This window comes from Paraburkholderia domus (genome assembly GCF_905220705.1).
In the GTDB taxonomy this organism is placed as follows: domain Bacteria; phylum Pseudomonadota; class Gammaproteobacteria; order Burkholderiales; family Burkholderiaceae; genus Paraburkholderia; species Paraburkholderia domus.
Genome location: NZ_CAJNAT010000010.1, coordinates 169671 through 226990 on the forward strand (window position 1 = coordinate 169671; position 57320 = coordinate 226990).

At 61.8% G+C, this 57320-nt stretch carries 50 protein-coding genes (2 of these 50 cut by a window edge); 30 read left to right on the forward strand and 20 right to left on the reverse strand.

Annotation, left to right across the window (positions count from 1 at the left end; all coding sequences use genetic code 11):
* From KHO31_RS19440 to kdsD, 6 genes are all read right to left on the reverse strand, one after another.
* Positions 1–556: the 5' end (the start) of an RNA polymerase factor sigma-54 gene (locus tag KHO31_RS19440; RefSeq protein WP_201072332.1), read on the reverse strand. It extends 959 nt beyond the left edge of the window; only the first 556 of its 1515 coding nucleotides appear in the window; the start codon lies at positions 554–556; its stop codon lies beyond the left edge, outside the window.
* A gap of 185 nt (positions 557–741) precedes the next feature.
* Positions 742–1527, reverse strand: a complete 786-nt coding sequence (gene lptB, locus KHO31_RS19445; RefSeq protein ID WP_201072333.1) for an LPS export ABC transporter ATP-binding protein — start codon at positions 1525–1527, stop codon at positions 742–744.
* The gene (gene lptA, locus KHO31_RS19450) at positions 1524–2195 is read right to left on the reverse strand and encodes a lipopolysaccharide transport periplasmic protein LptA (protein ID WP_201107879.1); all 672 of its coding nucleotides are present in this window, start codon (positions 2193–2195) and stop codon (positions 1524–1526) included. The genes lptB and lptA overlap by 4 nt, the downstream gene beginning before the upstream one ends.
* Before the next feature lie 20 nt (positions 2196–2215).
* Positions 2216–2824, reverse strand: a complete 609-nt coding sequence (gene lptC, locus KHO31_RS19455) for an LPS export ABC transporter periplasmic protein LptC (protein WP_201107878.1) — start codon at positions 2822–2824, stop codon at positions 2216–2218.
* A complete protein-coding gene (locus tag KHO31_RS19460; RefSeq protein WP_120302395.1) occupies positions 2821–3381 on the reverse strand; it encodes a KdsC family phosphatase in 561 nt (186 codons plus the stop codon). Before KHO31_RS19460 ends, lptC begins: the two co-directional genes overlap by 4 nt.
* Positions 3381–4364: an arabinose 5-phosphate isomerase KdsD gene (gene kdsD / locus KHO31_RS19465; protein ID WP_201072336.1), complete on the reverse strand. Its 984-nt coding sequence runs from the start codon at positions 4362–4364 to the stop codon at positions 3381–3383. Before kdsD ends, KHO31_RS19460 begins: the two co-directional genes overlap by 1 nt.
* A 161-nt stretch (positions 4365–4525) precedes the next feature.
* Between kdsD and KHO31_RS19470 the strand changes: the two genes are divergently transcribed.
* The 5 genes from KHO31_RS19470 to purU all read left to right on the forward strand — a co-directional run bounded on the left by KHO31_RS19470 (position 4526) and on the right by purU (position 9770).
* Positions 4526–6529, forward strand: coding sequence for a monovalent cation:proton antiporter family protein (locus tag KHO31_RS19470; protein WP_201072446.1), 2004 nt, complete (start codon positions 4526–4528; stop codon positions 6527–6529).
* A 100-nt stretch (positions 6530–6629) separates the two neighbouring features.
* Entirely contained in the window at positions 6630–7196 is a 567-nt protein-coding gene (locus KHO31_RS19475) for an adenine phosphoribosyltransferase (protein ID WP_201072338.1), read from the forward strand.
* A 46-nt stretch (positions 7197–7242) separates the two neighbouring features.
* Complete coding sequence (locus KHO31_RS19480; protein WP_201122898.1) at positions 7243–7857, forward strand: LysE family translocator; 615 nt, start codon at positions 7243–7245, stop codon at positions 7855–7857.
* An 84-nt stretch (positions 7858–7941) separates the two neighbouring features.
* The gene (locus KHO31_RS19485; protein WP_211623977.1) at positions 7942–8790 is read left to right on the forward strand and encodes an NUDIX hydrolase; all 849 of its coding nucleotides are present in this window, start codon (positions 7942–7944) and stop codon (positions 8788–8790) included.
* A gap of 110 nt (positions 8791–8900) precedes the next feature.
* Entirely contained in the window at positions 8901–9770 is an 870-nt protein-coding gene (gene purU / locus KHO31_RS19490) for a formyltetrahydrofolate deformylase (protein ID WP_201072344.1), read from the forward strand.
* A gap of 97 nt (positions 9771–9867) precedes the next feature.
* Here the strand turns inward: purU and KHO31_RS19495 are convergent, their stop codons facing one another.
* The 3 genes from KHO31_RS19495 to uvrA form a co-directional block, all read right to left on the reverse strand.
* The gene (locus KHO31_RS19495; RefSeq protein ID WP_211623979.1) at positions 9868–11094 is read right to left on the reverse strand and encodes a PepSY-associated TM helix domain-containing protein; all 1227 of its coding nucleotides are present in this window, start codon (positions 11092–11094) and stop codon (positions 9868–9870) included.
* A gap of 254 nt (positions 11095–11348) precedes the next feature.
* Positions 11349–12434, reverse strand: a complete 1086-nt coding sequence (locus tag KHO31_RS19500) for an AI-2E family transporter (RefSeq protein ID WP_201072348.1) — start codon at positions 12432–12434, stop codon at positions 11349–11351.
* A gap of 34 nt (positions 12435–12468) precedes the next feature.
* Positions 12469–15342: an excinuclease ABC subunit UvrA gene (uvrA, locus tag KHO31_RS19505; protein ID WP_201085869.1), complete on the reverse strand. Its 2874-nt coding sequence runs from the start codon at positions 15340–15342 to the stop codon at positions 12469–12471.
* 355 nt (positions 15343–15697) lie between these two features.
* Between uvrA and KHO31_RS19510 the strand changes: the two genes are divergently transcribed.
* From KHO31_RS19510 to KHO31_RS19550, 9 genes are all read left to right on the forward strand, one after another.
* On the forward strand, positions 15698–16888 hold the full coding sequence (locus tag KHO31_RS19510) for an MFS transporter (RefSeq protein ID WP_201072351.1): 1191 nt from the start codon (positions 15698–15700) through the stop codon (positions 16886–16888).
* 112 nt (positions 16889–17000) lie between these two features.
* Positions 17001–17543: a single-stranded DNA-binding protein gene (locus KHO31_RS19515; protein ID WP_172174237.1), complete on the forward strand. Its 543-nt coding sequence runs from the start codon at positions 17001–17003 to the stop codon at positions 17541–17543.
* A gap of 358 nt (positions 17544–17901) precedes the next feature.
* Positions 17902–18402, forward strand: coding sequence for a MaoC family dehydratase (locus tag KHO31_RS19520; protein ID WP_211623981.1), 501 nt, complete (start codon positions 17902–17904; stop codon positions 18400–18402).
* 165 nt (positions 18403–18567) lie between these two features.
* A complete protein-coding gene (locus tag KHO31_RS19525; protein ID WP_201072353.1) occupies positions 18568–19974 on the forward strand; it encodes an MFS transporter in 1407 nt (468 codons plus the stop codon).
* A gap of 6 nt (positions 19975–19980) precedes the next feature.
* Positions 19981–21408, forward strand: coding sequence for an MmgE/PrpD family protein (locus KHO31_RS19530; RefSeq protein ID WP_201085868.1), 1428 nt, complete (start codon positions 19981–19983; stop codon positions 21406–21408).
* On the forward strand, positions 21405–22568 hold the full coding sequence (locus tag KHO31_RS19535) for an acyl-CoA dehydrogenase family protein (protein WP_211623982.1): 1164 nt from the start codon (positions 21405–21407) through the stop codon (positions 22566–22568). The genes KHO31_RS19530 and KHO31_RS19535 overlap by 4 nt, the downstream gene beginning before the upstream one ends.
* Complete coding sequence (locus tag KHO31_RS19540; RefSeq protein WP_201072356.1) at positions 22565–23755, forward strand: CaiB/BaiF CoA transferase family protein; 1191 nt, start codon at positions 22565–22567, stop codon at positions 23753–23755. Before KHO31_RS19535 ends, KHO31_RS19540 begins: the two co-directional genes overlap by 4 nt.
* A 48-nt stretch (positions 23756–23803) precedes the next feature.
* Positions 23804–24559 (forward strand): GntR family transcriptional regulator, encoded by a 756-nt coding sequence (locus KHO31_RS19545; RefSeq protein ID WP_211623984.1) that lies wholly within the window; start codon positions 23804–23806, stop codon positions 24557–24559.
* Between the two features lie 36 nt (positions 24560–24595).
* Positions 24596–25408 (forward strand): HpcH/HpaI aldolase/citrate lyase family protein, encoded by an 813-nt coding sequence (locus KHO31_RS19550; RefSeq protein WP_201072360.1) that lies wholly within the window; start codon positions 24596–24598, stop codon positions 25406–25408.
* A 111-nt stretch (positions 25409–25519) separates the two neighbouring features.
* Here the strand turns inward: KHO31_RS19550 and KHO31_RS19555 are convergent, their stop codons facing one another.
* The gene (locus KHO31_RS19555) at positions 25520–26323 is read right to left on the reverse strand and encodes a bestrophin-like domain (RefSeq protein WP_211623986.1); all 804 of its coding nucleotides are present in this window, start codon (positions 26321–26323) and stop codon (positions 25520–25522) included.
* A 305-nt stretch (positions 26324–26628) separates the two neighbouring features.
* Here KHO31_RS19555 and KHO31_RS19560 point away from each other — a divergent pair, with 305 nt between their 5' ends.
* Together KHO31_RS19560 and KHO31_RS19565 are read left to right on the forward strand one after the other, a co-directional pair.
* Complete coding sequence (locus KHO31_RS19560; RefSeq protein WP_201072364.1) at positions 26629–28269, forward strand: methyl-accepting chemotaxis protein; 1641 nt, start codon at positions 26629–26631, stop codon at positions 28267–28269.
* A gap of 391 nt (positions 28270–28660) precedes the next feature.
* A complete protein-coding gene (locus KHO31_RS19565) occupies positions 28661–29131 on the forward strand; it encodes a hypothetical protein (protein ID WP_201072447.1) in 471 nt (156 codons plus the stop codon).
* Positions 29132–29273: 142 nt separating this feature from the next.
* Here the strand turns inward: KHO31_RS19565 and KHO31_RS19570 are convergent, their stop codons facing one another.
* The 7 genes from KHO31_RS19570 to KHO31_RS19600 form a co-directional block, all read right to left on the reverse strand.
* Positions 29274–30083 (reverse strand): c-type cytochrome, encoded by an 810-nt coding sequence (locus KHO31_RS19570; RefSeq protein WP_211623988.1) that lies wholly within the window; start codon positions 30081–30083, stop codon positions 29274–29276.
* Entirely contained in the window at positions 30080–31705 is a 1626-nt protein-coding gene (locus KHO31_RS19575; protein ID WP_201072367.1) for a b(o/a)3-type cytochrome-c oxidase subunit 1, read from the reverse strand. The genes KHO31_RS19570 and KHO31_RS19575 overlap by 4 nt, the downstream gene beginning before the upstream one ends.
* Complete coding sequence (locus KHO31_RS19580) at positions 31692–32264, reverse strand: cupredoxin domain-containing protein (RefSeq protein WP_201072369.1); 573 nt, start codon at positions 32262–32264, stop codon at positions 31692–31694. The genes KHO31_RS19575 and KHO31_RS19580 overlap by 14 nt, the downstream gene beginning before the upstream one ends.
* 2 nt (positions 32265–32266) lie before the next feature.
* Positions 32267–32443 (reverse strand): hypothetical protein, encoded by a 177-nt coding sequence (locus tag KHO31_RS19585; protein WP_166660399.1) that lies wholly within the window; start codon positions 32441–32443, stop codon positions 32267–32269.
* A gap of 30 nt (positions 32444–32473) precedes the next feature.
* Positions 32474–33856 (reverse strand): c-type cytochrome, encoded by a 1383-nt coding sequence (locus KHO31_RS19590; protein WP_201138624.1) that lies wholly within the window; start codon positions 33854–33856, stop codon positions 32474–32476.
* Complete coding sequence (locus tag KHO31_RS19595) at positions 33853–34569, reverse strand: c-type cytochrome (RefSeq protein WP_201072373.1); 717 nt, start codon at positions 34567–34569, stop codon at positions 33853–33855. The genes KHO31_RS19590 and KHO31_RS19595 overlap by 4 nt, the downstream gene beginning before the upstream one ends.
* Positions 34570–35057: 488 nt before the next feature.
* Positions 35058–35945 (reverse strand): LysR family transcriptional regulator, encoded by an 888-nt coding sequence (locus KHO31_RS19600; protein WP_201072374.1) that lies wholly within the window; start codon positions 35943–35945, stop codon positions 35058–35060.
* 98 nt (positions 35946–36043) lie between these two features.
* Between KHO31_RS19600 and KHO31_RS19605 the strand changes: the two genes are divergently transcribed.
* The 6 genes from KHO31_RS19605 (at position 36044) to KHO31_RS19630 (ending at position 45456) form a co-directional block, all read left to right on the forward strand.
* Entirely contained in the window at positions 36044–37360 is a 1317-nt protein-coding gene (locus KHO31_RS19605) for an MFS transporter (protein ID WP_201122897.1), read from the forward strand.
* A gap of 362 nt (positions 37361–37722) precedes the next feature.
* A complete protein-coding gene (locus KHO31_RS19610) occupies positions 37723–38376 on the forward strand; it encodes a response regulator transcription factor (RefSeq protein ID WP_201072378.1) in 654 nt (217 codons plus the stop codon).
* Between the two features lie 151 nt (positions 38377–38527).
* On the forward strand, positions 38528–39220 hold the full coding sequence (locus KHO31_RS19615) for a response regulator transcription factor (protein ID WP_201072448.1): 693 nt from the start codon (positions 38528–38530) through the stop codon (positions 39218–39220).
* Positions 39221–39331: 111 nt separating this feature from the next.
* The gene (locus KHO31_RS19620; protein WP_201072380.1) at positions 39332–39976 is read left to right on the forward strand and encodes a response regulator transcription factor; all 645 of its coding nucleotides are present in this window, start codon (positions 39332–39334) and stop codon (positions 39974–39976) included.
* Between the two features lie 246 nt (positions 39977–40222).
* Positions 40223–40969: an aquaporin Z gene (gene aqpZ, locus KHO31_RS19625; RefSeq protein WP_201072382.1), complete on the forward strand. Its 747-nt coding sequence runs from the start codon at positions 40223–40225 to the stop codon at positions 40967–40969.
* 65 nt (positions 40970–41034) lie between these two features.
* Entirely contained in the window at positions 41035–45456 is a 4422-nt protein-coding gene (locus KHO31_RS19630; protein ID WP_201072449.1) for an ATP-binding protein, read from the forward strand.
* Between the two features lie 213 nt (positions 45457–45669).
* On the opposite strand, the gene KHO31_RS19635 is transcribed toward KHO31_RS19630, so the two are convergent.
* The gene (locus tag KHO31_RS19635) at positions 45670–46965 is read right to left on the reverse strand and encodes a LysR family transcriptional regulator (protein ID WP_236071326.1); all 1296 of its coding nucleotides are present in this window, start codon (positions 46963–46965) and stop codon (positions 45670–45672) included.
* A 133-nt stretch (positions 46966–47098) separates the two neighbouring features.
* Between KHO31_RS19635 and KHO31_RS19640 the strand changes: the two genes are divergently transcribed.
* The 3 genes from KHO31_RS19640 (at position 47099) to KHO31_RS19650 (ending at position 49920) form a co-directional block, all read left to right on the forward strand.
* Positions 47099–48214: a porin gene (locus KHO31_RS19640; protein ID WP_211623990.1), complete on the forward strand. Its 1116-nt coding sequence runs from the start codon at positions 47099–47101 to the stop codon at positions 48212–48214.
* Between the two features lie 186 nt (positions 48215–48400).
* Entirely contained in the window at positions 48401–48835 is a 435-nt protein-coding gene (locus KHO31_RS19645; protein ID WP_211623992.1) for a CHRD domain-containing protein, read from the forward strand.
* Positions 48836–48954: 119 nt separating this feature from the next.
* The gene (locus tag KHO31_RS19650) at positions 48955–49920 is read left to right on the forward strand and encodes an alpha/beta hydrolase (RefSeq protein WP_211623994.1); all 966 of its coding nucleotides are present in this window, start codon (positions 48955–48957) and stop codon (positions 49918–49920) included.
* On the opposite strand, the gene KHO31_RS19655 is transcribed toward KHO31_RS19650, so the two are convergent.
* The gene (locus KHO31_RS19655) at positions 49890–50732 is read right to left on the reverse strand and encodes an EcsC family protein (protein ID WP_201072451.1); all 843 of its coding nucleotides are present in this window, start codon (positions 50730–50732) and stop codon (positions 49890–49892) included. The genes KHO31_RS19650 and KHO31_RS19655 overlap by 31 nt on opposite strands.
* Before the next feature lie 141 nt (positions 50733–50873).
* Here KHO31_RS19655 and KHO31_RS19660 point away from each other — a divergent pair, with 141 nt between their 5' ends.
* Complete coding sequence (locus KHO31_RS19660) at positions 50874–52469, forward strand: MDR family MFS transporter (protein ID WP_201107876.1); 1596 nt, start codon at positions 50874–50876, stop codon at positions 52467–52469.
* Between the two features lie 34 nt (positions 52470–52503).
* A complete protein-coding gene (locus KHO31_RS19665; RefSeq protein WP_201072392.1) occupies positions 52504–53010 on the forward strand; it encodes a MarR family winged helix-turn-helix transcriptional regulator in 507 nt (168 codons plus the stop codon).
* A gap of 134 nt (positions 53011–53144) precedes the next feature.
* On the opposite strand, the gene KHO31_RS19670 is transcribed toward KHO31_RS19665, so the two are convergent.
* Entirely contained in the window at positions 53145–54422 is a 1278-nt protein-coding gene (locus KHO31_RS19670; RefSeq protein WP_201072394.1) for an amino acid deaminase, read from the reverse strand.
* A 145-nt stretch (positions 54423–54567) separates the two neighbouring features.
* Here KHO31_RS19670 and KHO31_RS19675 point away from each other — a divergent pair, with 145 nt between their 5' ends.
* From KHO31_RS19675 to KHO31_RS19685, 3 genes are all read left to right on the forward strand, one after another.
* On the forward strand, positions 54568–55458 hold the full coding sequence (locus KHO31_RS19675) for a MurR/RpiR family transcriptional regulator (RefSeq protein WP_121109252.1): 891 nt from the start codon (positions 54568–54570) through the stop codon (positions 55456–55458).
* 3 nt (positions 55459–55461) lie between these two features.
* On the forward strand, positions 55462–56943 hold the full coding sequence (locus tag KHO31_RS19680; RefSeq protein WP_201072396.1) for an N-acyl-D-amino-acid deacylase family protein: 1482 nt from the start codon (positions 55462–55464) through the stop codon (positions 56941–56943).
* Between the two features lie 69 nt (positions 56944–57012).
* Positions 57013–57320, forward strand: partial view of a RidA family protein gene (locus KHO31_RS19685; RefSeq protein WP_028200605.1) — the 5' portion only. 79 nt of this gene lie beyond the right edge of the window; only the first 308 of its 387 coding nucleotides appear in the window; its start codon is at positions 57013–57015; its stop codon lies beyond the right edge, outside the window.

Below are 57320 nucleotides of genomic sequence, written 5' to 3' on the forward strand. Positions count from 1 at the left end.
GCGTGGCGGCAAGATAGCCGTCGTCGTCGAGCGATTCGATCAGGAAGGTGATCAGCGCGCGGTCGCGCTGGCTCGCCTGGGTGACGCGAAGTTGCGCCATCAGGTGGTCGCGCAGCGAGGTGCTCGATTCGTGGATTTGCAGCGGCGGCAGATCGTCGTCGTCCGAGGCATTGCCGGAGCGGCCGTAGTCGCCGAGATCCCATTGCGATGCGTCACCGTTGTTGTCGCTCGCAAGGCCGTTGTATTCGTCGACACCTTGCGGCTCGCCGTTCTCGGCGCGCTCGCTGCTGCTGGTGGACGACGACGTATTGCCGCCCATCTGATCAGGCGGTGCCGAGGAATTGGGTGACTGTGCGATCAGCGAACCGTCGGCCGCCACGCGCAGGGGGCTCGCGATCCAGTCGTCCTCGTTCTCGAGGAGCGGATTCTGCGAGATCGCCATTGCGACTTCCTGCTGCAGTTCGAGCGTGGACAGCTGAAGCAGCCGGATGGACTGCTGCAGTTGCGGGGTCAGCGCAAGATGCTGCGATAGGCGGAGTTGGAGGCTGGCTTTCATGGCAAGTTGAGATTCATTGTAGAGAGTTTGCCACGACCGCGATACATTGCGACATTCGCAATTACGCGTGCGCCCGTTTTCGGCGGCGCTGGGCGCCGGACGGCCCAGGTCAAAAATGCTGATGTGCAGGTGCCGCAAAAGGGCCGGCGAACGCGCGTTCGCACCGCCGGCAATCCCTTGGGCACTTACATGCGGAAGTGTTCGCCCAGATAGACGCGCCGCACGCTTTCGTTTTCGATGATGTCGCTCGGCGCACCGGCGGCCAGCACGCTGCCGTCGCTGATGATGTAGGCGTGATCGCAGATGCCGAGGGTTTCGCGCACGTTGTGGTCGGTGATCAGTACGCCGATATTGCGCTGCTTCAGAAATTTGACGATCTTCTGGATTTCCAGCACCGCGATCGGATCGACGCCCGCGAACGGTTCGTCGAGCAGAATGAAGCTCGGATTGGTGGCCAGCGCACGTGCAATTTCAACCCGCCGACGCTCGCCGCCCGACAGCGACAGCGCTGGATTCTCACGCAGGTGGGCGATCTGCAGTTCGTCGAGCAAGGCTTCGGTGCGGCTCGTGATGGTGTCTTTGGTCAGCCGCTTGCCGTTGTCTTCGTGCTGCAACTCCAGCACCGCGCGAATGTTTTCCTCGACAGTGAGCTTGCGGAACACCGACGCTTCCTGCGGCAGATACGACAAACCCAGCGACGCGCGCTTGTGAATCGGCAGCAAGCTGATCGACTTGCCGTCCAGATCGATTTCACCTGCATCGAGCGGCACGAGGCCGACGATCATGTAGAACGAGGTGGTCTTGCCGGCGCCGTTGGGGCCAAGCAGGCCGACCACTTCACCGCTTTTCACGTCGAGCGAGACGTCTTTGACGACCGTGCGCGTGCCGTAGCGTTTCTTCAGATTGCGGACCACCAGTGAACTGCTGGTGCCGGCCGGTTTGCGATTGGGGAGGGACGCGGAGGAACTCACTGGTTCGGTGCTCCCTGGATCGTGGCGGATGGCGCGAGCGTGGCCGATGCGCCGTTCAGCGGCGCGGCGCCGCCATTGCGCGGCGCCAGCATTGCGCGTACGCGGCCAGTCGGGTTGCCCGGGCCGGCGACGTCCTTGCCTGCCTTCGCGGTGTAGAAGTCGCTCTGGCCGTCATACGTAATGACGCTGCCGTGCACCTGGTCCATTACCGTCGAAAGGCCTTGCAGGCGCTTCACGGTGGCGTTGGTGGTAAGCGTGGTCAGATCCTGCTTGCCGTCGTAGTCGATGCGAATCGCCGTGCCTTCGATGTATTCATCGAGGCCTTCGCGCTTCTGGCGGAAATACGACAGATTGCCGCCGCTCGACGTGCCGGTCGCGTATTGATAGCCCTGCGGGTCTTGCGTCACTTCGACTCGATCGGCCTTGATCACGATCGTGCCTTTGGTGGCGACCACGTGGCCGGTGAAGATGTTGACCTGCTTGAGGTCGTCGTACGTCATGTTGTCCGCTTCGACGTTCAGCGGCTTGTCCTTGTCGGCGCGGTCGGCGTGCGCCAGCGGCGCAAAGCCGGCGAGCGGCAATGCGACGATTAGCGCAGCGAGTCCGGCGCGGCACGCGGACAGGGTGCGCGTGCGGCCGGTATCAAAACGGGGGAACGATTCGTTCATGCAGTCACGCCTGGAATGGATTACCCGGGTTGCTTGGGCGAGCTGGCGGAGCCATCGGACGCGGCAATCGCGCCCTTCACATTGCCGAACAGCTGAATTACCCGGGTGACGTTGTTGTAGTTCATGCCGCTGGCAGTCATCACAGACATGCCGCGCTGAAGTTTAACCGGCTTTTCGGTCTCGATCACATCGTCGTTGACCAGCACCCTAAAATGCTGCGAATCCGCTTGCATCTGCGGATCGCCGTTGCCGGCGGCCCGCACGATGCGCGCGTTGTCGTACAAGTTGACGATCGAGGCGTCGCCGTTGACCGTGCCGGTATCGCCGGTCGCGGTGACGATCGGCTTGCCCGGCTGGAACGCGCGCATAGCCGGCTTGACCAGATCGCTCAGCTCGTCGTCTTCGTAGTGGATCAGGCTGGTAGCGGTCAGGCGGTATTGTGTCGAGCCCGATTGATCGAGTTCGGAAACCGAAAAGTTGTCCGCGAAGTAGTCGGGCGTGTGCTCCTTGGGGCGCACCACGCTTTCGTTCTGCCGCGGCAGCGTGGCTTGCAGCAGCCACCATGTAATACCGGCGAGCGCCGCCATCGCGACGACCGGAATCAGTGAGGTCCAGCGAAACCGATTCATCCGACGAGGCCTCGCTGTTCGCCGCTACAGGCTGCCGCGAGCAGCGCCTCATATTTGTGCTGCGCGCGCAGCAGGGTGTCGCAGACTTCGCGCGCGGCGCCGTGGCCGCCGCGCGCCTCGCTGACCCAGTGGGCGCGCGCGATCACTTCAGGATGCGAATTGGCCGGTGCCGCTGCGAAACCGACCTTCAGCATCACGCCGAGATCGACCCAGTCGTCGCCCATATAGCCGCATTCTTCCGCTGTCAGGCCGGTTTGCTTGAGCAGGTCGGCGAACGCCTGGGGTTTGTCTTGTACCCCCTGATAGACGTGGGTGATGTTCATTTCCTTCGCCCGCGCCGCGACGATGCCCGACTTGCGCCCGGTGATGATCGCCGTTTCGATGCCGGCCTGGCGCAGCAGTTTCATGCCGTGCCCGTCCATCGAGTGGAATGCCTTCATCGTGTCGCCTTCCGCCGTAAACAGCAGGCCACCGTCGGTCAGCACGCCGTCGACGTCGAAAATCATCAGCTTGACGCGGCTTGCGCGTTCAGTGGCGGTAAGGGGGGCGACAGCCATCAGATCACCTTCTTCGAGAACAGGTCGTGCATGTTGAGTGCGCCGATCAGCTTGCCTGCTTCGTCGACGACCAGCATCTGATTGATGCGGTGGCGCTCCATCAGTTCCACGGCTTCGACAGCAAGTTGATCCGGACCGATAGTGCGCGGGCCGGCGGTCATCACCGAGGCAATCGACAGTTCGCGGAAATCGCCGTCGCGTTCGAGCACGCGGCGCAAGTCGCCGTCGGTGAAGATGCCGGTCACGTGTTCGTTGTGATCGACGATCGCCGTCATGCCCATGCGCTTGGCGGTCAACTGGAACAGCGCGTCGCGCACGGTCGCGTCAGGCGTTACCTTCGGCACCTGGTCGCCGGTGCGCATGACGTCGCGAACATAAGTGAGCAAACGCCGGCCGAGCGCGCCACCCGGATGCGAGCGGGCGAAGTCGTCCCGGCCGAAGCCGCGCGCGTCCAGCACCGCGACCGCGAGCGCATCGCCGAGCGCGAGCGCGGCGGTGGTGCTGGCGGTCGGCGCAAGATTCATCGGGCAGGCTTCTTTCGACACACCGGAATTCAGATGCACGTCGGCCAGTTGTGCGAGACTCGACGATGGACGGCCCGTCATCGCAATCAGCTTCGCGCCGATCCGCTTGATGAGCGGCAGGATCGCCACGAGTTCTTCAGTTTCGCCGGAATTGGACAGCGCGAGGAACACGTCGTCTGCCGTGACCATGCCGAGGTCGCCATGACTGGCTTCCGCCGGGTGAACGAAGAACGCCGGTGTGCCGGTGCTGGCAAGCGTGGCCGCCAGCTTGCGGGCCACGTGGCCGGATTTGCCGATGCCGGAAACGACGACGCGTCCACGGCAACCCAGGATGAAGTCGACCGCCCCGACGAAGCCATCGTCGAGTTGATCGCGAAGCGCGCGCACGGCGTCCGCTTCGATGTCGAGCACGTCACGAGCGAGCGCGAGTGCCCGGTCGCCATTGATTTTCGCTATCATTCGCGGAGTATAGCAAAGGCGCTTGTTCGCCGCGCCGGGCCTGATGTGCCAAGCCGCTGCCTTTATTGCTGTTTTTAACGGCCCCACAACCTTGTCGCACGGCGGTTAGCGTGCGTGGTTCCGCTGACGAACGAGGACGCTTTACCGATGCGTTTTTGCCGATGATTTCCCCGCTCGAAATGACGCTATTCCTGCTGCTGGCATCGGTGGCGGGCGTGGTGCTCTTTCGCTTTCTGAATCTTCCCCCGATGCTGGGCTATCTGACGGTCGGCATCGTGGTCGGGCCGCACGCGCTCGGTTTGATTCCCGACTCGGTGGGCGCACAGAACCTCGCCGAATTCGGCGTCGTGTTCCTGATGTTCTCGATCGGGCTGGAGTTTTCGCTTTCCAAATTGCGCTCGATGCGCCGGCTTGTGTTCGGCCTCGGCCTGTTGCAGGTGATCGGCACCATTGCCGTGGCGGTCTCGCTCGGCTTCGTGCTGGAGCGCTGGGTGCACATCACGTGGCAGGCGAGCGTGGCGCTGGGCGGCGCGCTGGCCATGTCGTCAACGGCGATCGTCAGCAAGATGCTGGCGGAGCGGCTCGAGATCGAAACCGAGCACGGCCGCAATATCTTCGGCGTGCTGCTGTTCCAGGACCTGGCGGTGGTGCCGCTCTTGATCGTCATTGCAGCGCTGGGCGGTAATTCGGAAAATATTGTCAGCGCGCTCGGCGTGGCCGCGATCAAGATCGTCGTGGCGTTGGCCCTATTGTTAATAGTGGGGCAGCGCTTCATGACGCGCTGGTTCAACGTGGTCGCGCGCCGCCGCTCGCAGGAACTGTTCATCCTTAATCTGTTGCTGGTGACGCTCGGCGCGGCGTTCATCACGGACAAGTTCGGCCTGTCGCTCGCGCTCGGCGCGTTCATCGCCGGCATGTTGATCGCCGAAACGCCTTACCGGCATCAGGTGGAAGAGGACATCAAGCCGTTTCGCGATGTGCTGTTGGGGCTCTTCTTCGTCACGACCGGCATGCTGCTGAATCCGCGTGTGATCTGGGAACATCCGTTTATTGTGCTCGGCTTCCTGATCGGGCCGATTTTGCTGAAGGCGGTGATGGTAACCGGGCTCTCGCGCCTGTTCGGTGCGTCGCCGGGTGTCGCGATGCGCACGGGTATCGGCCTCGCGCAAGCCGGCGAGTTCGGCTTCGTGCTGCTGAATCTGATTCTCGACAAGCATCTGGTCGACGCCACTTTGTTGCAGGCGATTCTCGCGGCGATGCTGCTATCGATGCTGGCCGCGCCGTTCCTGATCCAGAACGCGGACCGTATCGTGCTGCGTCTGTCGTCGACTGAATGGATGATGCAGTCCTTGCAGATGACGCGTATCGCGACGCAGAGCCTGAAGCAAAGCGGCCACGTGATCATTTGCGGCTATGGCCGGGCCGGGCAGAATCTGGCGCGCATGCTGGAGCATGAAGGTTTGTCGTACGTCGCGTTGGACCTGGACCCCGATCGCGTGCAGGCCGCGGCGGCTGCGGGTGAGTCCGTGGTATTCGGCGATGCGGGGCGGCGCGAATCGTTGCTTGCCGCCGGTATCCATCGCGCCGCAACGATCGCGATTACCTACGCGAACACGCCGTCGGCATTGCGCGTCTTACACAATATTCACGAACTGGCACCCACGTTGCCGGTGATCGTTCGCACCGTCGATGACGCCGATCTGGAAAAGCTGCTGGCCGCCGGCGCGACCGAGGTGATTCCCGAAATCGTCGAAGGCAGCCTGATGCTGGCCTCGCATACGCTGGTGCTGATGGGCGTGCCGATGCGGCGCGTGGTGCGGCGGGTCGAGGAAATGCGCGATGAGCGCTACGCGCTGTTGCGCGGCTATTTCCATGGTGCGGACGACGTGGAAGACGACGACCGTCACGAACAGGTGCGGCTACAATCGGTGCCGGTCGACGAAAACTCGGACGCGGTGGGCCGAACGCTGGCGGAGCTGGGCCTGTTCGAACTGGGCGTCGAGGTGACGGCGATTCGCCGGCACGGCATTCGCGGCGTCGAGCCGGACCCGTCCACCAAGCTGCGCGCGAGCGACATCGTAGTGCTGCGAGGCCTGCCCGAACAGTTAGCCGAAGCCGAAGAACTGCTCTCGAAGCATCGCCGCGCGGGCGCTACCGCGGCCTAGCGCGTACGGTCGGCTTGACGTGGCTTCGTGTCGTCGGGCCTGGCCGGCTGTACCTGATTTAGCCTTTCATCGGACCCGTCGAGGTCCATCCGGAGACATCATGTCCAACGCGCTCGCGAGCGCGCCGCTCGATGCGGCCGATTACATCAAAAGCCACATCCGCACGGTGCCCGACTGGCCGTTGCCGGGCGTGCAGTTTCGCGACATCACGCCGCTCCTGCAGGAGCCGAAGTCGCTGCGCGTGCTGATCGATCTGTTCGTCCAGCGCTACATCGACGCGAAGCTCGACTACGTCGCCGGGCTGGATGCGCGTGGTTTCATCATCGGGCCGATTCTGGCTTACGAGCTGAACCTGGGCTTCATTCCTATCCGCAAGCAGGGCAAGTTGCCGTATAAGCGAGTCGCGCAATCCTACGAGCTCGAATACGGCACCGCGACCGTCGAGATTCACGAGGACGCCTGCAAGCCGGGCGATCGCGTTGTGATCATCGACGATCTGATCGCCACCGGCGGCACGATGATGGCCGGCAAGATTCTGCTGGAGCGGCTCGGTGCGGAGGTGATCGAAGGTGCCGCAATTATCGATCTGCCTGAACTTGGCGGCTCGGCCCTGCTGCGCAAAGCGGGCTTGCCGCTCTATACGGTGACTGAATTCGGCGGCCATTGATCGCTGTATGCGAACTTCTTCCTGCACACAAGGACGGTAAGAAAAGATGCCCAACTTCCTGTTGTTCCTCGCTACTTCGATCGCCATCACGATGGCGCCAGGCCCCGACAATCTGCAAGTGCTCGCACGCGGCATCTCGCAAGGCCGCGCGGCCGGCCTCGTCGCCGCGCTCGGCTTTGCGGCCGGCATTACATTCCATACCACGTTGGCCGCGCTTGGCGTGGCTGCATTGCTGCGTTCGTCGCCGGTTGCGTTTGAAGTGATCAAGCTGGCCGGCGCCGCTTATCTGGTCTGGATCGGCATCAAGGCGCTGCGCAGCCAGGGCCTCGCCACCGCGCACGAGCGTGCGCCGCAACCGTTGATGGCGGTGTTTCGCCAGAGCATCCTCGGCAATCTGCTGAATCCGAAGGTGACGTTGTTCTTCGTCGTGTTCCTGCCGCAATTCGTGCAGCCGCACGGCTCGCAAAGCGTCACGGTGCAGATGCTCGAACTCGGCGTGTTGTTCATGTTGCAGACCGTGGTGGTGTTTTCGTTGTTCGGCGTGTGCGCGGGAATGATCGGCGGCTGGCTGAAGCGTCGGCCGCGCGTGGGCGTGTGGCTCGATCGGCTCGCGGGCGCGACGTTCATCGCGATTGGGATTCGCGTTGCCTTGCGTGATTGACAGAGAGACCGCTTGAGCGGCTGACTAAGCGACTAAGCAAGCGCCGACAACCGGGGGCGCCAGAAGACCAGTTTGGAGCTTTAAATGACTTTGCCTTGCATCACCGCCGCGCGCCGCTTCGACGTAGACGCGCATCTGCCGTTCTGGATCGATGCCGAGCAGGTCGGCTGGATTCGCTCGACCGATGTGCCGTCGCTCGTGCGCTGGCCCGATGTGTTTGAGATCGATGGCACGCGCGTGACACTCGCGCCTGCGTTCAACACCGTCGATCTGCGCAGCGCGGCGCTCGGTTCGGTGATCGGCGCGCTTGCCGCCGAGGGCCGTATTCCTGGCTGGCGCAACGAGACTTACGCGATCCGCAATGCGTTCGATGCGCCGCCGCTCGCCTATATCGAACGCGCGGCGTCGCGCTTCTTCGGCACGATGACCTACGCGGTGCATCTGAACGGCGTCGTAGAATACGCGGATGGCGCGCCGCAGTTGTGGATCGCGCGCCGCAGCGACACCAAGGCGACCGACCCGGGCATGCTCGACAATGTCGTGGCAGGCGGGATCGGCTGGGGCTTCGGCATTGAGGCGACAATCATCAAGGAGTGCTGGGAAGAAGCCGGCATTCCCGAGGAGATCGCCGCGCGTGCCACGGCCGGCCGCACCGCGCATGTGCTGCAATCCTTGCCGGAAGGCACGCAGGCCGAACAGATTTTCATCTACGACCTCGCGCTGCCGGGCGATTTCGCGCCGCGCAATCAGGACGGCGAAGTGGGCGAGCACCGGCTCGCGCGCATCGACGAAGTGGCGCGTTGGATAGAAGAGGGCGCGATGACTGTGGATGCGAGTCTCGCCACGCTGGATTGCCTGCTGCGCCGCCACTGGATCGACGAAGACGCGTGTCCGGGCATCGAGACGCTGTTCGCGCCGCCGGCGCTTGCATAAGCGCTAGTCAGGCGCCGGTGCGACGAACAAGCCGGGTCATGCCGTAGCGCGCTGCATCGAGCAGGACACACCGAACAAACCACGCACTGAAGAAGGGAGTCACCCAGGTCATGTCGACCGATCACAGCTTTATCCTCAAACTGTCGTGCGCCGACCGGCCCGGCATCGTCCACGCGGTTTCGGGCTTTCTGTTCGAGCGTGGCAGCAATATTCTCGACTCCGCGCAGTTCGGCGACAGCCGCACCGGCGAGTTCTTCATGCGCGTGCATTTCCAGCAGGTGGGCGGCGACCCGGGTCTGGACGCGTTGCGTACGTCGTTCGCGACGCTTGCTGAGCAGTTCGGCATGCGCTGGGAATTGCACGACGCGTCGGTGAAGCCGCGCGTCATCATCATGGTGTCGAAGATCGGCCATTGTCTGAACGACCTGCTGTTCCGCTATCGCACGGGGCAATTGGGTATCGAGATTCCGGCGATCATCTCGAACCACAAGGAGTTCTATCAACTCGCGGCCAGCTACGACATTCCGTTCCATCACTTCCCGCTGATGGGCGGCACGCCCGACGCGAAGGCCGCGCAGGAAGCGCGTGTGCTCGAAGTGATCGACGAGCATCAAGCCGATCTGGTGGTGCTCGCGCGCTACATGCAGATTCTGTCGCCGCAACTGTGCGAATCCCTCGCCGGCCGCGCGATCAATATCCACCACTCGTTCCTGCCGAGCTTCAAGGGCGCGAAGCCTTATTACCAGGCGTTCGACCGCGGCGTGAAGCTGATCGGCGCAACCGCCCACTACGTGACGACGGATCTCGACGAAGGTCCGATCATCGAGCAGGAAGTGGAGCGTGTCGATCACAGCATGACGCCGGAGCAACTGACTGCGATCGGCCGTGACGTTGAATGCGTGACGCTCGCGCGTGCGGTGAAGTGGCATGTCGAGCATCGCGTCGTGTTGAACGGCAGCAAGACGGTGGTGTTTCGCTAAGCCGTAGTTGATGCGCTTGCGGCGGGGGCGGCCAAACCAAGGCAGCATGGCCCCGCTGCAAGCCTGCACCGAATGAGTCCGGTGAGCTCTCGTCAGATCAGGACCGCAGCGCGGTCCTGCCCGTATCCTGTGCGTGCCGTGTGTTTTGTGTCGAACGGCGCCGTGCATTCAGTTTCTTTAGCCAGATCAGCAGTCCCGTCGCGCTCAGCACAGCGACTGCAATCCCCAGCGCACTAATCAGAATCCGCCCGCCGAGACCGAGGATGCGTCCCGAGTGTAGCGGGAATTGCACCTGCATGAAGATGTCGCCCGCCGTGCCCTTGCCGGGAATCTGCGCGCCGAGTAGCTTGCCGGTAGCCGCGTCCCAATACATCCACGGATTGCCGAGACCGATATCGCCGTGATCGTTGCCGGTTGCGTAGAAGCCGACGCCGTAGGCGTGCAGGAATTCCGCGTAGTAGATGCCGCCCGGCGGCACCTTCAGGTTCTGCGCCTTACCGGCTTGCTCGGCCAGTTGCACGATGCGCTCGCGGCTCAGTACCTGGTCGCCAGGCTCGGGCTTGCGCAGGATTTCGGGGTTGTTGACCGGATTCGGCGTGAGCGTCGAGAACAGCGACACGATGGGCCGAACGACCGGCGCTGAGAGATTCATCGACACCGAAGTCAGCGCAACGATCACTAGCAAGCCCCAGACCCACACGCCGCCCGAGCGGTGCAGATCGAAGGTGAGCGCATAGCCGCCGCGCCCAAGGCGAAACGCAAACGACTTGCGCCATGCCTTGAAGCTCGGAAACGACAGCCATAGCGCGATGATGCTGTCGAACAGCCACACGATCCCGACGATGCCCATCAGCCACGTGCCGATATCGACACCACCGGTGAACGGCAATTGCAACGTGTAGTGCAGCTTGTAGATGAACGGAATCAGATTGAGCCGCGCAAGCGACACGGCGCCCCATTCGCGCCGCCCCTCTACGTCGCCGGTGCCGGGGTCGACGGCGATCTGATTGAAGTCGAGCGGGTAGGGCTGCTGCGTAGCGGGGTTGGTGCGCGGCAGCACCATCATCTGCAGCGTATGGCCGGGCTCAGCGGCGAGCGGCAGATACGTCACCTGCAGGCGCGGTTCGGCCGCTTCGACGCGACGTGCCAACTCGAGCCCCGACAGGGCCGGGCCAGCGGTGCGCGCTTTGAAGAACGACGGGTTCAGCGCTGCATCGAGTTCGTGATCCCACGCGATGATCGCACCGGTCAGGCCGGCGACAAACAGAAACAGCGCAATGGCGACGCCGAACCAGCGGTGCAGACGGACGAGCTGCCGCCTCATGCGTGAGCCGGCGGAAGGGAAAGAGAGGGGAAACGGCGAGTCACGGCCTTGCATTGTAAATGGGAATTGTTCGCATCTTATGCGAATCAGGTGGTCTCCTGCAAGTTTTCAGTAAGCGGTGCGCGCGGCGCGGAGTTGGCCTCCTGAAGACTGCAGATACAAAAAAAGCGGCACCGAAGCGCCGCTTTTTGCCCGCGTCCGCTAAGCCCGTATCTAAGCCCGCCTCTAAGCCCGCCTCGCAGTCTGGCTGACGCTCACACCAGCCGCAAATAAATCAATTCCCGCTTGATATACGCATAGAAGATCGGCGCCGCGACCACGCCGGGAATACCGAACGCGGCTTCCATTACGAGCATCGCGATCAGCAATTCCCAGGCGCGCGCTTCGATTTGACCACCGACGATACGCGCGTTCAGGAAGTACTCCAGCTTGTGAATCAGGATCAGGAATACCAGCGACATGACCGCCGCCGGAAAGCTCACCGAGAGCGCCACCGCGACGATGATCGTGTTCGAGATCAGATTGCCGATCACTGGCAGCAAGCCGACGATAAACGTCACCAGCACCAGCGTTTTGGAGAGCGGCAGCGTGTCGTGAAAGATCGGCAGGATCACCAGCAGGAAGATGCCGGTGAAGACCGCATTGATCGCGGAAATCTTGACCTGAGCGAATACGATGCGGCGGAAGGCGTCGGCAAAACGGGTCACGCGCGTGACGAACGCCGTGGACAAGGGTAGCCGTTGCATATGCTTCTGCGCCCCGACTGCGATGATCGCGCCGATGATCATGCCGATCAGGATGTGCGTGAAGCCGCGCGCCGCGGTCTTGCCGCTTTGCTGCAACATGTTTGCGTGCGTCTGCATCAGCTCGGCCGCTTTCGCTTTCATCTGCTCGGTATCGACCGGCAGAGTGTTGGCGATAAATTGCGGAATCCGTCCGCGCGCCTGGTCGATCAACTGCATCGCCTGGTCGAGCAGATTCTGCACGCTCGGCACGTCGTTTTCAAAATGCTCGATGATGCCGAGCGTCAGCCCCGTTAGCGCGCCAACTATCACCGTCGAGAGAATCACCACTGCGAGCCAGCGCGCGCGTTGACTCGACATATGCCGTTCGATGCGCGGCGCGATGGTGTGCACGAGTTGAAACACGAGCAGCCCGGCCAGCAAGGCGCCGAGCAGCTTCAGTTCGATGACCGCCCACATGCCGATCAGCATCAGCACGTAACTGCCGATTTCGACCGCCGACAGCTTCGGCAGGCTCATGTCGCTAGTCAGCCTGACCGGGCGTGGGCGTAGGTCCTGCACTTGCCCGTCGTCGCTCGCCTGATTCCGCTTGGCCATGGCTTATTCCGTCTCCAACCCGTGTTGTGCAGCGTTACTTTCTACTGGCAATGCGTTTCAGCAGCGGCGCCAGATACTTACCGGTAAAACTTGCCTTTGACTTGGCGACCTGCTCCGGCGTGCCTTGCGCAATGATCTGACCGCCGCCGGCTCCGCCTTCGGGGCCGAGATCGATGACCCAGTCGGCGGTCTTTATTACATCGAGATTATGCTCGATGATCACGACGGTATTACCCTGGTCTCGCAAACGATGAATGACTTCCAGCAGCAATGCGATGTCGTGAAAGTGCAGACCGGTGGTCGGCTCGTCGAGGATGTAGAGAGTGCGACCCGTGTCGCGCTTGCTCAGTTCCAAAGATAGTTTGACGCGCTGCGCCTCGCCGCCCGACAGGGTGGTGGCCGACTGGCCCAGCCGGATATAGCCCAGACCCACGTCCAGCAAGGTTTTCAGCTTGCGCGCGACGACCGGTACGGGCTTGAAGAACTCGTAAGCGTTCTCCACCGTCATGTCGAGGACTTCGCTGATGTTCTTGCCTTTGTATTGGACGTCCAGTGTTTCGCGGTTGTAGCGCTTGCCGTGGCAGACGTCGCAGGGAACGTACACGTCCGGCAAGAAATGCATCTCCACTTTCAGCACGCCGTCGCCCTGGCAGGACTCGCAGCGGCCGCCTTTCACGTTGAACGAGAAGCGGCCCGCTTCGTAGCCGCGTTCCTTCGCCGCCGGCACGCCCGAGAACAGTTCGCGGATCGGCGTGAACAGGCCCGTGTACGTGGCCGGATTCGAACGTGGCGTGCGGCCGATCGGCGACTGGTCGACGTTGATGACCTTGTCGAAATGCTCCAGCCCTTCGATCGATTCGTACGGCGCCGGCTCGGTAGACGAGCCATACAGGTGATGCGCGACCGCGTGGTACAGCGTGTCGTTGATCAGCGTGGACTTGCCCGAACCGGACACGCCGGTCACACAGGTCAGCAGACCGACCGGCAGATCCAGCGAGACGTGCTGCAGATTATTGCCGTACGCCTCGACGATGCGCAGGCGCCGTTCATCCGGTTCCTTGCGCTCGTCCGGGAATTCGATGTTGCGAGCGCCGGACATATACTGCCCGGTCATCGATGCCGCGTTCGCCTCCACCTGCTTGGGCGTACCTTCGGCGATCACCATGCCGCCGTGCTCGCCCGCGCCCGGTCCCATGTCGACCACGTAGTCGGCCATGCGGATCATGTCTTCATCATGTTCGACGACGATCACCGAATTGCCCAGGTCCCGCAGATGCTTAAGCGTGGCGATCAGCCGGTCGTTGTCGCGCTGGTGCAGACCGATCGACGGCTCGTCCAGCACGTACATCACGCCGGTCAAACCGGAACCGATCTGCGAAGCGAGGCGAATGCGCTGCGCTTCACCGCCCGACAGCGTTTCCGCGCTGCGTTCGAGCGACAGGTAGTCGAGCCCGACGTTATTCAGGAACATCAGGCGTGCGACGATTTCCTTGACGACCTTGTCGGCGATCTCGCGTTTCGAGCCTTCGAGCCGCAGCGTCTGGAAATAGCCGAGCGCGTCGCGCAACGGCCAGCCGCTGATTTCGAAGATGCCGCGCGCGTCGCTATTCGAGCCGATCCGCACGAAACGGGCTTCCCGACGCAGCCGCGTGCCGGCGCAGGCGGGGCAGGGCTGGTTGTTCTGATACTTGGCGAGTTCTTCGCGCACCGCGACCGAATCGGTCTCGCGGTAACGCCGTTCCAGGTTCGGGATGATCCCTTCGAATACATGCTCGCGCACGGAAGTGCGGCCGCGTTCGTTGATGTACGAGAACGGAATCTCCTGCTTGCCCGAGCCGAACAGCAGAATCTTGCGGACTTTCTCCGGCAGATCTTCGACGGCTGTGTCGATGTCGAACTCGTAGAACGCCGCGAGACTTTGCAGCATCTGGAAGTAGAACTGGTTACGCCGGTCCCAGCCCTTCACCGCGCCTGCCGCCAGCGACAGCGACGGATGCGCGACAACCCGCTTCGGATCGAAGAAGGTAATCTGGCCGAGGCCGTCGCATTCCGGACACGCGCCCATCGGGTTGTTGAACGAGAAGAGGCGCGGCTCGAGCTCCTGCAGCGAATACGAGCAGATCGGACAGGCGAACTTCGAGCTGAACAGATGCTCCTTGTCCGTATCCATTTCCAGCGCGATTGCGCGTCCGTCGGCGAGACGCAGTGCGGTTTCGAACGATTCGGCGAGGCGCTGCTTCATATCGCCGCGCACTTTCAGACGGTCAACGACGACGTCGATCGTGTGCTTGTCATTCTTTTTCAGCTTCGGCAGCGAGTCGACGTCATAGATCTTCGCGACGCCCTCATTGGCCGTGCCGCCGCCCGAGCGCACGCGAAAGCGGATGAAGCCTTGCGCCTGCATTTCCTCGAACAGCTCGACGTGCTCGCCTTTGCGGTTCGCCACCACTGGCGCGAGGATCATCAGCTTCGTCTCTTCCGGCAAGGCGAGCGCCGCATCGACCATTTGCGAGACGCTTTGCGCTTCCAGCGGAATTTCGTGGTCCGGACAGTACGGCGTGCCGACCCGTGCGAACAGCAGCCGCAGATAATCGTGAATTTCGGTGACGGTGCCGACCGTGGAGCGCGGATTGTGCGAGGTCGCTTTCTGTTCGATCGAGATCGCCGGCGACAGGCCTTCGATCAGATCGACGTCCGGCTTCTCCATCAATTGCAGGAATTGGCGGGCGTAGGCGGAGAGGCTTTCGACGTAGCGCCGCTGTCCTTCCGCATAGAGCGTGTCGAACGCCAGCGACGATTTACCCGAGCCGGATAGGCCCGTAATCACGACGAGCTTGTGACGTGGGAGGTCGAGATTGACGTTCTTCAGGTTGTGGGTGCGAGCCCCACGGATACGGATTTGTTCCACGCGTTATTCCAAGACTTGGCCCGTGACCTGGCGGAAAGAGGAGGAGGCTAAACCTGCTACTATAACGACTTTTCAAGACCGCCGTTACGGCTTCCTGACAGCCCGATCGGGTGCCAAGGCAAGCTGTAAGGCAGCGGTCCAGCGCCGCGGGGAAGAGGTCTAACTGGGGCCATTTACCGCGAGTACAAGGCGCCGCGAGGCTCCAGGCGAGTGTGCAGCAAGGCCGTCGGGCCAAATGCCGCGCCGCATGCTTGCCGCCGTCCAGTCTTCCCGTGGTATGCCGCCTGGTTGTGGCCGTCCTGCGGGGAAGGCCCGCCCGCGGTGTGCCGCCCAGCCCATTCAAAGAACGCTCCCGATGTCCAATCCGTCCGCTACATCCTCACGCATGAGCGCGCCTGAAATGCGCGCGACCGTGTCGCTTGCCGCCATCTTCGCGCTGCGCATGCTTGGTCTGTTCATGATCATGCCGGTGTTCTCGATCTACGCGAAGACCATCCCCGGCGGCGACAACGTGCTGCTGGTGGGTATCGCGCTTGGTGCGTACGGCGTGACGCAGTCGATGCTGTACATCTTCTACGGCTGGGTCTCCGACAAGGTCGGCCGCAAACCGGTCATTGCAACCGGCCTCCTGATCTTCGCGATCGGCAGCTTCGTCGCGGCGGGCGCGCACGATATGACGTGGATCATCGTGGGCCGGGTGATTCAGGGTATGGGTGCGGTGTCATCCGCGGTGATTGCGTTCATCGCCGACCTCACCTCCGAAGAGCATCGCACCAAGGCGATGGCGATGGTCGGTGGCAGCATCGGTATTTCGTTCGCGGTGGCGATTGTCGGTGCGCCGATCGTGTTCCAGTGGGTCGGCATGAGCGGCTTGTTCACGCTGGTCGGCATCTTCTCGATTCTGGCGATCGGCTTGGTGCTGTGGGTCGTGCCGGATGCGCCCAAGCCCGTGCACGTACGCGCGCCGTTCGCCGAGGTGCTGCATAACGTCGAACTGCTGCGCCTGAACTTCGGCGTGCTCGTCCTGCACGCCACACAAACCGCACTGTTCCTCGTCGTGCCGCGCATTCTCGAAGCCGGCGGCCTGCCGGTCGCGTCGCACTGGAAGGTGTATTTGCCGGTGATGGGCCTCTCATTCGTGATGATGGTCCCGGCGATCATTGCCGCGGAAAAACGCGGAAAAATGAAAATCGTGCTGCTGTCGGCGATCGGTCTTATCCTGATCGGACAGTTGTTGTTGGGCGTCGCACCGCATACGATTCTGAGTGTGGCGGCGATCCTCTTTGTCTACTTTCTCGGCTTCAATATTCTTGAAGCGTCGCAGCCTTCGCTGGTGTCGAAACTGGCGCCGGGAACCCGCAAGGGCGCGGCCGCCGGCGTGTACAACACCACCCAGTCGATCGGTCTTGCGCTGGGTGGGGTGGTCGGCGGTTGGCTGCTCAAAGTTGATGGTCAGAGCGCGGTCTTTTTCACTTGCTCTGGGCTGGTGTTTTGCTGGCTTATAATCGCGGCAAATATGAAACAGCCGCCGCGCAAGAAGGCGTAACCGAACTCACCCGGCGGCGAGCTGAGGCGCAGTTCCGGTCTCCGGCCCACAGGCTTGAGACGTGAATCGTGCATTGCTGCGCTGCCCGCAACGGAATCAACAGGAGAAACTCATGGCATCCGTGAACAAGGTCATTCTCGTCGGCAATCTCGGAGCCGATCCGGAAGTCCGTTATCTTCCGAGCGGCGACGCAGTGGCGAACATCCGCCTTGCGACGACGGATCGGTACAAGGACAAGGCGTCCGGCGAAATGAAGGAAGCAACCGAATGGCACCGTGTGTCGTTCTTCGGCCGGCTTGCTGAAATCGTGTCGGAATATCTGAAGAAAGGTTCGTCGGTGTACCTGGAAGGGCGCATCCGCACGCGTAAGTGGCAGGCCCAGGACGGCACCGACCGCTACTCGACCGAAATCGTCGCCGAGCAGATGCAAATGCTGGGTGGCCGTGGCGGCTCGATGGGCGGCGGTGGCGACGAAGGCGGTTACAGCCGCGGTGAGCCGTCTGAGCGTAGCGGTGGTGGTGGTGGCGGCGGCCGTGCGGTCTCGGGCGGCGGCGCTTCGCGTGGCGGCAGCGGTGGTGGCGGTGGTGGTTCGAGCCGTCCGAGCGCGCCGGCCGGCGGCGGCTTTGATGAAATGGACGACGATATTCCGTTTTAGGCCCTACTAACGCTGGCGTTAGACGCGTGAAATGCATAGAACCCTGCTTTCGAGCGGGGTTTTTTTATTGGGTCACGGGCGAGTCGGCCGCCTGTTTGACGGCGCAAGGCGGTGCCGTTCACGTAGCGCTTCCTTCGATATTTAGCGTCGCGGTACGCTGCCGGACAGCGATTTACTGCCACCGAGGGTAAACCTTCCAGCAGGGCCCGGCGCGCCTCAGCCGTCCGTTTTTGTCTGGATCGCGGACTGCCCCCACAAACCCGTCTTGACTTTCACTTACTTGCCGCCAATACTGAATCCATACTTTGTACGGACAAAGTGACAAAGACGTACAAATCACCCTGAACAGGAGACAGACATGGAGTCCGACGTCGCAGTAAAAACCCGCATCCGCGCCAGCTATGGCCGCTACCTCGAAGATTTCCACGTAGGCGACATCTACGAACACCGGCCAGGGCGCACCATCACTGAAGCCGACAACATCCACTTTTCGCTGCTGACGATGAACTTCCATCCGATGCATTGCGACGCCGCCTATGCGGCCAAAAGCGAGTTCGGCCGCCTGCTCGTCAATAGCGGCCTGACGGTTGCGGTGGTGCTGGGGCTGTCGGTGAACGACGTCAGCGGCAAGGCGATTGCGAACCTTGGCTGGAAAGAGATCCGTCTCACCGCTCCCGTGTTTTGCGGCGACACGATCTACGCGGAATCCGAAGTACTCGAGAAGCGCGAATCGAAATCCCGTCCGGGGCAGGGCATCGTCACTGTGCAGACTCGCGCGTTCAAGCAGGACGGCACGCCGATCATGGACTTCGTGCGCAGCGCACTGGTGCCGACGCTCGGAAACGGCGTAGGCGACTGACACGCCTGCACGGCTCGAATCGCTGCGACACCGAGCCCACGACTCGTGGTCAGACAAGGCAAACAGCAGCACACAGCGCCAACCTGCCGGCAAGAGCAGGCGGCGCGCGAATCCCGGCGGCGCCCGAACAACGCGCCGCAATGCGGCAAGCGTAAGCAGAGCGGCATGCACACCAAGGAGACAAAGGTGGCTATCGGTATCGTCAACTCGGGCGCGCGACTCGATCGCCTGCCTATCGCGTCCTTCCACTGGAAGGTTCTAGGGCTCATCAGCGCCGGGGCCTTTCTCGACGCCTTCGACATCTATCTCGCCGCCGGCGCGCTGGGCGCAATGGTGAAGTCGGGCTTCTCCGACCTGAGGCTGAACGCGCTGTTCATCTCGGTGACCTTTCTCGGCATGCTGATCGGCGCCGGTTTCGCCGGTTATCTGGGTGACCGCTTCGGGCGCCGCTCGTCATATCAGACCAACCTGCTGATTTTCGGCATCGCGTCGATCGCAGCCTGTTTCGTCCCAAGCATGAGCTGGCTGATCGCCTTGCGGTTGATCATGGGCATCGGCCTTGGCGCCGAACTGGTGGTCGCAGCCGGCACCTTGTGCGAATTCATTCCGCCCGCTTCACGCGGACGATGGACCGCCTTGCTCGCGTTCATCATCAACTCCGGCTTGCTGGTGTCGACCGCAGTGGGTTACGTCGTGATCCCGCATCTCGGCTGGCGCTATATGTTCGCGATTGCGGGCGTCGGCGCGATCATCGTGTGGGTGCTGCGCCATCGCATGCCTGAATCGCCGCGCTGGCTCGAATCAGTGGGACGCGCCGAAGAAGCCGAGGCGACGGTCTCGGCGATCGAGCACCAGGTGCAGCGTCAAAAGGGACCGTTGCCACCGGTCGCTCGCACCGAAAGTCTTGAAGTACCGAAAGCGCCGTTCTCCGCCCTGTTCTCGCATGCGATGCTCGGCCGCACGCTGGTCGCCGCATTGACTGCAGTCGCGGTGAATATTTCGGTGTACGGCTTTGTCGCGTGGCTGCCGACCTTCTTCGTGAAGGAGGGGTTGACCATCGTGCAGTCGCTCGGCTTCACGACGTTGATGGCGTTTGGCGCGCCGGGCGGTGCGGTGATCGGCTTTCTTTGCGCGGACCGCCTCGGCCGTGCGCGTGGTCTCGTGGTCTTCGCAATCGCGACCATCGCGGTCGGCTTCGTCTATCCGATCATGCACGCGGGGTGGGCGATCAGCCTGGTCGGCTTTGTCTTGATCACCTGCATCTACACGGTCGCGACGCTCGGCCTCTTTGCCTACATTCCCGAACTGTTTCCGACAGAGTTGCGCTTGCGCGGTACCGGCACGGCGGGCGTATGCGGGCGCGCTGCATCAATGACGACGCCGTATTTCGCGGTGCTGCTCTACAACTCGTTCGGCGTGGCCGGCGTGCTGGCGATGGTCAGCGGCGTGCTGGCGTTGCTGGTGGTCGGCATTCTGTTGCTGCGTGTCGAGACCAATCAGCATGCGCTCGAGCAGATCTCGCCGAGCCTCGAAACCAGCACCGATCCGATGCCCGCTACCCAGCAAGGATAAATCCTCATGACTTCACTGATTCCCGCCGCCACGCTCTCCGATCAGTTCGCGCGCTTCGGTTTGAGCCTTGCATTGCGCGACATTCCGCACGCGGTACAAACGCGCGCCAAACACTTGATTCTCGATGCTGTCGGCATCGCCGTGGCGTCGCGTGGATATGCGTATGCGGATGTGTCGTTGGCGGCATTCTCCGAGCTCGGCAGCGGCTCATCACCGGTGATCGGCTACGGCAGGCGTCTCGCCCTGCGCGATGCCGCGGTGATGAACGGCGTGCTGATTCACGGCCTCGATTTTGACGACACGCATTCGCGCGGCGTGATCCATTCGACGACCAGCGCATTGCCCTGCGTCCTGGCGCTTGCCGATCGCGACGAAAAGAGCGGCGCGGATCTGCTCAGCGCATATATCGTCGCGATGGAAGTGTCGACGCGCGTCGCATCCGCCGCGAAGGGCGGCTTTCATCAGGCCGGTTTTCATCCGACGGGTCTGGTCGGCGCGTTCGGTTGCGCGGTCGCGGCGGCGCGTTTGCTGCATCTGGATGAGCTTCAGGTTGCTCACGCACAAGGCATTGTTCTATCGATGGCCGCCGGCAGCCTTGAATTCCTCGAAGACGGAGCGTGGACCAAGCGCGCTCATCCGGGTTTCGCTGCCGCGTCCGGCATCACCGCTGCGACGCTCGCGAGGCACGGCTTCACCGGTCCGCGCTCGGCCTATGAAGGACGCTTCGGCCTGTACGCAAGTCACCTCGGCAAGCGCCTCGACGAAGCCGATCAGCAACTGGCGACCGAAGGACTCGGCAGCACCTGGCAAATCGACGAAGTCGCGATCAAACCGCTGCCCGCTTGCCACTTCACGCACGCGGTGGCCGATGCGGCGATTGCGTTGCATCGCGAGCATGGTTTTTCTGCGGACACCCTCGACTCGATAAAGCGCGTGGTGGCCAAGGTGCCGCGTGGAACGGTCGAGGTCGTTTGCGAGCCGCTCGAACCGAAGCGCAGACCTGTGACCAGCTACGACGCGCAATTCAGCGTGCCCTACATCGTCGCCACCGCCTTGCTCAAAGGCCGCTTCACGCTCGACGAACTCGAACCGGCCGCGCTCGCCGATCCCGCGGTGCTGGCGCTGGCTGCACGCGTCGATTACGAAATCGATCCTGATACGACGTTCCCCCGTCACTACACCGGCGAAGTCGTCGTAGAACGCAGCGACGGCACACGTGTCGCGCATCGCGAGGCGATCAATCGTGGTTGTGCCGACCGCCCCGTGAGCAACGACGACATCGTCACCAAGTTCTACGCGAACGCTCAGCGCACCGTATCTCGCAGTACCGCTGAACAGATCGCTCAGGCCGTATTGCAACTCGATGAACGCCCGGCGCACGCACTTGCCGACACGCTCGCCGGATCCACCGAATCTTCAAGGACGTCATCATGACCGCCACAGAACTCGACACGCTGGACAACGATCAACTGATTCTCGATGCACTGGACCGCTTCCTTGAAACCGAAGTGCGGCCCCACGTTCACAAGTTCGATCACGACGACATCTATCCGGCAGAGATCGTCGAGAAGATGAAGGAGATGGGCCTGTTCGGCTGCATCATCGATCCCGAGTACGGTGGCTTGGGCCTGTCGACGCGCACATACGCGCAGATCATCACGCGGATCGCACGCGTGTGGATGTCGGTGAGCGGCATCATCAATTCGCATCTGATTCTCGCGATGCTGGTGCAACGCAACGGGACGCCCGAGCAGAAGAGCAAGTATCTGCCGAAGTTCGCTACAGGCGAATGGCGCGGTGGTATCGGTCTGACGGAGCCCGACTGCGGCACCGATCTGCAGGCGATTCGCACCACCGCGAAACGTGTCGGTGACGAGTACATCGTGAATGGCAACAAGACCTGGATCACCAATAGTAAGCACGGCAATACGCTTGCGCTGCTGGTGAAGACAGACCCAACCGCAGAGCCGCGTCATCGTGGGATGAGTCTGCTGTTGGTGCAGAAGGGCCCAGGCTTCGAAGTCAGCCGTCAGCTCGAAAAGCTCGGCTATATGGGTATCGATACCTGCGAGTTGTCGTTCAACGATTTTCACGTCCCCGCCGATGCATTGATCGGCGGCGTGGAAGGCAAGGGCTTGCAGCAGGTGCTCGGCGGACTCGAACTCGGGCGCATCAATGTTGCCGCGCGTGGCGTCGGCATTGCGCAGGCGGCGCTCGAAGAATCGATCAGCTATTCGCAGCAACGCAAGACCTTCGGCAAGCCGATCTGCGAGCACCAGGCGATTCAGTTGAAGCTCGGCGAAATGGCAACGCGCACCGAAGCCGGCCGCCTGCTGGTGGACGCCGCGGCGCAGAAGTATGACCGCGGCGAGCGCTGCGATATGGAGGCCGGTATGGCGAAATACTTCGCCACCGAAGCCGCGCTGGAAAACAGCATCGAGGCCATGCGCATTCACGGCGCGTACGGTTATTCGAAGGAATACAACGTCGAGCGACTGTATCGCGACGCGCCGCTGCTGGTGATCGGCGAAGGCACTAACGAGATGCAGCGCATCATCATCGCCAAGCAGTTGATCGAACGGAGTCCGGTATGAGTCTGCCCCTTTCCGGCGTGCGCGTGCTCGCCATCGAACAGTATGGCGCTGGGCCGTTTGCGACCCAGCATCTCGCCGACCTCGGCGCGGAGATCATCAAGATCGAGCATCCGAGCAATGGCGGCGATGTGGGCCGCGCCGTCGGCCCGTATTTTTTCGGCGAAGGCGATAGCCACTTCTTCGAAGCGTTCAATCGCAACAAGTGCAGCTTGACGCTCGATCTGAAGAAGCCCGAGGCGCGTGCAGTTCTGCTGGACCTGGTCGCGAAGAGCGACGCCGTGTTCAACAATCTGCGCGGCGATCTGCCGGTGAAGCTCGGGGTCACCTATGACCAGTTGTGCGAGGCCAATCCGAAGATCGTCTGCGGGCATCTATCGGCGTATGGCCGCACCGGCAGCCGCGCGGCATGGCCGGGCTACGACTATCTGATGCAGGCTGAGGCGGGCTATCTTTCAGTGACCGGTGAACCGGATAGTCCACCGGCGCGTTTCGGTTTGTCGATCATCGATCTGATGACCGGCACGACCGCGGCGATGGCGTTGCTCGCCGGTCTGGTGGACGCAAAGACCTCGGGCAAGGGGCGCGATATCGACGTAAGCCTCTTCGACGTTGCGCTGCATAACCTTGCCTACGTCGCGACGTGGTATCTGAACGGCGGCGTGGTGACGGGGCGCGAGAATCGCTCGTCGCATCCTTCGCTGACGCCGAGCCAGTTGTACAAGACGCAGGACGGCTGGATCTTCCTGATGTGCAACAAGGAGAAGTTCTGGGGCGTGCTTGCCGAAGTGGTCGACAAACCGTCGTGGGTCACGGATCCGCGCTTCTGCAACTTCCAGGCACGTCTCGAGAATCGTGAGTTGGTGCAGACCGAACTCGACGCGGTGCTCTCGACCGCGACCACCGCGCAATGGCTCGAACGGTTCGGCGGCCGCGTCCCTGCCGCGCCGGTGTTCGACGTTAAGGAGGCGCTGGAGAATCCGTTCGTCGCCGAGCGCGAATGCGTGGTGGATGCCGAGCATCCACGCTTCGGCAAGATTCGCGGCGTGGCCGCGCCGGTGCGGGTCGATGAACCACTGCCGATGCGCGCTGCACCGGATATCGGTCAGGATACCCAGCGCCTACTCGACGAGTTGGGCTACAGCCCGGAAAGGATTGCTTTGCTGAGGGAGGCGGGTGTGGTGCAATAAGGCCGGGCGGGTACAACTGCCCGCTCCTTCACTTCATTGCACACCGAGATGGCCACCACGACAGTCCTTGGGCAACAGCCGCGCTACATGCATCTGGCACAGACGCTCCTCAACGAGATTCAGGGCGGCCGGTTTCCTGTCGGCGCTTTGCTGCCCACCGAGTTCGAGTTATGCGAGCAGTTCGGCGCTAGCCGCTTCACGGTGCGACAGGCGATCAAGCAACTGGAGCAGCGCGGCCTCGTGGACCGGCGGGCCGGCATCGGTACCCGCGTGAAGGCGACGCAGAGCGAGACCGCATACCGTCAGGTGATGGAGCGGCTGAGCGATCTGCATCGTTATACCGCCGACACCGAGCTGGAGATTGCATCGACGCAAACAATCGAGATCGACGATGCGGAACTGCTCGAGCGGCTCAAAGCGAAGCCGGGTGAAACGTGGCTGCTGGCCGAAGGTATTCGCCGAACGCCTGGCAGCGTCGAGCCGATCTGCCACACGGAGGTGTATATCCACCCGGCGTTTCGATCGCTGACGGGGCTAATCGGCCGGTCTCACGTGCCGATCTACACGCTGATCGAAAAGCAGTTCGGCGAGCAGATCACCGAAGTACAGCAGGAAATCCGCGCGATCGCGATGCCGGCGAAACTCGCACCACGTTTGAACGCGAAGGCGCGTTCGCCGGCGCTGTGGTTGTGCCGCCGTTATCTGAACCGTCGCGGGCAACTGGTGGAACTGACGATCAGTGTTCACCCGGCCGATCGCTACAGTTATTCCGAAACGTTTCAACTCGACTGGCACGCGAACTAGGCAGCATTGAACCGCGTGCTTCTGAAGGAGAGCAACATGGACGCACGCAGTTATCTGTTCGTTCCGGGCGACCGGCCCGAGCGCTTCATGAAGGCGCTCGACGCCGGCGCCGACGCGGTGGTGATCGATCTGGAGGACGCAGTCGCGCCAGCTGCCAAGGAACATGCGCGTGAGGGCTTGCAGCGTTGGCTAATGACGGCGGATCGTTCGCGGCTGATTGTTCGCGTGAATGCGGTGGGCACGCCGTGGCACGCCGAAGACGTGGAGATGGTTAGCCGCTCCGGCGCTTCAGTCGTGATGGTGCCGAAGTCAGACAGTGCGCAGCAACTTGCCGATGTTGTTGCGCGCTTGCCGTCGCAGGTAAGGATCGTGGCGCTGATCGAGACCGTCGCGGGCGTGGTCGCGATGCGCGAGATTGCCGCCGTGCCATCGGTCGTGCGGCTTGCATTCGGTACGATTGATTTTTGCGCCGACGCCGGGATTGAGGGGCTGGGCGTTGAGCTGGATTACGTGCGCTCGCAAATGGTGATCGAATCGAGGCATGCGGGGTTGGCTGCGCCAATTGACGGTGTAACGTTGGAGCTCGATAACCTTGAGCGGTTGACTGAGCACGTTGCTACTGCGCGGCGCTTTGGGTTCACCGGGAAGCTTTGCATTCACCCTAAGCAGGTGGACCGGGTGAATCGCGGGTTCGCTCCGAACGAAGAAGAGCGGCGCTGGGCCGCGCGGGTGTTGGCCGCTTGCAGCGAGCATCCGGAAGGGGCGTTCGCAGTGGATGGCAAACTGGTTGATAAGCCGATCGTCGATCGCGCCAGGAGAATTTCCGAGTTTGAAGTGCAGGCGCCGTGATCGTTTTTGCCTCGTGCGGCGTGGCTCTTCCGAACACCGCAAGCATGCGGAAGAAGGGACGGCCAGCGCCGCGGGAAAATCGACAATGCCGTCGTCAACGGTAACAACCTCTCACCGCCTGAGGTGCTCGAGCGCATCTCTCATCGGCGAACTGGAAATAACAATCGGTCCTGTGAACGGTGTATCCAGGTCGGCGATCACATAGATAGCAGAAGCAATCGACACGGCCCCAAGCGAGATCATGACCATCGCCAACGCATTGCGCGGCGCGATCAATCCGAAGCTGAGAAAAATCACGCACAACCAGAATGTCAGCGTCATGAAGAACGGCCGGGAAATTGAACTGTGCGCTTCCTCGATGATCTTCCATCTAGCATCCACCGTTCGCCGATATTGCGTCAACGCATCATCGAGCGCGCGCTGTTGTAAAGGATCATACGCCCGCAATTGCCGCAACTGCCTGCCCACCGCGGTCAGCATATCGCCGAGTCGCACGTTCTCCAGCTTCTGCGAACTGTCCTGCGTTCCGATATTCCTCGGATAATCATCACCGGCCGGAGCCGGCTCGCCGGGCCACGTCGAAGCAATTGCGGCCGCGGTGTAGACGCGCAGCAGGTGCCGGGCCTCATCCGTATCGCCGCCGTATTCCCGCATGGTCGTGTCGAATTCGATCAGGTCGGACGCAAAGGTCCGCAAATCATTCGACTCGGTATCGAAACTGGTTTTCGCGGATGCCGTCATCAATCCGAGCACCAAAGCGGCAAACGTCACCAGCATGCCGATAACCAGTTGGATGAGTTGCACGGTCTCGTGCGCCTTATGCTCCTCGGGCAGCAGCGGTCGCACCCACACACCTAGAGCGGTTCCGACGAGCAATAAAGCGAAAACCAGCAGAGCCGAGCCTATTTCTGACATAGAAATGCTCCGGAGACGCGTGCCTTGTCACTTTCTACCAACCGCCGGCCGCCGACCACCCGGGTAGTCCCGCAGGTGCCCTTTCGCAGGCGGCCGCTGACTTCCGCTCGCATGCTGATGTATCGCAAAGGTCCGCGCCATCAGCCATAAAGTTTTCTGTAATTTCGCCGTAGACCATCTATGTGGCATTCGCTTAAATTTCGAACAAAAGTTGCGAACCTGGCCGTATGGGCTTGGGCGCAGCACGCGTGGCCGAGGCTAATTTTCTGAACATCCGGTCAGGCAGCCCAATGGAGACAAGCCCGATGCTGAAAAATCTGTCGATTCGAACCTGCCTTACCTTGATGATCGTGTTCTTCGGCGTCGTGCTGCTGTTCGGTGCCGCCGCCGGCCTGTTGTCGTTGCGTTCGAGCAACGCATCGCTGCAGCAGATGTACACCGTGGACACGCCCGCAGTCGCCGATCTCGAGGGCAGTGCTGGACAGTTGCTGCGCTTGCGTCTGGCGCTGGCGACCTACGCATCGTTGGTCGACCTGAACGATCAGGACGGCGCGAACGCCGTGCTCAAGCGTTTTGATCAGTACCAGAAAGCATCGAACGATCGCCTTGCCCACTATGTGAGCCGCGCGAGCGCGGATGCCGACGAACAGCGCCTGATCAAGGACATGCAGGACAAGCGCGACACCTTCCTGCACGAAGGCGTCGATCCGGCACTGGCCGCGCTCAAGTCTGGTGACAGAACCGCTTTCGAGCAGTTGCAGGCGCACAAACTGCCGTCGCTCTATAGCGCGTATGAAAAGGCCATGCTTACGCTCGAGCAATTGCAACTCGATCACGGCGCGCAGCGCTATCAGGATGCACAGGACCTGTTCTACGCGATTTGCGTTGCGGTGGCGATTGGCATAGCGCTGTCGCTGCTGGGCTCCTTGATCGGGCGTGCGGTCATGGTGCGGGCGATTGTTAGCCCGGTCGATGCAACCATTGCGCAGTTTCAGCGAATTGCCAACGGGGACCTGACCAGCCAGATCGAGGTGACCAGCAATAACGAAATGGGTCGTCTCGCCGCGGCGTTGCGCAAGATGCAGGACTCGCTGATCGAGACGGTAAATGCCGTGCGTCACGGTACGGAGTCAATCGACACGGGCGTGAGCGAGATTGCGGCGGGCAATACCGATCTGTCGCAACGTACTGAGGAGCAGGCGGCGTCGCTGGAAGAAACGGCGGCTAGCATTGAAGAGTTGACTTCGACGGTCAAGCAGACGGCGGACAACGCGAAGCAGGCGAGCTCGTTGGCGCAGGGGGCGTCGAGTTTGGCTGCACAGGGCGGTGACCTGACCGAACAGGTGGTGGGCACGATGCATGGCATCGTCGACGACTCGCGGCGGATTGCCGACATTGTCGGCGTGATCGAGGGGATTGCTTTCCAGACCAATATTCTCGCGTTGAATGCGGCGGTTGAGGCGGCGCGCGCCGGCGAGCAAGGGCGTGGGTTCGCGGTGGTGGCGAGCGAAGTGCGGTCGTTGGCACAGCGAAGCGCGGCGGCGGCCAAGGAGATCAAAGGTTTGATCGATGCTTCGACGGCGCGGGTGGAGGCTGGCTCGCAACTGGTCGAGCGCTCGGGGGCGACGATGACTGAGATCGTCGAGGCGATTTCCCGCGTGAGTTCGATTATGGGTGAGATCGCGGCGGCGGCGATTGAGCAGAGTACTGGGATCGATCAGGTGAATCTGGCGGTCGCTCAAATGGATGAGGTTACGCAGCAGAATGCCGCGCTGGTTGAGCAGGCTGCTGCTGCGGCTAGTTCGCTGGAGGAGCAGGCTCGCAGGTTGACTTCCGCTGTGGCTGTCTTCCAGACGGGGAGTGGGGGTTCTGCTTTTGCCGGGCGGCGAGGTGGGGCGGGGGCTGCGTCGGGGAAAGTTGGCGCGGGTGAGTTTGTAGCGGCTTGATGCGGCGTAGTGTGCTGAAGGGTGATCGAGCGCTTGCCTGCGCTGCTTGAAAAATCGGTACATTGTGCGCACCGGGCCAAATGTAAAGATTAGTTATAATTCGCGCGTTTAGCCTGTTTGGTTGATCGTCTCAAAAAATAGGTGCGTTAGATTGTTCCTGCCGTTAGACAAAACGGCGCGGGTTTGACAGCCCGCAGCGAAGTACGGCACTGCCCGCGAAAGTGGGTAGTGCTCACCTATGCGCGCCGTGTTCAATGGGCGGGTCGTGGTGAGGGAGCCGAGAGGCTCGCCGGTTTCGTATTTCGCCCGGTCTGTCAACCTCGCCACGTGCCCGCTCACCCCATCTTTCAGCGAGTGTCGGGCGATTCAGGAACGAACCGGAAATCGCACCATGAGCAAATCTACCAAGACCCCTCAAGCACCCTCACGCGCGCCCGTTGACGCGCTCCAGTACGAGAAACTCGCGCTCTCAGCTTTCGATTTATGCAACCGGCAGTTGGATCAACTTAGGCGATTGATTACGCTTGCGGCCTCAATACGTAGGACTTCCTGCATGACAAGAGAAGAACGGCAAAGCCAACAGGCGTTGCTGGAACTGCTTGTCGAAACTGGCGAAGGATACGAGCGCGAGATTGAATGCGACCGCGAACTGTACCAGGTGATCGCGCTTGATGCGAAGGACGTGCCTCATAGCCGCATCACGGCAAAACGTGCCGCGAGTCTTCTGTCTGAGGCAGTGCGGAAGAAATCAGATGACAAGCTGAACGCGAAACCCGCGGATACCGCGCGACCCAAGCCGGTGCGCACAAAGGTCGCGTCGCGAGCGGAAGCGGGCGCACAGGTCTCTGCCGTTTCACATTAGCCGGCACTTGCGGCCACCACGCAGGAGCAATGAAAAAAGCGTGAGCAGCGCGTAAGACATCTTGCAGAAAAAGGCCCGCTGAGTGCGGGCCTTGCATCACGTCATTCGCGGTTAAGCGCCACGAAGGTCAAACCAAAATCCCTCACTGCATAGCCGCGTAATACTTCGCCACGCTATCAATCTCCGCCGAAGTCATCTGCCTTGCCACGTTCCGCATCTGCTCATTGATATCGTTATGCCGCGCACCGGAAGCAAACGCCCGCATCTGCGCAGCGAGATAAACAGAAGACTGCCCACCAAGCCAGGGCGCCGCCCCCTTACGATCCAACTGCCCATGACAAGCCGCACAAGGCGCGATATTCCGCTGCGGATCGCCCTGCATCGCAAGCTTCACAGCATTGGCATCCGGCCCCACGCCAGAAGGCAAAACCTCGGCAGCGGGCGCCCGAGACAGGGAAGCATAATAAGCCGCCAGATCATGCAAATCCTGATCGCTGCGAGCCGCGATAATCGGCTGCATCACCGCGTTCTGCCGCACACCGTTCTGATAGTCGCGCAACTCTTTATAGACCACGTCGGCATACTGCCCGGCCAACGCGGGCGCCGTCACCTGCACTGTGCCCATCACGCCATGACACATCGAGCAATTCTGTGTCGCAATCGTCGCGCCGCGGCCAATCGAATCCGCGTCGGCTCGCACCCGCCGCAAAGGCGGCAGAACCACCACTTCGCTCGGCGCCGGGCCGGAGATATTGGCGCCGCCGTACCAACTCGACGGCGCGCCCGCAGCGCTGCAAATCGTCGCCCATAAGCCACGCTCGCTAAATCCGCTATTGGCTGAAGGCAACCAGATGAAGCCGATCAGTATCGACACGACGGCAATCGCAATCGTGCCGCCCAGGCTCACCGTGAACCACGGGTTGCGCAAGCTGAAGACGCGTTCCTGACTCATCGCTGCGCTCCGACGACAACTGCCGGCACCGACGTCTGCGGCAATCTGAGCAACTGAACGATCGGCACACTGTAGTTGACAACCGTCAGCCCGATCATCAACGCCACCCACAAGCCGAAACTATTGAGCGCGGCCGGCACGTGCTCCACCGGCTGCACCGCGCTCGCGAAGCGGAAACTCTGCTGCTGCACCTGCGGCCCGAATTGCGACTTCGCGAGGATATAAATGAACAGCACGCCAGACACCACCAGGATCAGTCCGCCCACCGCCGACATGCCCACCCAGAACGCCTGCGATTCCATCCCCGGCATGTTGTAGTCGTAATACGCCATGCGGCGCGGCGCGCCGAGCAAGCCGACGTAATGCCACGGCAGCGTCGTCACCATCATGCCGATGAACCACAGCCACAATTGCGTCCGTACCAGCTTCGCCGACGCGATCGCGCGGCCGGTCAGTTGCGGCCACAGTTCGTACGCGATCGCGAAGTACATGATGACGATCGCGCCGCCGAAAATCAGATGGAAGTGTCCGGTCACCCACTGCGTGTTGTGCACCGTCGAGTTCAACTGGTAGCTCATGTTGATCAGGCCGCCGGCACCGCCGAGGCCCAGCATCACGAACGAAAACGCGATCACCAGCATCATGGGGTTTTGCCACGGCAGCGCAGTCAACCAGCCGAATGCGCCCTTGCCACCGCGCAGCCTGCCAGCGATTTCCACCGACGCGCAGATGGTGAACACCGTAAGCAACGTCGGCACCGACACCATGCCGGTGAACACCGCATGCAGGAACTTGAAGCCCGAGCCGACCTGCGGATCGGCGAACAGGTGGTGAATGCCGATCGGCATCGCGAATACCAGGAACAAAATGAACGACACGCGCGCCATCGAATCGCTATAGAGCCGTCCGCCGATCGCGCGCGGCACCAGCGTGTAGTACGCGATGTAAGCGGGTATCAGCCAGAAATAGACGATCGCATGCAGCGTCCACGAAAACAGGATGCGTGATAGACCCGCGTCGATCGTGTTCGTTAAACCGAAAGCAACCGGCAAGATCTGGAACAGGATTTCGAGTGCCGCACCGATCGCAGTCCACGCCCACAGATACGCGCCCGCCACGTTGGCGAACATCGCGAGCGGGATGGGCTTGCCGGGATTGGCGCGCTTCCAGACTCGCAGATTCACGTGCATCAGCGCAACCCAGATCCATGAGCCGACGACCACCAGCACCACACCGAGGTAATAGAACGGACTGCCGATCATCGGCGGATAGAAGGTGTAGAGCACCGAGGCCTTGCCGAGCGCGACCGGGACCATCGCCATCACGGCGCCGACGGCCAGCATGAAGAACGCGGCCCATGCCCATTTGAGACCGACGAGCCGCTGCGCGAGCGCGAGTTCGACAATCGCATAGCCGAAGCCCATCGATACCAGGGTGGGCAGCACGTATGCCATCACCGAACCATGCGCGGTCACCGATCGATAGTAGAGCTCGGGGTCGCCGATCCACGGCACCAGCGGGCTGCGTACCAGCATCTGCCAGGCACCGAGCAGCAGTGCGATCAGAAACGCGATGAAGGCGAGCCAGAAATGCGCGAGAACGAGTCGCTTAGCGTGAAACACAGCTGAGTCTCCGTGATTGTCGGGCTTGCTCGAAGAACGTGGCCTTGTCGACTACCTTGACGTGCGCCCACATGGTCTGGTGGCCGAAGCCGCAGAACTCGTGACACGGCATGGTGTGATCGGCGGCTTTGTCGAAGCGTGTGTTCAGCGTGGAGACATAGCCGGGCACGACCATCGTGTTGATGTTGGTATCGGTGACGAGCAGGCCGTGAACGACATCGGCACTGGTAGTGCGGATCGTGATCGGCGTGTCGGCGGGCACCAGCAGACATTGCGGTGTGAACGAATACTGCTGCGCGATGAAACGCACGACCACCGAGCCATCTGGCTCGACCGCGCTGCCGAGGTTGTCTTCGACGAACTCACCGGACAGTTGCAGGCGCGAAGGATCGATCGTCTCGACCCGCGACGGCGGCATCATCGCCCAATGGAGGCCCGAGAACACGATGACGGCGAGCATTAGAACGATCAGCGCCGAGGCGAAAACCGCCCAGCGGCGTTCCGCGCGTAAGGCGACTTCGTGGCCGCTGCCCGGTTGGTGATTGGAATCAGTCGACATAGTCAGTGGATGACGCCGCGCGGCAGAAAGACAAGAAAGTAGAAGCCGAACCAGATCGCCATGACGATCAGCGTGGCCACACCGGCCACGGCGATTGCGCCATGCGGGCCGGCCGCGACGACGCGTTCCACTTCCTCATCCGTAGGTGGGGCCGCGCTGTGGGTATCGTTCGCTTCCATCTGGAGATTCTCCGGTGCAGCGGTTCAGGTTCAGTGCAGCGGCGCCTTGCGCAACTCGTTGACCTCGCGGGACGTCACCGGCTGGCCGTGGTTGCCCCACGCGGTTCGGATATAAGTGACGACGGCGGCGGCATCGGTGTCGTTCAGTTCCTGACCGAAGGGCGGCATGCCATACGGTTCGGGATTGCGCGTTGTGCCGGGCGGAAAACCACCGTTGAGCACGATGCGGATCGGGTTGACCGCCGAGTCCATTTCGATCGACTGGTTACGTGCGAGCGGCGGGTAGTGCTGCAACTGGCCCTCGCCGTTCGCCCCGTGGCATAGCGCGCACTTGTCGGCGTAGATCTTTTCGCCGAGTGCGAACACGTTGGTGTTGGTCGGCGCGGACGGCCCCGATTTGCGGCCGCTCTTGTCCGGTAGAGTCTTGAGATAGACCGCCATCGCCTTGACGTCTTCTTCTGTCATGTACTGAAGGCTGTGATAGGTGACTTCGCCCATCGGCCCGTACACGGCGCCACGATCGGAAATGCCCGCCTGCAGCAGGTCGACGATGTCTTTGATGCTCCAGTCGCCGAGACCGCCGTCCTTATCGGACGTGAGCGACGGCGCATACCAGTTCTGCACCGGAATCAGACCGCCGGCGAACTGCTCGCTTTGCGACGAGCCACCGAGCATGTTGATCTTGGTGTGGCACATCGTGCAGTGCCCGAGCCCGTCGACCAGATATGCGCCGCGATTCCACTCGACCGACTTGGTCGGGTCCGGCTGGAACTCGCCCTCACGGAAATAAAGTGTGCGCCAGCCATACAGCAGCTTGCGCTGGTTGAACGGGAAGCGCAGCGTGTGCTTGTGGTTTGGCTCGCGTACCGGTGTCACCGACTTCAGATAAGCGAAGATCGCGTTCGAATCTTCACGAGTGACCTTGGTGTATTGGGCGATCGGCATCGCGGGGTAGAGCAACGTGCCGTCCGGCGTGCGGCCGGTGCGCATCATTTTGAAGAACGCGTCCTCACTCCATGTACCAATGCCGTACTGCGCGTCCGGCGTGATGTTCGGCGAATACAGCGTGCCGAACGGCGTTTCCATTGCGAGGCCGCCAGCGAACAGTTTGCCGCGCGGCGCTGTGTGGCAGGCGACGCAGTCGCCGGCGCGCGCCAGATACTCGCCACGTTTGACGATGTCGGGGCGGGTGTCGGCTTTGTCGCCAGTGGTTGTCGCAGTCGTGGCGGCAGGCACGGCTTCGGCGGCGCGTGCTTCAGCAATTAGCAACGTATGCGGCGCGCCGGGAAACGCGGCGCTGCCGGCGACGATCAAGCCGGCGATCAGCAAGCCGGATACGAGCGACACAACGGTGCAACGGCGCTTGGTCATGGCATACGAAACAGGGCGAATCGATCGAAGGGTCGGCCTCATTGCGGTTGGCTCCCGCATGCGAGCGGCAGCCGCTCAGCGGACGCCGGCGCGGGCCGCGGATCGGCGGGGCGCGGCTGCCGCGCGAGCCAGCTCGATACCGCAGTGATGTCCTTGTCGGTCAGCTTGACGGCGATCGAATGCATACAGTCCGGCGCAAGCGCGTGACGGGTGCCAGAGCGCCACGTGCCCATCTGTCCGGCGATGTAGCTCGCATGCAGGCCGAGCAGGCCCGGGATGCCAGGTTGCGTCCCCGTCATGCGTGCTCCATGACACGCGATGCACGCCGGGATCTTGCGCGCCGGGTCGCCTTGGGTGACGAGCCGTTGTCCGGCTGCGAGCACCGCCGGTGCGACGGCGGTGTGATCGGCATTGGGGTAGGGCGGTTGCAGGTCGGCAAAGTACTGGCTGATCTTGCGCAGATAGTCGTCGGGTAGAAAGGCGAGCAGATATCCCATCGGCGGATAGGTGCGGCCACCGTCACGGAACGCGGTCAGCTGATTGAACAGATAGTCGGCCGGTTTGCCGGCGATACGCGGGAAGTAATCGTTGTTCAGGCCTTGGCCTTGCACGCCATGACACGAGGTGCAAGCGCGCACGCGCTCGTCCATAGCCGAGGGCATCGCGGCTGGCGCGTCAGTGGCTGCGAACGCCGCGCCACGCCACATGACGTAAAACACCAACAGGATCGAAAATCCGATAGTTCTACGATGCACGCCAGGCCTCGTCGGGGGAACGGTTGTTTTCGCTATTAATTTCTTACGCGCTTGCTCACGAACATGGATTCGATGAACGATGCATGACAAGCCTGCCAATTTTTCTTTTATAACGACTGCATGAACAGCAAATCGAAGCTGACTTATTAAGGAGGCGCAGTGCTGAATCGATACGACGATGCAATTGCTTTATAAAACGGTGATCTGCCTGAGTGTGCCAGTGGGTGGCGGCTTTCGGGCTGCGGTAATAACGCTTGATGCGTCCGGCAGATGGTTAGCAGGTTGCAGGAATTTATCCAGTGCGTCAATAAAAACTGACAGGCCAATCGGCAGCGCACGTGAACAGCATAGGTGCCGCATCGAGCACCTTCAATATTTATTCTGGGCCTGGTTTGAGCGCGGGCGGCATCGTCGAGCTTGATCGACGCGCTGCGCTACGTTTCTGCCGAGATTCATCAGTCGCCGTACGCGCATCGATGCCGCGCACGTCAACTAAAGAGGCGCATCAACGCCGTGCGTGCATTGCTGACGCGTTCGCTTTCGCCGATTCGCCCCGGCAAGAGATGAAACTCGACGGCAGGCAGTGCGGGCAACCCGACACTCGGCGGACAGGCCACCACGCCCCCACCGATCGACGATTCGTTCAGGCAGGAAATGCCCAGCCCGGCCTTCAACGCCAGTTGCAGGCCGGCCACGCCGGACGCCGAATGCGACACCAGATACGGCACCTTGTGCTCGTCGAGAAGCTTCACGACAAAGCGCTGCAACTGGCAGCTCGACGGCAGCAATACCAGCGGATAAGGCGTGGCCGGTCGCGGACTGGCATCAGCCGAGCTGACCCACAGTAGTTTCTCCCGCCTCACCACCGTGCTTTGCGCGTCGACGCGCCGGCTATTGGACCTGGTGTTCCCGGTAACGAGTCGCAATGAGAGGCCGATATCGAACGATGCATCGTCGTCGGCGCTGCTGTCGATCACGGCACTAGGCAGCACGGTGACGTGCAGTTTCAGGCGCGGGTGCTGTTCCGAAAACGTCTTGAGAATGCGCGCGATGTCGAGTGGACGATAGTAGTCGGTGATGGCGATGCGCAGTTCGCCGTCGAGCGAGCGGCCGTGCAGGTCTTCGAACGCCGCCTCGCTCATGGCGATGATGCGCCGCGCGTGATCGAGCAGGCGGCTGCCGGCCGGCGTGGCCGTCACACCCTGCTTGCTGCGCACGAACAGCGGCTGGCCGGCGCGCTCCTCGAGTTTCTTCAGCTGCTCGCTCACCGACGACTGCGACAGGAACACACGCTCTGCACCCGCCGAGACGCTGCCCGATTCGGCGACGGCGACGAAGGTGCGCAACTGTGTCAGGTCAAATCCGCGTTGGCTCATGATTCGTAATTTCCGATGGAAGTCATCTGAATTTCCAGCTTTTCCGATGATTAACCCAGCCGTAGCATACCTCCAATTCATTCATTGCAGAGGTTGTCATGGGAAACGAATCGATTGCTGCCGTACGGGTTTCGGGTACACGTGCAGCAAGTCATCGATGGAAGGTGCTGGGCGTCGGCTTTGCGGCGAACGCAAGTTTTTCGGCCGCTTTCTCTGGGATTCCGACCACGGCCGTGTTTTTACGTTCGGGCTACCACCTCGGTAACGAAGGGCTGGGGCTGGTGCTCGGCATGCTCGGTTTGGGCATTGCGGTCAGCGAGTTGCCATGGGGCCTCCTGACCGACCGCTGGGGCGACCGGCGCGTGCTGCTGCTCGGACTTCTATCGACTGCCGCGGCGCTAGCCGGGCTGGCATTGTTCGTAGTGCCGTCCGGAGTGCATGTGCCGGGCGTGGCGACGCTCGCGCTCGGCCTGCTGCTTGTCGGCCTGCTCGGCGGCAGCGTCAACGGGTCGAGTGGCCGCGCGGTGATGGCCTGGTTTCGCGAAGGTGAGCGAGGCCTCGCGATGAGTATTCGGCAGACCGCGGTGCCGGCGGGCGGTGGCCTGGGGGCGCTGATCTTGCCGGTACTCGCTTCGAGATTCGGGTTCGCCAGCGCGTACACCGCGCTGGCGTTTGCCTGCGCGATTACCGCGGTGTTCGCATGGTGCTGGCTGCATGAACCTCGGCATGCCGAGGGGAGTGGTGTGGCCGCGGCTCCTGGCGTGACGGCTGCGGGTGCGGTGCCGGCGAAGGTTTCACCGTTGCGCGATATTGGCATCTGGCGTGTGGCGCTCGGCGCCGGCGCATTGTGCGTGCCGCAGCTTGCGGTTGTGACGTTCGGGACCGTCTTCCTCCACGACTTCAGCCGCGCCGGTGTGCTGGCGATCAGTGTGACGATGGCGGCTGTGCAAACGGGCGCCGCGATTGCGCGGGTCTGGAGCGGTGCGTGGACCGATCGCCGTGGCAATCGACGCGCTTACATGCGCGCCTGCAGTGTGCTGACCGCTGTGCTGTTCGCGTCGCTCGCCTTGGTGACGGGTTTGGCCGGCACGCACCACGCGGCGACGACAGCGGTGTTCGCGCTGATGATCGTGCTGGGCGGCGTAAGCGCGTCCGCGTGGCACGGCGTCGCCTTCACGGAACTCGCGACGCTCGCGGGGACGAGCCGCTCAGGTACCGCACTCGCGATCGGCAACACCTGCGTCTTTCTCACGCTGTTCCTAACGCCGCTCGCGATTCCGCCGTTGTTGTCGGTGGGTTCATGGCCGATGGTGTGGGCAGTAGCCAGCGTGTGTGCATTGATCGCGCTGCCGGTGTTTCCGCGCGCGGCTTGCGCAGGCAAGCTGGTGGCGGCACGCGCTTGTGATGCCACATGATGGGGCAATCGTGGCCGGCGGCGTGCTGCTTCCGGTCCTGTTCGTTATTTTCATGCGATGGGAGCGGTGGACGCGCTCTCATCGCTGCATTGCTTTTTTAGCCGGAAATAAACAGCGAGAAAGAAACTTCCGCGCATTCAATTCGCATAATTGCACATTCCTGCTTTGATAGTTTCACGATGGGCTCTCAAATTATTGGCAGGTTTCGGAACGCTCCGATTTTCGCCCGGTTGTAGCGGTGGTTTTATGGCCACCCTTGGCACGTCCTCACACGCCAGGATGCCGTCAAAGAAAGTGCGAAGCAAGTGGGATTTATCCTGCAAATTCGCCGACTACGCTTACAACAACCGAGAGAAATCATAGTGAATCTTCGAGTCATTCTGGCGGACGATCATCCTTTCGTTCTGCTTGGCGTTCGGACTGCACTAGAAATGCATGCCGGTGTCACCATTGTCGGCGAAGCGGCTACGCCTGATTCTTTGCTCGAACTGTTGCAGAGCACGCCATGCGACGTGCTCGTCACCGACCTGACGATGCCTGAAGCATCCGGCGCAGTTGGAGACGGCCTGGATCTTGTCAGGCGAATCCGATCTGGCTGGCCATTGTTGCGCATTGTCGTGATGACGGCTCTGACGAATACCGCGATCCTGCGTGCCATCGTGTCAGACGGCGTAGTCAGCACGCTCAGCAAAACGGAAGCAATGAACGAGCTCTGGCAGGCGATCGAGGCGGGCTGTAAGGGAGATGTCTATGTCGGCCATTCCATCGTCGAAGCACTTGCACGGCCCCTGGATGAAGCCTGCGATCTGCCTCCGGTTCTACGTTTGTCCCGCAAACAGGCGGAAGTGATAAGAATGTTCGTACGTGGCCAATCGATCTCCGAAATCGCGGCGACACTCGGATGTCATCGTCGAACCGTTACCCGTCAAAAACGCGAGGCAATGGCTAAACTCGGTGTCGCCAACGATCCCGGTCTCTTTGCTTATATTCGCGCACATGGAGTTTATGAAAGTTAAATCGTATACCTAATCAATTGATCGATCGAACTCATTGAGCTATTTCAGAGCGATCTTATGTTTATCCTCCGAAATATGTTCAATGATCGCGGCAGGGCCAGTTGTTCCGGAGAGAGCGACAGGGAATCTAGGTAGGGGGGAGAAAAAGACGATGATTGACAACGCTGAATCAAGCACACCTGTTCGAGCCATCATCGCGGACGATCATCCACTGGTTCTGCTGGCGATCGAGAATCTGATGGTGGGCTATCCGAATATGCAAATCGTTGGCCGGGCTGCCGACGCCACAGAACTTTTCAAGGAGGTCGATCGTATTCCATGCGACCTCGTTCTCATGGACCTCTACATGCCAGGAGGCCTCTATGGCGACGGACTGGAAACGGTCAGGCAGCTCAAGTTGCGCTATCCCGATGTTCCACTGGTCGTACTCACCATGGAAACTGAAGCTGCCGCGCTTAAAAAGGTCATCGCGCTCGGTGCCGATGGGCTGATTAGCAAACGCGACCGGATCGATCTGATTCACGTGGCCGTCGTTACGGTGCTGGCTCACGAGTGTTATCTTGGGCCAGCGGTGCGATCGATGATTGCCGACGCAACGGTCATGCAGCGGCTCGATTTTGTCCGGCAAATGTTGTCGCGCCGCGAACTGGAGGTGTTCACGCTATACGCTTCCGGGCTCGGTGTAACGGAGATCGCTACGCGCGTGGGGCGCAGTGTCAAGACAATCAGCGCTCAGAAATGTACCGCGATGCGCAAGCTCGCTCTGCACAGCGACTCGGAATTGTTCCGTTTCGCCGTCGAGCACGGCGTGATCTCTGAAGATGGCCTGAGGAACCGGCGCTGAGCCGACGAGACGTCATGCCGGTCCGGTGGCGTGGCGACCAGAAGATGCACTTGGCACGTCCCGGGGATGCACGTCGCGTGCAGGGAGTGTCAGTCGATAAGACAACAAAAAATGACACAAAAGATCCGCGTCATCGTGGCCGACGATCACGATTGCGTTCGTGTTGGCGTGATGCGCCTGTTGCAAACGGCACACCACATCGAGATAGTTGGTGAGGCACCCGATACCCAAACGCTGGCCGAATTGCTCGACACCCATGCATGCGACGTCGTCGTGTCGGATATCGGCATGCCAGGCATTGACGGTGCCAGCAACGTCGTATCTTTCCTGCGTCGCCTGTTCCGGGTTCGGCCGCATCCCTGCGTCGTCGTGCTGACGATGATCTGCCATGCGCACATGCTTTCCGGACTGTTGCATCTCGGTGTGGCCGGAATCGTCGACAAGCGTGATACCGCCACGGCGTTGATCGAAGCGATCGAGGCAGCGATTAGCGGCCGCGTTTATTTATCGGATCAGGCGCGCGTCGCGATAGATGCATCCGAAGCGCCGCTGCAACCGCGCGCGGGCGTACTAAGCGCGCGCGAATGGGAGGTCTTCCAGCTTTATGTGCAGGGTCTGACCGTCAGCGAAATCGCGATACGTCTGGAGCGCAGCGGCAAGACCATCAGCACGCAGAAGCGTAGCGCGATGCGTAAGCTCGGTCTCGAGACGGAAAACGATCTGATCGACTATGCGAGACAGATAGGGTTGACCTGACAGTCGTGTGAGAGAACTGACCCTCGATTCTTTCGTTAGTTCTTAGGACTTTAGGAGTCTTCTGATTGGTTTGATGACATTGCCGCTTCATAGTTCTGAATTAGCTGAGGCTCGATTTCCACCGCGCTCCTGACGAAAACAGTCATTTCGCCATGCTGAGCAGTGTCGAGCCTGGAAAATTCAGGCAGATGTCTGGCGGTTGGAGTACGACGCCGTCTGCCATTTGTACAAATACTGGGAGGCGGGATGGTAGCGCTAGGCAAGCGGTTATTGGTCGAAGGGGTCGGGACGGCCTGGGTGGTGTTCATCGGCTGCGGCAGCATCGTATTGAACACCGGCGCGATCCAGCAAGGCTACGGCGTGCTGGAGGTGTCACTCGCATTCGGCCTCGCGCTTGTCACGGCGAGCTACGCTTTTGGCGCCATCTCTGGCGCGCACTTCAACCCGGCTGTAACGATCGGCTTCACGGCCGCGCACCGTTTCCCGGTTCGGGATCTACTGCCCTACATTGCCGCCCAGATTCTCGGGGCCATCGCAGCCGCAGCGCTGCTCGCTTACGTGGCGAGTGGCCGCCCCGGCTTCGACCTGGCCGCGAGCGAATTCGCGGCGAACGGTTTCGGCGACCATTCTCCGGCCGACTATCAACTTCATTCTGCGCTCGTTGTCGAACTTGCACTGTCGTTCGCTTTCGTCATGGCAGGTCTGATGGTGGCTTGCCGGCGACGGTTGCGGTCGATCGCACCGCTGATTGCCGGCGCGTGTCTGGTGATCGTATACATGGTGTCGATCCCGGTTACTAACGGCTCGATCAATCCCGCTCGTTCTACCGGTCAGGCGTTGTTCGTCGGCGACTGGGCACTCGACCAGCTTTGGCTGTTCTGGGCTGCGCCGTTGCTGGGCGGCGTCGCGGCCGGCGCGCTGTTTTCATTTCTCTGTGGCAAGTCCGGCCGGCATGCTTCGCCGCTCGCTCACAGGCAGGGCGATGTCGCGTGAGCGCAGCCTGATTTCAATTCGTGGGACCCTCTATGAAACTCCAACGCGCTGTCGCGGTTGGGCGCATGGTGCGACTTGTATCGCGGTGCCTGCTTGTAGTGTTCGCGTTTGTCATCGCGCAAATGCAATCGGCGGTGGCCCAGCCGTTCGCCAGTCCGCCGCATGTGTCAGTCGTCGGCGCCTTTCCCGCCACGTTGACCGTCGGCGTTCTGGCTAACGGGTGGTTGCCGTTCGACGGGCTTCAGGACGGTCGGCCAACCGGGTTGAGCGCGGACTATCTGCGCATGCTCGTTGGGCCGAATGTCGTGATCCAGTCCAAAGCGTTTCCCGATATGCCGCAACTGCTGGCCGCGGCCTGCGCCGGCAACGTCGATCTGGTCATGAGCCTCGCTCGCACGCCCGAGCGGGAGCGCTGCTTGAGTTTCACCGCGCCGTACTTTCGAGCGTCGGCGTCGGTCGCGGTCCGCCGCGACGGCGATGCGTATGCGAATGCCGCTCAGCTTGCCGGTGCGCGCCTCGCGGTAGAGAAAGGATTTGCGCTGGAACGCTCGTTACGCGAGCGCTTTCCACACGCCCAGCTCGAAACTTTCGCCAGTACGCACGCGGCGCTCAAAGCGGTCGCGCAGGGCGATGCCGATGCCTATCTCGGTTTTACTCCGGCCGTTCAGTACGCGCTGGCCACCGAGGAATTCCGCGGACTGCAAGTCGCTTTCGAGGAGCGCGGCAGACTCGCCGACTTGCGCTTTGCCGTGCCACGCAGCCGGGCGGCGTTGCGTGACCAGCTCGATCGCGCGCTCGCATCAGTGAATCCAGCCGACGACACGGCGATCCGCGTGCGCTGGCTATCCGGCAGCTTCGACGCCCAAGCTGCGTCTACTGCGCGGCGCCTCGTACTGACACCGCAGGAGCAAGCCTGGCTCCGTTCGCTACCGCCGTTGCAAGTCGGTTTCGATAGCGGGTGGCCGCCTTTCAGCTATGTCGATGAGTCTGGTCATCCTGCCGGCATAGCAGCCGAATATCTGGACTATCTGAGCCGTGCGCTGGGCGTCGCGTTCAACCGCGCTCATACAGCCGACTGGCCCGCGACAATCGAAGCCTTCCAGCACGGCGATCTGGCGATTCTGGCCACCTCCTCAAGCAACGATCCACGTCTGAAGAGTGCGCTGCACACCCGTGCATACGAAAGCTATCCGCTTGTGATCGTTGGTCGTGAAGACGAACCGGCCGCGCGCGCGCTCAACGATTTCGCGTCGCGGCGGATTGTGGTCTCGTCGCATATCGCCGGCTCGATCCCGCTCGCGATCGACAATATTCCGGCCGCCAACATTGCTGTCGCGCCCAGTTTGGACGACGCTCTCAAGATGGTCGAGAACGGCCAGGCAGACGTACTGGTTGGCAACGTAGCCGCTGTTGATGTCCTGCTCAAGCAGCATTACGCCGGTGTGCTCAAGATCCTCGGCACGGTCGGCGAAACCGACGCGCTCGGCTTCGCGGTGCGCCCTGATCTGGGCCCACTCGCCGGCCTGATCGACCGCGCATTGCTGGCTATGCCGCTGGCTGAGAAACAGCGCATCCGTCAGAAGTGGGTGACCGGCAGTACGGGAGAGCAGGGAACATGGAGCGTTACCGCGGTGCGCCTTTTGCCGTTGCTGATCGGCATCGGTCTCATATTGCTGGTCACGCTGCGCGCATATGTGCTGTTGCAACGCGAAGTCAGGCTGCGCAAAAAGACCGAACGCGAACTGGCGCTACAGTTGAACTTCCAGGAAACCATGATGGAGATGGTTCCCTATCCGCTCGTCGCCAAAGATCTGAATGGACGCTACATCGCGATCAACCGGGCGTATGAAGAAGCGTGTGGTTTACGTCGTGACGCGGTGATCGGGCGCACGGCCGTGGACGTCCAGACCTGGGGCGAAGCCAACAGCCGCGTTCTGGATGAGCTCATACGCCAGATGCTGACAGACGGCGAACCCGCACAGGCTGAACTCCAGTTTGAACGTGGTACCGGCGACCTTCGGCACGGCCTGTTCTGGACACGGATCTGTCGCAGCGGCGACGGCAAGCCGATCTGTGTGCTCGGAACGATGGTAGACGTTACCGATATCCGGCGTGCTGAAATGCTCGCGCGCGAAACCGAGCGGCGCCTTTTCGACGTAACGCGCTCATTGCCGGCCGTCGTATTTCAACTGCACCGCACCGCGGACGGCGCGTATTCCTTTCCATATATTGGCGGCGACACGCGTCATCTGCTGGGTGGCGACCGTGCCTCGTCGGTTAGCCGCGAAGAGATCGACTTCGGACGCGTGTGCGAAGAGGACCGGCCTTTCGTGCTGGCCGAGCTGGAACGATCGGCGCGTTGCGAAACGCCGGTGAATATGGAGTTTCGCTTCGGAGTCGGGCATGAGCTCAAGTGGGCACGTGCGGAACTGGCGCCGCGCCGCGAGAAGGATGGAAGCGTTGTGTGGAGCGGCTATTGGGTGGACGCGAGTGTCGAGCACGCGCGGGCCGAGGAACTCGCGCGAGCGCGCGACGTGGCCGAAGCCGCATCACGCGCAAAAGACGACTTTGTCGCGATGATGAGTCACGAAATCCGTACGCCGATGAACGGCGTGCTCGGGCTTGTCGAAGTGCTGGAGCGCACGCCGCTCAACGCGGATCAAGGTGAAATGCTGAGCATGATCCATGAATCGGCGGGTGCATTGTTGCAGATTCTGGACGACCTGCTCGACTATTCGAAGATCGAAGCGGGCCGGCTGACTATCGAAGCCGAACCCATCGACATGCGCGAGCTGGTCGACAATGCCGTCGGTCTGCTCGCGGGCCGCGCCCACGAAAAGGGGCTGAAGGTACGGGTGGATATTGCCTCCGAAGTTGCGGCTACGCTTCGTGGTGACAGCGTGCGATTGCGGCAGATTCTGTTCAATCTGCTTGGCAACGCCATCAAGTTTACGCCGCAGGGCGAGGTCGATGTGCAGGTTGCGGTCGTCGACCAGACCTGCGACGGCCAAGCGATCGAGATGATCGTCCGGGACACCGGCATCGGTATTCCACCGGAGGTGCAGGCGCGGCTGTTCGAACCGTTCGTGCAGGCGGAATCGTCGACCACACGCCGCTTCGGCGGCACCGGTCTAGGCCTGACAATCTGCCGCAAACTGATCGATCTGATGAATGGCACCCTTGAATTGCATAGCGAGCCAGGGGTCGGCACGCGCATGACTGTGCGCCTCACCATGCCTGTGGCATCGCTGAGTTACTCCGTTAGCGGCTTGCGCGGCAAGCGCGGCGTCGTGGCGACGGGTGACGCACGGGTCGCGCAGGCGCTGATGCATTTCGGCCAGGCTCTCGGACTCGAGTTGCGCCGCATGTCGCCCGATGCGGCCGAGCTTGGCGATCCGGCCGCCATGGCAGGTGTGGATATGATTTTCGCGAGTGAAGATGTGGTATTGCCTGCAAACATCGGGCCCGGTACGCCGATCATCTGCCTGACCGAGAAGCCGAAGCCGACCGGCTACCGTATTCTCGACAACAACGTGCGCGTCAGTATCAACCCGATCTCGTGGCGCGGCCTCGGCGCGGCGTGCGCCGCGGCGATGACGGGGCTGCCTTCGGTGGCGCCGCGTTCTGCGGGCATGCCGCGCATGGCTGAAGGCGCTTCCGTGCCGCCGGACCGCGAACGGGCTATTGCCAGCGGACGACTGATCCTGGTTGCAGAAGACCATCCGGTCAATCAGGAGTTGATCCGTCATCAACTGGCCTTGCTCGGTTTTGCCTGCGACGTGACGAACGACGGTGTCGAGGCACTGGCCGCGCTCGAGCAAACCAGCTATGGATGTCTGATCACAGACTGCCACATGCCGAACCTATCCGGCTATGAACTGGCACGGAGCATCCGGGAGCAGGAGCAGGGTGGTGCGCACCATCTGCCGATCCTGGGTATTACTGCGAACACCGCGCCAGAAGACCTGAAGCTATGTCGCGACGCGGGCATGGATGACTGCCTTGTCAAGCCGACGCGGCTTGCTACGCTACGTGACTACCTGAGCCGTTGGTTCGGTACTGACAGCGCATGGCAAGCTGCGCCTGCGGAAACTGTCAGCGCGCCGCCGGTTTCCGTGCCGGATGCGCGCGGCGGCCCCGAGCCATTCGTCCCAGTCGACCTGGGTCACATGACGCAGTTATGGGGGAGCGAATCGACTGTTAAGGCATTGCTCGATTCGTTCGTTTCGTCGGTGCGCGACGACGTGCAGGCATTGCCGCCGCTACTCGAGTGCGTCGAGGTCGAGCGTCTGCGCGAGTGGCATCATCGGGTGGCGGGGGCGGCGAGCGTGTTGCAGTACCCGCCGCTGCTTAACGCTTTGGAAGACTACCACCGGGACATCACCGTCAAGACCCCGGAACGCTTGCGCAGTGACGGGCTGGCGTTGGCGAGTAAGTGCAATGCGATGCTGGATGGAATCGAGGAGCAGGCTGCTTTGCTTGCGTGACGTTTTGTCGCACGGCAGCGAGGCTGCGGCGCCTTGCTCGGGTGATCGCATTGGCGCCCTCGAGCGTGAACCCGGGCGGCGAATCGGGCGGGCGAAAAAAAACGCGGCCGAAGCCGCGTTAAAGATTTGGAGACATCCCTCGATGAAGGAGTCACTTCTCGCAGTCGGGAGCATAACCGGGACTGCGTAAAAGATTCATTACGAATTGCGCAATTAACTGTTTGTAAATATCGATGAAAGCGTCGGCCCGGCTCTGTTTCGAAAATAGTCGACGGTGAATTCGACAAATGAGCGCGTTTTGGCGGACACGTGCCGGCGTCCAGGATACACCAACGAGACTTCCTTGTCGGCACCTTTGATTCGGTAGTCCGGCAACACCTGCACAAGCGCACCGCTCATCAGGTCCGCCGAAACATGATTCTCCGGCAGGATGGTAATACCCATGTCGGCGAGCGCCGCCTGGCGCAACATTACCGCGTTGTTGACCGCGTAAATGGCCTCCATGTTGGCGGTTTCTTCTATTCCGTTGGTGTCGACGAAACACCATTGCGCGCTGTGAACATTGGTTGACGGCGCCAGAAGTGGGTGCGCCGCAAGTTGCGCAGGGGCGGCCGGCATGCCGCGCGCGGCGAGGTAGGCTGGCGTTGCAACCGCCACCGAGCGGACCTTGAATAACGCACGCTTGATCAATGTGCCGCCTCTGACCTGCCCCGGGACCACGATGCCGACGTCGAAACCCTGTTCAATCAGATCCACTGGCCGGTGCAGCAGTGTCACCGACAATTTGACCCGCGGGCACTGCAAGCGATAACGCTCCAGCAGCGGTGTCAGTCCGAACAGTGAAAACGACGCGACAGCCATCAGTTTCAGTGTGCCGGACGGGTCGTTCGCACGCTGGGAGACGCTGGACTCCATCGCTTCCAGTTGTTCAAGGAGTTGCCGGCAGCCGTCGGCATAGGCGAGGCCCGCTTCGGTTAGCGACAGGCTGCGTGTGGTTCGGTTGACGAGTCGCGTATCGAGGTGCGTTTCGAGCAGGGCGACATAGCGTGTCACCACCGCATTGGAGATATCCAGACTCGCTGCCGCGCGCCCGAAGGAACCGTTTTCGGCGACTTTCAGAAAGACGCGCATGGCCTGCAGCTGATTCATCGTGACAATGGGCTTGAGCGGGAAGTGCCAGGGTGGGGCAGTCTTCGGTTGAGCGCGTGAGAGGCTCGTGCTGGCTACCGCAGTTGCCAGATGCAGGAAGGCGACGCACGTGTGAGGGGGCATGGTAATAGCTGCAAAAAATATTCGGCACGAGAACCTGCCGAATGGCTGCTGAGAGAATTCAGATTGGGCGATGTTGTGGAGTCGCAACGCTTTAATTAGATAAGTAAAGCTAAATATATAACAAGATAAATGGGTCGCCTTGTGGATCAGGGTTCGCCGATATTCTCCGGCTGGGTTTTCGACTAATTCAAAAAATCTTTTGTGCGAACGCGCGTGGTGTTCCTGAAAGTTGGGCACCTAAACTCCGCTCTGCAGATCAAGTTGGTGTGCGGTGAACGCATCCTGGGATGCAGCCCTTATCCAGCCTTCAATCGCGCTATGCAAATGAATCGAGTCGAAGACTCAATAACCACACGTTATCTGGAACAACATGAAAAAGATTCTGATTCTCGCGGCGGTCTCCGCGACGTTCGCCAGCGCCGCCAATGCGCAAAGCAGCGTGACGCTTTATGGCATCGTCGATGCTGGCTTCACGTATGTGAACAACGAAGTGTCGGCTAGCGATGCTTCGAAACACTCCGCCGCATACAACCTGACGAGTGGCAATCTGTCGGGCAGCCGCTGGGGCATGCGCGGTCGTGAAGATCTCGGCGGTGGTTACGCGGCCATCTTCACTTTGGAAAACGGCTTTAGCGTGGCCAACGGCGCCAACGCGCAAAGTGGCCGCAGCTTCGGCCGTCAGGCGTTCGCGGGTATTTCGAGCGACTACGGCACGGTTACGCTGGGCCGTCAGTACGACTCCGTTGTCGACTATCTCGGCCCGCTGACGGCGACCGGCACCTGGGGTGGCACGTACTTCGCACACCGTGGCGATAACGACAACGCCAATGCGTCCGTGCGCATCAACAACTCGGTGAAGTACCAGAGCGCAAACTATGACGGCTTCTCGTTCAGCGGCCTGTACGGATTCTCGAATCAGGCAGGCGCCTTCGCGAACAATCGCGCCTATAGCGCGGGCATGGGCTATTCGAATGGTGGCCTGAAACTGGCGGTAGGTTACCTCCAGGCTCAAGGTCTTGGCGGCAATGCGAACGGCGCGATCCAGGACGGTGCGCCGAACATTGGTGTGGCGGGCGAACGTCAACGGCAGCGCACGTGGGGTGCCGGGGGCAGCTATGCATTTGGCCCGGCAACGGTCGGCCTCGTCTACACGCAAAGCCGTTTCGACTTCGCGTACAACGACGCCTCTGTGCGTTACAACAACTACGAAGTCAACGCGCGCTATAACCTGACGCCGGCGCTCGCATTCGGCGCGGCTTACACGTACACGCAAGCGTTGCAGCGCGCGCCGGGTACGTCGAACGGGTCGAGCCACTGGAATCAGTTCGGCCTGCAGGCTGACTATGCGCTGTCGAGGCGCACCGACCTGTACGCTGAAGGCGTCGCGCATATCGGCGCGGTCGGCGCGCAGGTGTTCGGCACCGACGCGCCGTCGTCGGGCAAGAACCAGGTGGTTGTGACGACGGGTATCCGTCACCGCTTCTAAAGCATTGCTACACGAAGAAAAAGGCACCGCTCGCGGTGCTTTTTTCGTTGGTGCGTGCGAGCGCCAGGTGCTGCGATGTCGTCGGGCGCTGGCGCAAACGGGCTCGACGGATTTGCACTAGTATGTGGTGGCTCTGCGCGTGGCCGAAATGTCGGTGCGGCGGTGCATCAAAGTCCGGAGAAGACCATGATTGCGCTTCGAAAACTGAATTTTTCTGTGGTGGTGTGGGCGCTGGCGTCGGGCGTCGCCTTCGCGGATACGGTGGCGTTGAAGGCCGATCTCGAGCCCTCGAGCGAAGTGCCGCCGCGCGTGAGTCACGGGCACGGCATGTTGAACGCCACGTTCGATACGTCGACCAGGTCCCTGCAATGGACGGTCACCTATGAAGGGCTGAGCGGCCCGGCAAGCGCCGCGCACTTCCACGGTCCGGCGCCGGTCGGGCAGAACGCCAAGGTCCAGGTGCCGATCGCAAAGGATGCGCTCGCGAGCCCGATCAAAGGATCGACGGCGCTCACCGAACAGCAGGTGACGGATCTGATGGCGGGGCAGTGGTACTTCAACGTCCATACCGAGCAGAATCCGACGGGCGAGATTCGCGGGCAGGTTTTGCCGGCGAACTAGGCAAGAGGAAAGTCGCGCGCGGTGGCGCGGGCGCCTTGTCAGGATTAGAAGCCGTCATCCACCGGCGCGGTGGCGAACGCACGTACCATGAAGGGACACTATCGAAGGAGCGTGTCCCAATGAGCTGGCAAAGCGCACTCGCGTGCTGGTATCTGCGTAGGCAGTTTCGACCGCAAACCCTCAAGCCGGGTATCAATGTCGAGAGAGCGCGTGAACTCACAAGCGGGCGCGCCTGGTCGCCGCGTGTGCCGGGCGGCTGGCGTCTGCGCGAGTCGTATGGACCGGACGATCGGCCGCTGCGGGGTGAGTGGATCGAGCGCGCGGACGACCTAACCCTTTCCCGGAGCGGCCCGATCGTGTTGTATTGCCACGGCGGCGGTTATTACTTCTGCTCGCCACGTACGCATCGCTCCATCGTATTCGGCCTGGCCACGCGTGCGAATGCACCGATCTTTTCCGTCGACTATCGGCTCGCACCGGAACACCGCTTTCCGGCCGCGCTCGACGATGCGACCGCAGCCTACCGTCAGCTGGTCGCGGACGGCACGGCGCCCGAGTCGATCGTGATCGCGGGGGATTCCGCGGGCGGCGGTCTTGCGCTTGCTACGCTGATTGCCTTGCGCGACGCCGGCGATCCGCTGCCTGCCGGCTGCCTGCTGTTCTCGCCGTGGACCGATCTGGCCGCCACCGGCGCCACCATCCGCACCAACGACGGCCTCGACCCCATGTTCAGCGGTCCAGCCATTGGACCCGCAGCCAGGCTCTATCTCGGCGAAACGCCCGCCACGCATCCCTACGCTTCGCCGCTCTATGCCGACCTGCAGGGCTTGCCGCCACTCTTCATCATGGCGGGCAGCACCGAGGTATTGCTCGACGACTCGCAACGCGTTGCCGACAAAGCGCGTGCGGCGGGCGTCGACTGCGAATTCGAAGTGTGGAAGAAGATGCCGCACGTCTGGCCACTGTTCTCTCCGTTCATTCCCGAAGCGAACCGCGCGCTCGACCGCGCCGCGGCTTTTGTGCAGCGTGTGACGAGCGGCGCGACGAAGGCCGCTCAGCCATCCAGGGTGACGTCCATCGCCTGATAGGCGGCCTCGACCGTTTCGTGGCCGTATCGCCGCTCCAATCGACGCACGGTGAAGTGGCCGTGCGCGACCTGCTGGAAGTGGTCGATGAACACCGTATTGACCATTGCGCCGAGCACCGCGCCAATCGCCGGAATCGACTTGGCGGCAATCTGCTCGCTCACCTGCACCGAAAAGCGCGCGGCAATCGTGTTGAGCAGACGCAGCAATGCCGCGGAGCCATGCGCGGAGAAGCCTTTCGTGGCGATTTCTGATGAAGCCTTCGACACCGCCTGCGCCAGCGCGCCGCGCATGATGAAGTAGCCGAAGTCGGCGTCCTCGTCGGCTTTCGAGGTGCCGCCCATGCCGAGCACTGTCAGGCATTGCAACTGCGTGTCGATCGACGTCAGATCCTCGCCCTCGCTGCGCGCGATGTCGCAGATCGAGCGGAACATCAGCGTGGTCGTGACCGGCAACTCGACGGGCAGCGCGAACAGACCGAAGGCGCCGCCGGCCGCGCCGGTGGTGGCCACGGCGAACTTGTGCAGCAGGTTGCTCGGCTTGTCGGGCACGATCAGTGGCGAGGCGCCGGCCTGCCGCCCCAGCGTGCGCAGCGCGATCGAGAGGCACTTGCGCAACGCCAGCTCTGTCGCATCCGTCACCTTCTCGTTTGCAAAAGCCGGCATGCGCGAGAGCAACTTTTCGAGCGGCGAGCCGACGATGCTGGCCAGTTTCATCGCCAGCGCGGGGCTTTCCAGTTCGTGTTTCGCGCGTCGCAGCGCGCCCAGGTCTTCGTCCGATAAGGATTGTGATGCGAGCGAACCCGGCTCCATGTGCCTCCCTGGCGTCATGTTGTTGTCCATTCTTCAGTCGATTGCCGGTGCGGTGAACCGCATCGGCGGGTTCCAGCTTAGAGCATCACCTCGTGGTATGATTCCCAATCGTTTGACGAGTCAACTGTTGCTCTATCAAAAATGGCTGTCCATACCGCGGCCCACCACTCGAGTGGGCAAGTTTTACCTTTCCGTGAATCGTTACTGGCGATGCTCGGCATTTCCTTCGTCTCGATGCTGGTCGCACTGGACCAGACGGTGGTCGGCACCGCGTTGCCCACGATCGTTTCGGAGCTGAAGGGTTTTGAGCTTTATGCGTGGGTCGCCACGTCGTATTTGCTGACCTCCGTGATTACCGTGCCGATCTTCGGCCGGCTCGGCGATTACTACGGGCGCAAGCCATTTGTGATCGCATCGATCGTCGTGTTCACGGCGGCTTCGGTGCTGTGCGGCGCCGCCAACAACATGCTGTTCCTCGTGCTCGCGCGCGGCTTGCAGGGCATCGGCGGCGGCATGCTGGTCGGCACCGCCTTCGCGTGCATCCCCGATCTCTTCCCCGACTCGGTCGTGCGACTGCGCTGGCAGGTGCTGATGAGTTCGGCATTCGGTATTGCGAACGCGGTGGGGCCGTCGCTCGGCGGCTTTCTCACGCAGTACTACGGCTGGCGCTCGGTGTTCTATGTGAATCTGCCGGTCGGCTTGCTATCGCTGTTTTTCGTCTGGCGCTTCCTGCCGCATCTGCGACACGTCGAGCACGAAGGCAAGATGCGGCTCGATTGGCCCGGCGCGCTGCTGATCGCGGTGGCGCTTGGCTCGCTGCAGTTGTTTGTCGAGTTGTTGCCGAAGCACGGTGTCACGTTGAGCGCCTTCGCCCTGCTCGCCTTGAGCGTCGCCTCGGCGTACGGGTTGTGGCAGTGGGAAAAGCGCTGCCCGACGGCGATTTTGCCCGTCGACATGTTTCGTAATCGCAGTCTGGCTGCACTCTTCACGCTCGCCGTGCTGGGCGGCTTCACGATGTTCTCGTTGCTGTTCTACGCACCGTTGCTGTTCCAGGGCGGCTTCGGGATGTCGCCGAACGAAGCGGGGCTCGTCATTACGCCGCTCGTCGTGTTCATCACGATCGGCAGTATTGCCAACGGACGTATTGTCTCGCGTGTGCGCAATCCGAATCTGATGCTGCATATCGGCTTCGCGCTGGTGGCGCTGGCGTGCCTCGGTGTGGTCGTCGCGACGCGCTCCATGCCGCATTGGCTGTTAATGTCGTTCATGATGGCCGGTGGCCTCGGTCTCGGTTTCGTGATGCCGAATCTGACGATCTTCGCGCAGCAGACAGCCGGCCGCGAACACCTCGGTATCGCCACTGCGCTGCTGCAGTCGCTGCGGATGATCGGCGGGATGATCGGCACGGCGCTGACCGGCACGCTAATCAGTCATATGTACGCGAGCGGCGTGCGCAGCGCGCTGGAAAACGATCACGCGTCGCAGTGGTTCTCCGATCTCGGCGACCCGCAAATCCTGATCAATCGCGACGCACAAACCACCTTGCTCGGCCAGTTGACGCATGCGGGCCACAATGGCGCGATGCTGCTCGAGAGCGCCCGCGAGGCGCTCGTTTCAGCAATTCATCTGGGTCTCGCACTGGCGGCGATCATCGCCGTGGTGTCCGTGTGGCAAAGCCGCCGTGTGCCGCCGATCAAGCTCCAGCGCAAGGTCGAGCCGGTGATTCACGCGGATTGATTTTTTTTAGCCTTGCCCTTTTTACTGACAGATTATGGAAGAACAGGATCGCGTCGCCGTCATGCAGCAATTCGGCCGCACTTATAGGGCGTTCATGTCGGCGTTCGAGGCCCAGGTCGGCCATCCGTTGCCGCGCTGGCGCATTCTGCTCGCGCTGTACGAGCAGGCCGGCGAGTCGTCGCAGAAGCGACTGGTCGAGCGCTTGCGCGTCGATCCGGGCGCGCTCACGCGGCAGTTGAAAACGCTTGAGGGTTTGGGCTGGATTGCTCGCAGCATGGATACGCGCGATAACCGCGTGACCAATGTGCGGTTGACCGAAGCGGGGCAGTCGGCGATCGAAGCCAGCCTGCCTGCCCGCAACGCTTTTTTGCACGACACAATAGCGGCGTTGCCCGACGATGCGCTGAGCGCGCTGTCGGGGGCTTTGATGATGCTGGAAGTGCGGATCGGCGAAGTGGCGGCATCCGCCAATGCTGCAAGCGCGGACTCTGCCGCTCCTCTGCAAGCGCTAGACGCGGCTGGCATGGCCCGGGCACGTTAGATCACACAGACGAACGAGCGTCGATTTAGCGCCACGGCCGCTGCGAATCACACGACCTGAACCGAGGTCATGAACGTCACACGTGTCACGAACGGCGCGCCGCTTCACCGCGAAGCGCGCCGTTTGCGTCAAGATCAGAAGAACGTTTCGATCACTTCGGTGACGCGATACGACGGATCGACCACCAGTACCTGACGCCATTTGTCGAACGTCAGGCACGGATGCGAGATGTCGAACGCGATCATGTCGCCCACCTTCAGATCGGCGCCCGCTGGAATCCGCAGATACGCGTGCTGGTCCATCAAGCCAAAAATCTCCCAGCCTTCGCTGGCCGCGATATCGCGCGGCGCTTCGGTGCCCGGACGATAGTGGCGCGACGGTTCAGGCATGCCCGCGTCGAATGCGGAATCGCGTTTGCCCAGACCGATGATTGCGCGATCCGGTTCCGGAATCGATTGCACGTACGCCCACAGTTGCAGCGCCGGCAACAGGCCTTCGCCCATTTTCTTTGCGACCGGATTGCGCGCGAAGATATCTGTTTGCGCCTTGCGGTAGACACCGACGTCATGCGTCAGATAGCAGCCGGGCCGCAGCACGACTTCGACCTTGCCGGTCTCCGAAGCCTTCACGAATTCTTCCGCGACCACGTCGTACCAGGCCGAGCCGGCGCCTGACAAAACGGCCGGCGTGCGGGCAAAACGTCCTTCTTCGACGAGCGCGCGCGTCACAGCGACAGCGCTCTGCAGGAACTCGCGCACTTCATGTTCTTCTTTCAGCACGCCTTCATACAATTCGACGCCCGCCAGCTTCAACACATCCGGATAGCGTGCGATTGCCTCGAGCACCGCGTTGCGCTGTGCTTCGTCGCGCACGCCGGTACGGCCGCCCGGCACGCCGAGCTCGAGCAGCACCTGTAGCGGCTTGCGCACCGAGGTGAAAAACTGCCCCAGTTGCTCGACGCCCTCGACCGAATCGACGAGGCAGAAGAACTCGAAATCAGGGTCGCTCAGCAACTCGGCGATCATCATCATGTTGCGGCGGCCGACCAGCTGGTTGGCCATCAGGATCCGCGAAACGCCGCCGTGATAGGCCGAGCGCACCTGATGCGCGGTGGCGAGCGTGATGCCCCATGCGCCCGTTTCGAGTTGACGGCGAAACAGCTGCGGCGCCATGGTGGTTTTGCCGTGCGGCGCGAGCTTGACGCCGTATTCCGCGACGAACGCCTGCATCCACTTCAAGTTGTGTTCTACACGATCCGCGTACAGCACCGCAGCGGGCAGGCTCACGTCTTCGTTCAGCAGGTTCCACTCGAGGCGCGCGGCATCCGTAAGTTGGATACTGGTGCCCGGAACCATGCCCAAGCCCTTGCTATAAGGATCAATCGTTGCGCCCTGATAGTTTGTAACTTTCATGTCTCCCTGCTCCATCGTCCAGTTAAATTGAATCAAAGTTGACTTTACTATGTTACCGAAAGTACGATGGTTGAAGAAATGTTATTTAATACCACGGCTTGCCGGAGGCGTTTTGTAAGCCTTCGCGAGACCCCCACAGTCCGCAATGAACTCAACCGCCGAACCGCTGGCTTTCGACATCGTCGCGCGCATCGCCGAGTGCGCGCCGGAATTGCGTTCGGCCGAACGGAAGGTTGCAGCACTGATTCTCGACGATCTGACCGGTGCATCGCGTGCCAGCATTGGCGCGCTCGCGCAGCAGGCCGAAGTGAGCGTCGCGACCGTGACGCGCTTTGCCAAGGCGGTCGGTTGCCGCGACGTACGGGAGTTGAAGCTGCGGCTCGCGCAGGCGGCCGCCGTCGGTCAGCGCTTCCTGCAAGCGGGCGGACCCACGGATGCGCCCGAGCCCATCGCCACCCGCGTGTTCGACGAACTGCAGACCGCGCTTGCCCATAACCACCAGTTGCTGCGCCAGGCGCCTTTAGATGAAGCGGCGGCCGCGTTGCGCGCCGCGCGAATGATCTATGTGTTCGGCATGGGCGGTGGCTCGACTGCATTGGCCGACGAGATGCGCTTCAGGCTCGTGCGCCTTGGCCGGCCGGTTGCGACCTATCAGGACGGCTTGTTGCAGCGCATGGTGGCGAGCACGGTATCGCGTGAGTGCGTGGTGATCGCGTTGTCCACCACCGGGCGCGTGCCTGAGATGGTCGAGAACTGCAAGATCGCGCGCAGCTACGGCGCGACGGTGATCGCTCTGACCGCGCCGGCTTCGCCTTTGGCCAAACTGGCGGATTGGGTGATCCCGATCGTCGCCTTTGAAACCGATTTCATTTACAAGCCATCGTCGTCGCGTTACGCCATGATGATGGCGCTCGATGTACTCGTCACCGAACTTGCCGTCAGTCAGGGTGACGAGAGCCGCGAATTGCTGCGCCGCATGAAGCACGCGCTCGACGCGCACCGTGGTGGCGGCGATCGACAACCGTTAGGAGACTGATCCATGCATTCGCATCCCGAAGCCGCCGATACGCTGATCGTTGGCGCGCAACTGTACGACGGCACGGGCGCACCGCCGGTCGAACGCGACGTTGCGATCCGCGACGGCCGCATTGCCGCGATCGGCAATCTGTCGAACTGGCTTGCTGAAGAGGTGATCGAGGCCAACGGCCGCGCGCTGGCGCCCGGTTTCATCGACGTTCATACACATGACGACACGCACGTGATCCAGTCGCCGCAAATGCTGCCGAAGATCACCCAGGGCGTGACGACGGTGATCGTCGGCAATTGCGGGATCAGTGCGTCGCCGGTGTCGCTGAAGGGCGATCCGCCAGATCCCATGAACCTGCTCGGCGAACGCGACGCGTTTCAATACCCGACCTTCGCTGCCTACGTCGAGGCGGTGAACGCCGCGCGTCCCGCGGTGAATGTCGGCGCGCTGATCGGACACACGGCATTGCGCAGCAATCAGATGGACCGGCTCGACCGCGCGGCGACCGCGGAGGAAATCGACGGAATGCGGGCGCAGCTCGAAGAGGCGTTGTCGAACGGCGCATTGGGTTTGAGCTCGGGACTCGCGTACGGCTCAGCGTTCTCCGCGCCGACCGAAGAAGTGATGGCGCTGGCTGAACCGCTCGCCGCCGCTGGCGCGCTTTACACGACGCACATGCGCACCGAGTTCGACGCGATTCTCGACGCAATGGACGAAGCGTATCGGGTGGGCCGTCACGCGCATGTGCCGGTGGTGATTTCGCATCTGAAGTGTGCGGGGCCGTCGAACTGGGGGCGCAGCGAAGAAGTGCTGAAGTCGCTCGAGGGCGCGGGCCGTTTGCAGCCGATCGGCTGCGATTGCTATCCGTACAACCGCAGTTCGTCGACGCTCGATCTGAAGCAGGTCACGGGCGACATCGACATCACGATTACGTGGTCGGAGCCGCATCCCGAGATGGCGGGCAAGCTGATCAAGGAAATTGCCGCGGAGTGGGGTGTCACGCAACAGGAGGCGGGCAAGCGTTTGCAGCCGGCGGGTGCGGTGTATCACAACATGTCCGAGGAGGACGTGCGGCGCATTCTGTCGCATCCTGCGACGATGGTCGGCTCAGATGGTTTGCCGAACGATCCGTTGCCGCATCCGCGCTTGTGGGGCGCGTTTCCTCGCGTGCTTGGGCATTACGTCCGTGACGCCGGTTTGCTGCCGCTCGAAGAGGCGGTGCGCAAGATGACCAGCTTGTCGGCGCGCCGGTTTGGCTTGGCGCAGCGGGGCGAGGTGCATATCGGTTATCACGCGGATCTGGTGTTGTTCGACCCGGCCAGGGTGCGCGATGCGGCGACGTTCGAGAAGCCGCAGCAGGCGGCGGACGGGATCGATGCGGTGTGGGTGAACGGTGTGTTGACTTACCGCGACGGCGCGGTGACCGGTGAGCGGGCAGGGCATTTTGTGGCGCGCGGCGCGGCGTCGAAGGGTGATGCGCACGGCGCGTTTTGAATTTGGTTTTCTGATCAATGCGGCATGCGTATTTGTTGGCGCGTGCCGGACTTTTTAAGGAGTTGGATGATGAAGCGATATGGCGTTGAAGGTGGCAAGGGTACTGGTGGTCAACATATGCCCTTTGCTCGGGCAGTCGAAGCGGATGGCTGGTTGTTCGTTTCCGGGCAGACGCCGATGGAGAACGGTGAGGTGATCAACGGCGGGATCGTTGAGCAATCGCACAAGGCGATTCAGAATGTTTTCGCTATCCTGAAAGAAGCCGGGTATGGGGCGGAGCATGTCGTTCGCTGTGGCGTGTGGCTCGATGATCCGCGTGATTTTGCTTCTTTCAATAAGGTGTTTCGGGAGTATTTTGGCGAGAATCCGCCAGCGCG

Excerpts from the sequence above, each read along its gene's own strand:
- KHO31_RS19630 (WP_201072449.1), top strand. The coding sequence starts at position 41,035 with ATGGTGCGACTTGTATCGCGGTGCCTGCTTGTAGTGTTCGCGTTTGTC.
- KHO31_RS19660 (WP_201107876.1), top strand. The coding sequence starts at position 50,874 with ATGGCTGTCCATACCGCGGCCCACCACTCGAGTGGGCAAGTTTTACCT.
- KHO31_RS19555 (WP_211623986.1), bottom strand. The coding sequence starts at position 26,323 with ATGTCAGAAATAGGCTCGGCTCTGCTGGTTTTCGCTTTATTGCTCGTC.
- KHO31_RS19545 (WP_211623984.1), top strand. The coding sequence starts at position 23,804 with ATGGCCACCACGACAGTCCTTGGGCAACAGCCGCGCTACATGCATCTG.
- KHO31_RS19480 (WP_201122898.1), top strand. The coding sequence starts at position 7,243 with ATGCCCAACTTCCTGTTGTTCCTCGCTACTTCGATCGCCATCACGATG.
- KHO31_RS19535 (WP_211623982.1), top strand. The coding sequence starts at position 21,405 with ATGACCGCCACAGAACTCGACACGCTGGACAACGATCAACTGATTCTC.
- KHO31_RS19500 (WP_201072348.1), bottom strand. The coding sequence starts at position 12,434 with ATGGCCAAGCGGAATCAGGCGAGCGACGACGGGCAAGTGCAGGACCTA.
- KHO31_RS19680 (WP_201072396.1), top strand. The coding sequence starts at position 55,462 with ATGCATTCGCATCCCGAAGCCGCCGATACGCTGATCGTTGGCGCGCAA.
- KHO31_RS19520 (WP_211623981.1), top strand. The coding sequence starts at position 17,902 with ATGGAGTCCGACGTCGCAGTAAAAACCCGCATCCGCGCCAGCTATGGC.
- KHO31_RS19640 (WP_211623990.1), top strand. The coding sequence starts at position 47,099 with ATGAAAAAGATTCTGATTCTCGCGGCGGTCTCCGCGACGTTCGCCAGC.
- KHO31_RS19615 (WP_201072448.1), top strand. The coding sequence starts at position 38,528 with ATGATTGACAACGCTGAATCAAGCACACCTGTTCGAGCCATCATCGCG.
- KHO31_RS19570 (WP_211623988.1), bottom strand. The coding sequence starts at position 30,083 with ATGAGTCAGGAACGCGTCTTCAGCTTGCGCAACCCGTGGTTCACGGTG.
- purU (WP_201072344.1), top strand. The coding sequence starts at position 8,901 with ATGTCGACCGATCACAGCTTTATCCTCAAACTGTCGTGCGCCGACCGG.
- KHO31_RS19605 (WP_201122897.1), top strand. The coding sequence starts at position 36,044 with ATGGGAAACGAATCGATTGCTGCCGTACGGGTTTCGGGTACACGTGCA.
- KHO31_RS19560 (WP_201072364.1), top strand. The coding sequence starts at position 26,629 with ATGCTGAAAAATCTGTCGATTCGAACCTGCCTTACCTTGATGATCGTG.
- KHO31_RS19525 (WP_201072353.1), top strand. The coding sequence starts at position 18,568 with ATGCACACCAAGGAGACAAAGGTGGCTATCGGTATCGTCAACTCGGGC.
- KHO31_RS19590 (WP_201138624.1), bottom strand. The coding sequence starts at position 33,856 with ATGAGGCCGACCCTTCGATCGATTCGCCCTGTTTCGTATGCCATGACC.
- KHO31_RS19665 (WP_201072392.1), top strand. The coding sequence starts at position 52,504 with ATGGAAGAACAGGATCGCGTCGCCGTCATGCAGCAATTCGGCCGCACT.
- KHO31_RS19645 (WP_211623992.1), top strand. The coding sequence starts at position 48,401 with ATGATTGCGCTTCGAAAACTGAATTTTTCTGTGGTGGTGTGGGCGCTG.
- KHO31_RS19475 (WP_201072338.1), top strand. The coding sequence starts at position 6,630 with ATGTCCAACGCGCTCGCGAGCGCGCCGCTCGATGCGGCCGATTACATC.
- KHO31_RS19650 (WP_211623994.1), top strand. The coding sequence starts at position 48,955 with ATGAGCTGGCAAAGCGCACTCGCGTGCTGGTATCTGCGTAGGCAGTTT.
- KHO31_RS19600 (WP_201072374.1), bottom strand. The coding sequence starts at position 35,945 with ATGAGCCAACGCGGATTTGACCTGACACAGTTGCGCACCTTCGTCGCC.
- KHO31_RS19470 (WP_201072446.1), top strand. The coding sequence starts at position 4,526 with ATGATTTCCCCGCTCGAAATGACGCTATTCCTGCTGCTGGCATCGGTG.
- KHO31_RS19515 (WP_172174237.1), top strand. The coding sequence starts at position 17,001 with ATGGCATCCGTGAACAAGGTCATTCTCGTCGGCAATCTCGGAGCCGAT.
- lptC (WP_201107878.1), bottom strand. The coding sequence starts at position 2,824 with ATGAATCGGTTTCGCTGGACCTCACTGATTCCGGTCGTCGCGATGGCG.
- KHO31_RS19495 (WP_211623979.1), bottom strand. The coding sequence starts at position 11,094 with ATGAGGCGGCAGCTCGTCCGTCTGCACCGCTGGTTCGGCGTCGCCATT.
- KHO31_RS19485 (WP_211623977.1), top strand. The coding sequence starts at position 7,942 with ATGACTTTGCCTTGCATCACCGCCGCGCGCCGCTTCGACGTAGACGCG.
- KHO31_RS19585 (WP_166660399.1), bottom strand. The coding sequence starts at position 32,443 with ATGGAAGCGAACGATACCCACAGCGCGGCCCCACCTACGGATGAGGAA.
- aqpZ (WP_201072382.1), top strand. The coding sequence starts at position 40,223 with ATGGTAGCGCTAGGCAAGCGGTTATTGGTCGAAGGGGTCGGGACGGCC.
- KHO31_RS19550 (WP_201072360.1), top strand. The coding sequence starts at position 24,596 with ATGGACGCACGCAGTTATCTGTTCGTTCCGGGCGACCGGCCCGAGCGC.
- KHO31_RS19510 (WP_201072351.1), top strand. The coding sequence starts at position 15,698 with ATGTCCAATCCGTCCGCTACATCCTCACGCATGAGCGCGCCTGAAATG.
- KHO31_RS19460 (WP_120302395.1), bottom strand. The coding sequence starts at position 3,381 with ATGGCTGTCGCCCCCCTTACCGCCACTGAACGCGCAAGCCGCGTCAAG.
- lptA (WP_201107879.1), bottom strand. The coding sequence starts at position 2,195 with ATGAACGAATCGTTCCCCCGTTTTGATACCGGCCGCACGCGCACCCTG.
- KHO31_RS19675 (WP_121109252.1), top strand. The coding sequence starts at position 54,568 with ATGAACTCAACCGCCGAACCGCTGGCTTTCGACATCGTCGCGCGCATC.
- KHO31_RS19670 (WP_201072394.1), bottom strand. The coding sequence starts at position 54,422 with ATGAAAGTTACAAACTATCAGGGCGCAACGATTGATCCTTATAGCAAG.
- KHO31_RS19530 (WP_201085868.1), top strand. The coding sequence starts at position 19,981 with ATGACTTCACTGATTCCCGCCGCCACGCTCTCCGATCAGTTCGCGCGC.
- KHO31_RS19620 (WP_201072380.1), top strand. The coding sequence starts at position 39,332 with ATGACACAAAAGATCCGCGTCATCGTGGCCGACGATCACGATTGCGTT.
- KHO31_RS19540 (WP_201072356.1), top strand. The coding sequence starts at position 22,565 with ATGAGTCTGCCCCTTTCCGGCGTGCGCGTGCTCGCCATCGAACAGTAT.
- KHO31_RS19655 (WP_201072451.1), bottom strand. The coding sequence starts at position 50,732 with ATGGAGCCGGGTTCGCTCGCATCACAATCCTTATCGGACGAAGACCTG.
- kdsD (WP_201072336.1), bottom strand. The coding sequence starts at position 4,364 with ATGATAGCGAAAATCAATGGCGACCGGGCACTCGCGCTCGCTCGTGAC.
- KHO31_RS19565 (WP_201072447.1), top strand. The coding sequence starts at position 28,661 with ATGAGCAAATCTACCAAGACCCCTCAAGCACCCTCACGCGCGCCCGTT.
- KHO31_RS19580 (WP_201072369.1), bottom strand. The coding sequence starts at position 32,264 with ATGTCGACTGATTCCAATCACCAACCGGGCAGCGGCCACGAAGTCGCC.